At 59.9% G+C, this 57,043-nt stretch carries 55 protein-coding genes (2 of these 55 cut by a window edge); 22 read left to right on the top strand and 33 right to left on the bottom strand.

Annotated elements, in window-relative coordinates; all coding sequences use genetic code 11:
• From cysG to cysC, 5 genes are all read left to right on the top strand, one after another.
• Positions 1-223, top strand: partial view of a siroheme synthase CysG gene (cysG, locus tag G5306_RS15725; RefSeq protein ID WP_421270437.1) — the end only. Its footprint begins 1,214 nt before the window's first position; the window shows 223 of its 1,437 coding nt (coding positions 1,215-1,437); its start codon lies beyond the left edge, outside the window; the stop codon is at positions 221-223.
• A gap of 72 nt (positions 224-295) precedes the next feature.
• The gene (gene cysD / locus G5306_RS15720; protein ID WP_339385037.1) at positions 296-1,228 is read left to right on the top strand and encodes a sulfate adenylyltransferase subunit CysD; all 933 of its coding nucleotides are present in this window, start codon (positions 296-298) and stop codon (positions 1,226-1,228) included.
• 12 nt (positions 1,229-1,240) lie between these two features.
• Positions 1,241-2,668 carry a sulfate adenylyltransferase subunit CysN gene (gene cysN, locus G5306_RS15715; RefSeq protein ID WP_421313122.1) on the top strand — a complete coding sequence of 476 codons (1,428 nt, stop codon included), beginning with the start codon at positions 1,241-1,243 and terminating at the stop codon, positions 2,666-2,668.
• 4 nt (positions 2,669-2,672) lie between these two features.
• Positions 2,673-4,397 carry an SLC13 family permease gene (locus tag G5306_RS15710; protein WP_421313121.1) on the top strand — a complete coding sequence of 575 codons (1,725 nt, stop codon included), beginning with the start codon at positions 2,673-2,675 and terminating at the stop codon, positions 4,395-4,397.
• 138 nt (positions 4,398-4,535) lie between these two features.
• Positions 4,536-5,129 (top strand): adenylyl-sulfate kinase, encoded by a 594-nt coding sequence (cysC, locus tag G5306_RS15705; protein WP_421313120.1) that lies wholly within the window; start codon positions 4,536-4,538, stop codon positions 5,127-5,129.
• A gap of 63 nt (positions 5,130-5,192) precedes the next feature.
• Here cysC and G5306_RS15700 read toward each other — a convergent pair whose 3' ends face one another.
• From G5306_RS15700 to G5306_RS15655, 10 genes are all read right to left on the bottom strand, one after another.
• Positions 5,193-6,032, bottom strand: a complete 840-nt coding sequence (locus G5306_RS15700) for a hypothetical protein (RefSeq protein ID WP_421313119.1) — start codon at positions 6,030-6,032, stop codon at positions 5,193-5,195.
• 1,238 nt (positions 6,033-7,270) lie between these two features.
• On the bottom strand, positions 7,271-8,908 hold the full coding sequence (locus G5306_RS15695; protein WP_421313118.1) for a PAS domain-containing methyl-accepting chemotaxis protein: 1,638 nt from the start codon (positions 8,906-8,908) through the stop codon (positions 7,271-7,273).
• Positions 8,909-9,147: 239 nt separating this feature from the next.
• Positions 9,148-10,008: a TIGR03899 family protein gene (locus tag G5306_RS15690; protein ID WP_047439578.1), complete on the bottom strand. Its 861-nt coding sequence runs from the start codon at positions 10,006-10,008 to the stop codon at positions 9,148-9,150.
• A 104-nt stretch (positions 10,009-10,112) separates the two neighbouring features.
• On the bottom strand, positions 10,113-10,589 hold the full coding sequence (locus tag G5306_RS15685; protein WP_157161970.1) for a DUF3299 domain-containing protein: 477 nt from the start codon (positions 10,587-10,589) through the stop codon (positions 10,113-10,115).
• A gap of 31 nt (positions 10,590-10,620) precedes the next feature.
• Positions 10,621-11,868 carry an ABC transporter permease gene (locus G5306_RS15680; RefSeq protein WP_323893608.1) on the bottom strand — a complete coding sequence of 416 codons (1,248 nt, stop codon included), beginning with the start codon at positions 11,866-11,868 and terminating at the stop codon, positions 10,621-10,623.
• Positions 11,862-12,551, bottom strand: coding sequence for an ABC transporter ATP-binding protein (locus G5306_RS15675; protein ID WP_005335686.1), 690 nt, complete (start codon positions 12,549-12,551; stop codon positions 11,862-11,864). The genes G5306_RS15680 and G5306_RS15675 overlap by 7 nt, the downstream gene beginning before the upstream one ends.
• Positions 12,552-12,555: 4 nt before the next feature.
• Complete coding sequence (locus G5306_RS15670) at positions 12,556-13,134, bottom strand: DUF2796 domain-containing protein (protein ID WP_421313117.1); 579 nt, start codon at positions 13,132-13,134, stop codon at positions 12,556-12,558.
• Between the two features lie 33 nt (positions 13,135-13,167).
• Complete coding sequence (locus G5306_RS15665; protein WP_421206893.1) at positions 13,168-13,467, bottom strand: hypothetical protein; 300 nt, start codon at positions 13,465-13,467, stop codon at positions 13,168-13,170.
• Positions 13,468-13,511: 44 nt separating this feature from the next.
• Positions 13,512-14,054 (bottom strand): YtfJ family protein, encoded by a 543-nt coding sequence (locus tag G5306_RS15660; RefSeq protein ID WP_421206895.1) that lies wholly within the window; start codon positions 14,052-14,054, stop codon positions 13,512-13,514.
• 220 nt (positions 14,055-14,274) lie between these two features.
• Positions 14,275-15,165 (bottom strand): hypothetical protein, encoded by an 891-nt coding sequence (locus tag G5306_RS15655; protein WP_216950182.1) that lies wholly within the window; start codon positions 15,163-15,165, stop codon positions 14,275-14,277.
• A 139-nt stretch (positions 15,166-15,304) separates the two neighbouring features.
• On the opposite strand from G5306_RS15655, the gene G5306_RS15650 reads away from it, so the two are divergent.
• Entirely contained in the window at positions 15,305-15,652 is a 348-nt protein-coding gene (locus G5306_RS15650) for a hypothetical protein (RefSeq protein WP_371178944.1), read from the top strand.
• A gap of 28 nt (positions 15,653-15,680) precedes the next feature.
• On the opposite strand, the gene ppa is transcribed toward G5306_RS15650, so the two are convergent.
• From ppa to G5306_RS15635, 3 genes are all read right to left on the bottom strand, one after another.
• On the bottom strand, positions 15,681-16,211 hold the full coding sequence (gene ppa, locus G5306_RS15645; protein WP_005335667.1) for an inorganic diphosphatase: 531 nt from the start codon (positions 16,209-16,211) through the stop codon (positions 15,681-15,683).
• Positions 16,212-16,427: 216 nt separating this feature from the next.
• Positions 16,428-18,008 carry a DUF3369 domain-containing protein gene (locus tag G5306_RS15640; protein WP_421223911.1) on the bottom strand — a complete coding sequence of 527 codons (1,581 nt, stop codon included), beginning with the start codon at positions 18,006-18,008 and terminating at the stop codon, positions 16,428-16,430.
• Positions 18,009-18,118: 110 nt separating this feature from the next.
• The gene (locus G5306_RS15635) at positions 18,119-19,000 is read right to left on the bottom strand and encodes a LysR family transcriptional regulator (RefSeq protein WP_216979467.1); all 882 of its coding nucleotides are present in this window, start codon (positions 18,998-19,000) and stop codon (positions 18,119-18,121) included.
• 158 nt (positions 19,001-19,158) lie between these two features.
• Here G5306_RS15635 and G5306_RS15630 point away from each other — a divergent pair, with 158 nt between their 5' ends.
• Positions 19,159-19,545, top strand: coding sequence for a DMT family transporter (locus G5306_RS15630; RefSeq protein WP_216979466.1), 387 nt, complete (start codon positions 19,159-19,161; stop codon positions 19,543-19,545).
• Entirely contained in the window at positions 19,542-19,862 is a 321-nt protein-coding gene (locus tag G5306_RS15625; protein WP_005335659.1) for an SMR family transporter, read from the top strand. The genes G5306_RS15630 and G5306_RS15625 overlap by 4 nt, the downstream gene beginning before the upstream one ends.
• Positions 19,863-19,940: 78 nt before the next feature.
• Here G5306_RS15625 and G5306_RS15620 read toward each other — a convergent pair whose 3' ends face one another.
• The 3 genes from G5306_RS15620 to hrpB form a co-directional block, all read right to left on the bottom strand.
• On the bottom strand, positions 19,941-20,342 hold the full coding sequence (locus G5306_RS15620; RefSeq protein WP_181497083.1) for a VOC family protein: 402 nt from the start codon (positions 20,340-20,342) through the stop codon (positions 19,941-19,943).
• 59 nt (positions 20,343-20,401) lie between these two features.
• A complete protein-coding gene (mrcB, locus tag G5306_RS15615; protein ID WP_421206901.1) occupies positions 20,402-22,720 on the bottom strand; it encodes a penicillin-binding protein 1B in 2,319 nt (772 codons plus the stop codon).
• A gap of 73 nt (positions 22,721-22,793) precedes the next feature.
• The gene (hrpB, locus tag G5306_RS15610) at positions 22,794-25,241 is read right to left on the bottom strand and encodes an ATP-dependent helicase HrpB (protein ID WP_421313116.1); all 2,448 of its coding nucleotides are present in this window, start codon (positions 25,239-25,241) and stop codon (positions 22,794-22,796) included.
• Between the two features lie 178 nt (positions 25,242-25,419).
• On the opposite strand from hrpB, the gene thpR reads away from it, so the two are divergent.
• The 9 genes from thpR (at position 25,420) to G5306_RS15565 (ending at position 33,906) form a co-directional block, all read left to right on the top strand.
• Positions 25,420-25,962, top strand: a complete 543-nt coding sequence (gene thpR, locus G5306_RS15605) for an RNA 2',3'-cyclic phosphodiesterase (RefSeq protein ID WP_236373814.1) — start codon at positions 25,420-25,422, stop codon at positions 25,960-25,962.
• Positions 25,959-26,702, top strand: coding sequence for a DNA/RNA nuclease SfsA (gene sfsA / locus G5306_RS15600; protein ID WP_019444756.1), 744 nt, complete (start codon positions 25,959-25,961; stop codon positions 26,700-26,702). Before thpR ends, sfsA begins: the two co-directional genes overlap by 4 nt.
• Before the next feature lie 119 nt (positions 26,703-26,821).
• Entirely contained in the window at positions 26,822-27,271 is a 450-nt protein-coding gene (gene dksA / locus G5306_RS15595) for an RNA polymerase-binding protein DksA (protein WP_005335644.1), read from the top strand.
• Between the two features lie 111 nt (positions 27,272-27,382).
• A complete protein-coding gene (gene gluQRS / locus G5306_RS15590; RefSeq protein WP_421258297.1) occupies positions 27,383-28,291 on the top strand; it encodes a tRNA glutamyl-Q(34) synthetase GluQRS in 909 nt (302 codons plus the stop codon).
• Between the two features lie 255 nt (positions 28,292-28,546).
• A complete protein-coding gene (gene pcnB / locus G5306_RS15585; protein WP_421172732.1) occupies positions 28,547-30,022 on the top strand; it encodes a polynucleotide adenylyltransferase PcnB in 1,476 nt (491 codons plus the stop codon).
• Positions 30,023-30,033: 11 nt separating this feature from the next.
• Entirely contained in the window at positions 30,034-30,543 is a 510-nt protein-coding gene (gene folK / locus G5306_RS15580; protein ID WP_216980231.1) for a 2-amino-4-hydroxy-6-hydroxymethyldihydropteridine diphosphokinase, read from the top strand.
• Positions 30,540-31,334, top strand: coding sequence for a 3-methyl-2-oxobutanoate hydroxymethyltransferase (panB, locus tag G5306_RS15575; protein WP_128815565.1), 795 nt, complete (start codon positions 30,540-30,542; stop codon positions 31,332-31,334). The genes folK and panB overlap by 4 nt, the downstream gene beginning before the upstream one ends.
• Positions 31,335-31,534: 200 nt before the next feature.
• Complete coding sequence (gene panC / locus G5306_RS15570; protein WP_335831131.1) at positions 31,535-32,389, top strand: pantoate--beta-alanine ligase; 855 nt, start codon at positions 31,535-31,537, stop codon at positions 32,387-32,389.
• Between the two features lie 152 nt (positions 32,390-32,541).
• Complete coding sequence (locus G5306_RS15565; protein WP_421313129.1) at positions 32,542-33,906, top strand: cation:dicarboxylate symporter family transporter; 1,365 nt, start codon at positions 32,542-32,544, stop codon at positions 33,904-33,906.
• A gap of 83 nt (positions 33,907-33,989) precedes the next feature.
• On the opposite strand, the gene G5306_RS15560 is transcribed toward G5306_RS15565, so the two are convergent.
• From G5306_RS15560 to hpt, 8 genes are all read right to left on the bottom strand, one after another.
• Complete coding sequence (locus G5306_RS15560) at positions 33,990-34,517, bottom strand: rhodanese-like domain-containing protein (protein ID WP_421172733.1); 528 nt, start codon at positions 34,515-34,517, stop codon at positions 33,990-33,992.
• Between the two features lie 4 nt (positions 34,518-34,521).
• Entirely contained in the window at positions 34,522-34,941 is a 420-nt protein-coding gene (locus tag G5306_RS15555) for a MauE/DoxX family redox-associated membrane protein (RefSeq protein WP_421172734.1), read from the bottom strand.
• A 14-nt stretch (positions 34,942-34,955) separates the two neighbouring features.
• Entirely contained in the window at positions 34,956-35,264 is a 309-nt protein-coding gene (locus G5306_RS15550) for a DUF3343 domain-containing protein (protein WP_421209635.1), read from the bottom strand.
• Positions 35,261-36,043 carry an acyl-CoA dehydratase activase gene (locus G5306_RS15545; RefSeq protein ID WP_320545803.1) on the bottom strand — a complete coding sequence of 261 codons (783 nt, stop codon included), beginning with the start codon at positions 36,041-36,043 and terminating at the stop codon, positions 35,261-35,263. The genes G5306_RS15550 and G5306_RS15545 overlap by 4 nt, the downstream gene beginning before the upstream one ends.
• Positions 36,044-36,052: 9 nt before the next feature.
• On the bottom strand, positions 36,053-37,204 hold the full coding sequence (locus G5306_RS15540) for a double-cubane-cluster-containing anaerobic reductase (RefSeq protein WP_337073495.1): 1,152 nt from the start codon (positions 37,202-37,204) through the stop codon (positions 36,053-36,055).
• Positions 37,205-37,430: 226 nt separating this feature from the next.
• Positions 37,431-38,204 (bottom strand): ABC transporter permease, encoded by a 774-nt coding sequence (locus G5306_RS15535; RefSeq protein ID WP_019445351.1) that lies wholly within the window; start codon positions 38,202-38,204, stop codon positions 37,431-37,433.
• Positions 38,201-39,118, bottom strand: a complete 918-nt coding sequence (locus G5306_RS15530; protein ID WP_005354634.1) for an ABC transporter ATP-binding protein — start codon at positions 39,116-39,118, stop codon at positions 38,201-38,203. Before G5306_RS15530 ends, G5306_RS15535 begins: the two co-directional genes overlap by 4 nt.
• 111 nt (positions 39,119-39,229) lie before the next feature.
• Positions 39,230-39,760, bottom strand: a complete 531-nt coding sequence (hpt, locus tag G5306_RS15525) for a hypoxanthine phosphoribosyltransferase (protein ID WP_005335618.1) — start codon at positions 39,758-39,760, stop codon at positions 39,230-39,232.
• Positions 39,761-39,961: 201 nt separating this feature from the next.
• Here hpt and G5306_RS15520 point away from each other — a divergent pair, with 201 nt between their 5' ends.
• Positions 39,962-40,576, top strand: coding sequence for a TetR/AcrR family transcriptional regulator (locus tag G5306_RS15520; protein ID WP_042079938.1), 615 nt, complete (start codon positions 39,962-39,964; stop codon positions 40,574-40,576).
• Between the two features lie 73 nt (positions 40,577-40,649).
• On the opposite strand, the gene G5306_RS15515 is transcribed toward G5306_RS15520, so the two are convergent.
• Positions 40,650-41,261, bottom strand: coding sequence for a flavin prenyltransferase UbiX (locus G5306_RS15515; protein WP_421313115.1), 612 nt, complete (start codon positions 41,259-41,261; stop codon positions 40,650-40,652).
• The gene (gene mpl / locus G5306_RS15510) at positions 41,258-42,628 is read right to left on the bottom strand and encodes a UDP-N-acetylmuramate:L-alanyl-gamma-D-glutamyl-meso-diaminopimelate ligase (protein WP_421313114.1); all 1,371 of its coding nucleotides are present in this window, start codon (positions 42,626-42,628) and stop codon (positions 41,258-41,260) included. Before mpl ends, G5306_RS15515 begins: the two co-directional genes overlap by 4 nt.
• Before the next feature lie 258 nt (positions 42,629-42,886).
• Between mpl and G5306_RS15505 the strand changes: the two genes are divergently transcribed.
• The gene (locus G5306_RS15505; RefSeq protein WP_421313113.1) at positions 42,887-43,588 is read left to right on the top strand and encodes a phosphatase PAP2 family protein; all 702 of its coding nucleotides are present in this window, start codon (positions 42,887-42,889) and stop codon (positions 43,586-43,588) included.
• Between the two features lie 69 nt (positions 43,589-43,657).
• Here G5306_RS15505 and galE read toward each other — a convergent pair whose 3' ends face one another.
• From galE to barA, 7 genes are all read right to left on the bottom strand, one after another.
• Positions 43,658-44,671, bottom strand: a complete 1,014-nt coding sequence (gene galE / locus G5306_RS15500) for a UDP-glucose 4-epimerase GalE (RefSeq protein ID WP_040097369.1) — start codon at positions 44,669-44,671, stop codon at positions 43,658-43,660.
• A 116-nt stretch (positions 44,672-44,787) separates the two neighbouring features.
• Positions 44,788-45,777 carry an FAD-binding oxidoreductase gene (locus tag G5306_RS15495; RefSeq protein ID WP_421254531.1) on the bottom strand — a complete coding sequence of 330 codons (990 nt, stop codon included), beginning with the start codon at positions 45,775-45,777 and terminating at the stop codon, positions 44,788-44,790.
• A 121-nt stretch (positions 45,778-45,898) separates the two neighbouring features.
• Positions 45,899-47,548, bottom strand: coding sequence for a hydroxylamine reductase (hcp, locus tag G5306_RS15490; RefSeq protein ID WP_421313128.1), 1,650 nt, complete (start codon positions 47,546-47,548; stop codon positions 45,899-45,901).
• Positions 47,549-47,837: 289 nt separating this feature from the next.
• Complete coding sequence (locus G5306_RS15485) at positions 47,838-48,305, bottom strand: Dps family protein (RefSeq protein ID WP_159164776.1); 468 nt, start codon at positions 48,303-48,305, stop codon at positions 47,838-47,840.
• Positions 48,306-48,460: 155 nt separating this feature from the next.
• A complete protein-coding gene (locus tag G5306_RS15480) occupies positions 48,461-49,348 on the bottom strand; it encodes an N-acetylmuramoyl-L-alanine amidase (protein ID WP_421313112.1) in 888 nt (295 codons plus the stop codon).
• Positions 49,349-49,382: 34 nt separating this feature from the next.
• Positions 49,383-49,862, bottom strand: a complete 480-nt coding sequence (locus G5306_RS15475; RefSeq protein ID WP_005335594.1) for a DUF1456 family protein — start codon at positions 49,860-49,862, stop codon at positions 49,383-49,385.
• Between the two features lie 89 nt (positions 49,863-49,951).
• Entirely contained in the window at positions 49,952-52,669 is a 2,718-nt protein-coding gene (barA, locus tag G5306_RS15470) for a two-component sensor histidine kinase BarA (RefSeq protein WP_421313111.1), read from the bottom strand.
• Between the two features lie 153 nt (positions 52,670-52,822).
• Here barA and rlmD point away from each other — a divergent pair, with 153 nt between their 5' ends.
• The 3 genes from rlmD to mazG all read left to right on the top strand — a co-directional run.
• A complete protein-coding gene (gene rlmD / locus G5306_RS15465; RefSeq protein WP_421313110.1) occupies positions 52,823-54,145 on the top strand; it encodes a 23S rRNA (uracil(1939)-C(5))-methyltransferase RlmD in 1,323 nt (440 codons plus the stop codon).
• Between the two features lie 390 nt (positions 54,146-54,535).
• Positions 54,536-56,749 carry a GTP diphosphokinase gene (gene relA, locus G5306_RS15460; RefSeq protein WP_421313109.1) on the top strand — a complete coding sequence of 738 codons (2,214 nt, stop codon included), beginning with the start codon at positions 54,536-54,538 and terminating at the stop codon, positions 56,747-56,749.
• A 73-nt stretch (positions 56,750-56,822) separates the two neighbouring features.
• A protein-coding gene (gene mazG / locus G5306_RS15455; protein ID WP_421252541.1) for a nucleoside triphosphate pyrophosphohydrolase crosses the window boundary here: on the top strand, positions 56,823-57,043 show its start. The gene runs 577 nt beyond the window's last position; the window shows 221 of its 798 coding nt (coding positions 1-221); its start codon is at positions 56,823-56,825; its stop codon lies beyond the right edge, outside the window.

The following is a 57,043-nucleotide window of genomic DNA, read 5'->3' as shown; positions in this document are numbered from 1 at the left end:
CATCATCGAGCGCGGCACCACATCCCGTCAGCGGGTGCTGACCGGCACGCTGGCCGACTTGGCGGAGCTGGCCAAACAGGCGGTGAGCCCTTCGCTTATCGTCATCGGCGAAGTGGTTGCCCTGCGCGATCGGCTCGCCTGGTTTGGAGAAAAGGGCTGCGAGCAGCAGCGCGCTAACCCGGATCTCGATGGCTGCGACCTCAAGCTGGTGCAGCTGGCCTGACCCGGAAAGAGATATTTGATGCGGCTGCCAGCGCGGCCGCGCACTGAACCACCCAGCGCCCCGAGCAGGCGCATAAGCAATGACCCGAGGACCAACATGGACCGTGAAAGATTGACACATCTGCAGCAGCTGGAAGCCGAGAGCATCCATATCATCCGCGAGGTGGCTGCCGAATTTGAAAACCCGGTGATGATGTACTCCATCGGCAAGGACTCCTCCGTCATGCTGCATCTGGCCCGCAAGGCCTTCTATCCGGGCAAGATCCCGTTCCCCTTGCTCCACGTCGACACCGACTGGAAGTTCAAGGAGATGATCAAGTTCCGCGACGAGACCGCCAAAAAGTACGGGCTGGATCTGATCGTCCACAAGAACCCAGAAGGGCTCGCCATGGGCATCAACCCCTTCGTCCACGGCAGCGGCAAGCACACCGACATCATGAAGACCGAGGCGCTCAAGCAGGCGCTCAACAAATATGGCTTCGATGCCGCCTTCGGCGGTGCCCGCCGCGACGAAGAGAAGTCCCGTGCCAAGGAGCGGGTCTACTCCTTCCGCGACAAGTCCCACCGCTGGGATCCGAAGAACCAGCGCCCGGAGCTGTGGCGCGTCTACAACAGCCAGGTCAACAAGGGGGAGAGCATCCGGGTGTTCCCGCTCTCCAACTGGACCGAGCTGGATATCTGGCAATACATCTATCTGGAAAAGATCGACATAGTGCCGCTCTACTTCGCCGCTTACCGTCCGGTGGTGGAGCGCAACGGCATCAAGATCATGGTGGATGACGAGCGTATGCCCATCGGCCCGGAAGACGAAGTGAAGCAGGAGCTGGTGCGCTTCCGCACCCTCGGCTGCTACCCGCTGACCGGGGCCATCGAATCCGATGCCACCACCTTGCCGGAAATTATTGAAGAGATGCTGCTCACCACCTCGAGCGAGCGGCAAGGGCGGCTGATTGACCACGATCAGGCCGGCTCCATGGAGCAGAAGAAGCGTCAGGGATATTTCTAAGGAGTCGTCAGCATGAACAGCCATATTCAGACCGCCATCACCGAACAGGGCATCGAAGCCTATCTGCGCGCCCAGCAGCACAAGAGTCTGCTGCGTTTTCTCACCTGCGGCAGCGTGGATGACGGCAAGAGCACCCTTATCGGTCGCCTGCTGCACGACTCCCAGCAGATTTATGAAGATCAGCTCAAAGCGCTGGAGTCCGACAGCCAGAAGCTCGGCACCACCGGCGAGAAGCTGGATCTGGCGCTCTTGGTAGACGGCCTGCAGGCGGAGCGTGAGCAGGGCATCACCATCGACGTGGCCTACCGCTATTTCTCCACCGCCAAGCGCAAATTTATCATCTCGGATACCCCGGGCCACGAGCAGTACACCCGCAACATGGCCACCGGCGCTTCCACCTGCGATCTGGCCATTATCCTGATCGATGCCCGCAAAGGGGTGCTGGATCAGACCCGCCGCCACAGTTTTATCGCGAGCCTCTTGGGCATCAAGCAGTTCGTGGTGGCGGTCAACAAGATGGATCTGGTGGAGTTCAGTCAGGAGGTGTTCGAGCGCATCAGCGCCGACTACCGCGAGTTCGCCAAGAGGCTCAGCGTCGACACCATTCATATCGTGCCGGTCTCGGCGCTGGACGGTGACAACGTGGTCAACCCGAGCGACAAGCTGTCCTGGTATCAGGGCGAAACCCTGCTTGCTCTGCTGGAGTCTGCGGAAGTGGAGCGCGAGCTGGAGCGCCATCCAGTGCGCCTGCCGGTGCAGTATGTGAACCGCCCCAACCTCGATTTTCGCGGCTTCGCGGGGACGCTGGCCTCCGGCATCCTGCGGGTGGGCGACAAGCTGGCGGTGCTGCCATCGGGCAAGGAGAGCACAGTGACCCGCATCGTCACCTTCGACGGGGATCTGGAGTACGCCCTGCCGGGTCAGGCCATCACAGTCACCTTCGCCGACGAGATCGACATCAGCCGCGGCGACCTGCTGGTGGATGCCGCCAAGCAGCCGCAAGTGACCCAGAACCTGCTGGCCCATATCGTCTGGATGGGGGAGGAGTCCCTGCAACCAGGTCGGGTCTACGACGTCAAGCTGGCCACCAAGAAGAGTCGCGGTCAGGTGGAGGCCATCCGCCACCGCATCGAGATCAACAAGCTGGACGAACTGCCCGCGAGCGAGCTCAAGCTCAACGAGATCGGCCTGTGCGAGCTGAGCCTCACCGACCCGGTGGCGTTCGACCCGTATCAGGAGATCCGCGACACCGGCAGCTTTATCCTGATCGACCGGCTGACCAACGTCACCGTCGGCGCCGGCATGATAGTGGGAGGCTTGGCCGCGAAAGTGGCAAAAGGGCACTACAGCGAGTTCGAAATCGAGCTCAACGCGCTGGTGCGCAAGCACTTCCCGCACTGGCAAGCCCTTGCCATCGGTAACGACACAAGCAAGGAGTAAGCCCATGACCTGGCAACAATTCCTGGTGCTGGGTCTGCTGGCTGCTCTCGTGGCCCTGCTGATCCAGGGCAAACTCCGCCCGGCGCTGCTCTTCTCGGGCGCCGTGCTCATCACCTACCTGAGCGGGCTGGCGGATATCAACGCCGTGGCGGCGGGCTACACCAACAGTGCCCTGCTGACGCTGGTGCTGTTGCTGCTGGTGTCGCTGGCGGTGGAGAAGACCCGCATCATGAGCTGGTTCGCCAATCTGGTGGGCACGGGTTCATTCAACAAGGTGCTGGTGAAGGTGTGGTTCTCCACCGCCTTCCTGTCTGCCTTCGTCAACAACACCGCCGTGGTGGCCTCCATGCTGGGAGCGGTCAAACGCAACCCCAACCATGCGCCGTCACGGCTGCTGCTGCCCATGTGCTTCGCGGCCACCTTCGGCGGGGTGCTGACCCTGATCGGCACCTCCACCAACCTGATCGTCAACAGCTTCCTCATCAAGATGGGGGCGCCGCCGCTCGGCATGTTCGACTTCTTTATGGTGGGGGCGGGCACCCTGCTGACCGGTCTGATGGCCGTGCTGCTGTTTGCCCGCCACCTGCCGGTGCAGGATACCGAGATGAGCCGCGAATCCGGCTACTTTCTCGAAGCCAAGGTGGGCGCCGGTTCGCCGCTGGCGGGGCGCAGCGTCAAGGAGAACGGCCTGCGCAGCCTGAAAAGCCTCTATCTGGCGGAAATCATTCGCGGCGATCAGGTGATCTGCCCGGTGCAGCCGGAACACGAGCTGCACGAAGGGGACGTACTGCTCTTTTGCGGCGATGTGGAGAGCGTCGGTGTATTGCAGGAGATGAAGGGGCTGGATCTCTACGGCCAGCACCGCCTCAACGGCCAGCATCTGGTGGAGGTGATCGTCAGCCACAGCTCGCGGCTGGTGGGTCAGACCATCAAGGATGCCGAATTTCGTACCCACTTCGATGCGGTGGTGCTGGCGGTGCGCCGTGGCGAAACCCAGCTTACCGGCGGCCTTGGCCAGATTGAACTACACGCAGGGGACACTCTGCTGCTGGCCCCCGGCCCCCAGTTTGCCCGCAACAAGTCGCTGGGACGGGAGTTTGTGGTGGTGAGCGGGCTGGAGGCCTCCACCCGCCTCGATGGCAAGCGCAGCGCCGCCGTGGTGCTGGGGTTTCTCGGGGTGTTGGCGCTCTCGGTATTCGATCTGGTGCCGCTGTTCAAGGGCTTGCTGCTGATGCTGGTGGCGCTGCTGCTTACCCGCATTCTGACTCTGGACGAGATCCGCCGCCGCTTTCCGCTGGATATCTGGCTGGTGGTGGGCGGGGCGCTCGCCATCGCCGATCAGCTGGAAAAAAGCGGGCTGGCCAAGCTTATCGCCGACTGGCTGATGGGGGAGTTCAACGGTGCCAGCCCCATCATCGCCTTTATCGGTATCTATGTGTTTACGCTGGTGCTGACCGAGCTGATGAGCAACAACGCCGCCGCCGCGCTGGCCTTCCCCATGGGTTACCAGCTGGCGCTCAGCATGGATGTCTCGACCATGCCGTTTATTCTGGCGGTGCTGTTTGGAGCGAGCTCCAGCTTTATCCTGCCTTACGGCTACCAGACCAACCTGATGGTCTATGCCGCGGGCAACTACAAGATGCCGGACTACCTCAAGCTGGCCCTGCCGGTCTCGCTGGCCTATAGCCTCGGGGTGATTGTGATGGTGCCCCTGCTGTTTCCGTTTTAAGGCGTGAGCGCCAATCAAGGCGTGTTGGGTGAGCAATGCCATGGCATCAGCAGGTTGTCGGCTGATAGCCCGAGGCGGCTCCCCGTGGTGCCGGACAGTTTAAGTTTTGAGGCGTGAGCGCCAATCAAGGAGTATTGGATGAGCAATATCGTGTGGCACAAACATGCCGTCGACAAACAGAGCCGGGCCGAGCTTAAAGGGCAAAAACCGCTGGTGATCTGGTTTACCGGGCTGTCGGGGGCGGGCAAATCGACCCTGGCGGGGGCGCTGGAGCAGGCGCTGGCGGCACAAGGCAAGCACACCTATCTGCTGGATGGGGACAATGTGCGCCACGGCCTGTGTGGCGATCTCGGTTTCGATGATGCCGCGCGGCAGGAGAATATCCGCCGGGTTGGCGAGGTGGCAAAACTGATGGTGGATGCGGGCCTTATCGTGCTCACCGCCTTTATCTCGCCGTTCCGTGCCGAGCGGGCGCTGGTGCGCAGTCTCTTGGGCGAAGGGGAGTTTGTCGAGGTCTTTGTCGATGCGCCGCTCGCCATCTGTGAAGAGCGCGACCCCAAGGGGCTCTATAAAAAAGCGCGGGCGGGGGAAATTACGAATTTTACCGGTATCGACTCCGCATATGAGGCGCCGGAGCAGCCGGAAATTCATCTGCTGAATGCCGGTAAACCGGTGGAGGTGCTGGTGGAGGAGTTGCTGACTGCGTTAAGGCTGCGGGGGGGGATCGATTAAGGTGTATTGTCTGGGCTGAAGATTGATAAACAAGGGGAAATCTTCCCCCTTGTTGTTTGCCAATTATTCACCTGAAAGTCTTGTGACAACATTATTCATTGTGTAATGAACAAATTGCTTACCAAGCTCTGTCAAAACATAGGGTTTTGTTTGTTCAAATGCAGTTTCGAGAGTTTTGGTTGATGAGTTAGTTCGTGGAGCAGGACGGCGAGCTTTCAGAAATTGACCATCTTCGTTAGTATCTCTTGCTTGCCTAATAACACCGCCAGTACTTAAGTCTCTAATTAACAACTTATATAAGTCTGCCTCAGCGGAGTCTTCGCGTGGTGTTTCTCCGTATAAATTGCTCCAAATTTCATAACGAGAAATGCCAGGTAGGGAATATATTTGTTTTATAACTGCGAAGTGAGCTTCGTGGTATAAATTCAACCAGTCAATAAATAATCGGACAACATCATCTGAGCAAATTCTAGTTCCAGCAGCATTAGTGATAAGATTGCAGATGTACATTCGTTTTTCATCTGTGTCAGCTGTATCCCAAGCGCGGAATGATTTCCGTACTAAATCTAAATAGCTTTCATCTTGAATCCTATCATCAATTGCATCATTTAGCTGCTCGAATCGTTGACTAATTTCTAATAAAGCAGAATATAACTTATCGATCTTATTCTCGTGCTCTTCTAACCAACGTGTTTGCAATGCATCTGTTTTAAGTGTACCTTCTTCGGTTTTGATATTTGCAGCTGCACTGATGAATCCTCCGATCCATGGAATGCTACCTAGCGCGGCTAAACCAAATTTTTCTAACGCTCTCTTTTTCAATGTTGGAGATAGTTGGTTCAATTCATCTCTGATTTTTTCAATATCAGAGTTACCGAATGATATTGGGTTATTGTCTTCCATAATATATCCTGGTTACTTAATGCCGTGTTAAGGTGCTGCGGATAGCGGTCGCACTGAACGATTTGTTAGTGTGCTCTAATTAGAAAATATACGGGCTTGTATTGACTGCCATACATTCTATAAGGTTGAGTTTTTTTGCATCTAGGAATAGCTTCTCAAAAGACTCTAAATTAAACACTGCGCTATTTCTTACTAGTGTTAAAATGTCCGATTTTTCAAGCAAAAAACCATGCTCTTTCAGCTCGCTTATTGTGTTTAAATATTTATAAGGGGTGTTTTTTGTAAGATCTAACCATGCGTAATTCTGACAATTAGATAATTCCCATATATCTAATGCTAGAGGGCAGCCAGCTATCACTGGAACGCTGCTATTTTTCCAGACCTCATTATAGGCTTCTAACTCCAAATTAATGGTGACATATATTTCACTACTTTTGGATCGTGAAGCTTTGGCCTGCGAGAAAACATAACAAGCACATGAAACTGATCATCTTTATGGAGAAGCCTTGAGAGTTTACTAAGCTCTCGAGATATCCACGGAAACAATGGAGCAACATGACTATATTGTTCCTGTAATATTTCCTTTAGTGTAGGGACTAAATAATACTCAGCGCTGCGTTCACTAATGTAACTAGTTGCCATATATCTCCTTGTACACTAACGCATGCTAAAACGGTGAGCATTACGGCCACATCTTTTGTGGCCGTAACTAATTTTATCTCGTATGTTGGGCTAAAAATCGTAGGTTGGTGCTGAACGCAGTGAAGCACAACGTTTATCGCGAAACGTATCTACAAATTTGTGTTACCGAGCGACCCAATCGATGTTTATCCTGCTCTGGTTGAGGTGATCATGCTCATTTGCTGGGCTTGGCTACGCTCTGCGCCAACCAGCAAAAAACCACGCTACCGCCCCTGAATTTCAGCCTCCAGTTTGCTGCCTTTTACCTGCGTTTTGGCACTGGCTTGGCTCATGGCTGACTCCGACAAGAGGTTGCCAAGTGGCTATGTTACCGAACGGGGCTTGGGTGAAAAGCGCAAGCGGGCGGTTTTCTGAGCAAGATCAATAAATTAATAAATAACGGACGACGATATAACCGCTCAACAGTGGCGGCCATCAGAGCTGGGGAAAATCGGACGGTGAAAGCGGGAGTGTCGCCCTCTGGTTGGCGGACATTAAAAAACCCTATGGGCCTGCTGGCCCATAGGGTTTTTCTGCGGTGATGGTTGGTGTGGTGGTTATCTGGCTTGGCGTACCGGCACGGCGCGGGTGGTGGCCACTTCGTAGCGGCTTTGGGTGGCCGGAGCCCCTTTCTGGAACTGGCGTACCAGCCGGTCGAGATCGCTTAACTGATTTACCAGCTGGGTGATGCCGTGCACGGCGTGCTGGCTGCCGACGCTGGAGTCATCGGCCAGGGTCTTGATGCTGAGCACGTTGCGGTTGATCTCGGCGGTAACGTGGGACTGCTCCTGCACCGCTTGGGCAATCTGACTGCTGCCGGAGGCGACCTGCTGCAACATATTGTTAATCTGCTGGAGTATGGTGCCGGTCGCGGTGGCCTTCTGCTGGCAACTGTCGGCAAGTTGCCAGCCCTTCTCCATCGCTTGCTCAGCCTCGCCAGAACTGTTTTGCAGCTCGGTGATCATCTTCTGGATTTCGCTGGTCGAGGATTGGGTCTTGATGGCGAGGGTGCGGATCTCGTCGGCCACTACCGAGAAGCCGCGACCCGCTTCGCCAGCCCGGGCCGCTTCGATGGCGGCATTGAGGGCCAGCAGGTTGGTCTGGTTGGCGATGTTGTTGATCACATCGAGGATGCCATCGATATCGCGGCAGTGGCCGACCAGTGCACTGATCACGCTCTTGGAGGTGATCAGTTCGCTGTTCATACCTGCCACGGCAGCCACGGTTTCGGCCACGCTACTGTTGCCGCTCTTGAACAGCACGGCCGTTTCATCCAGCAGGCTGGAGGAGTCTGTCGAGCTTTGTGACACCTCGCGAATGGATTCCGACATTTCGGTCACGGCAGTGGCTACCTGATTGGTTTCGGCCTGCTGCTGTTGCAGGTTGTCGGTGATGGATTCGGCGTTGCGCAGGTCCCCCTCGGCGGCCTGCAGGATCTTGCTGCAGGTCTGTTGGGTGCGGGCCAGCACGGCGTTGAACTCGGCCTGATTCATCACCATCGAGAGTTCGATGGCGGCGATGTTGTCCACCTTGTTGGTGTAGAGCAGCTGCATCAGCGGGTTGTCAAAGCGGCTGCGGGCCATCTTGTTGAGCTTGCCGAGGCGGCGGGAGAGGGCATTCAAGGTGATGGCCGCTATCGCCAGCGGCAGGGCGACCAGCGCCAGTTGCCAGTTCATATCGTGGCTGTAGCCCAGGGCAAACATGGCGAGCAGGCTCAGCAGCAGACAGAGGTTGATGGCCAGGGTATGGGAGAAGGTGGGCAACTTGAGCGCCAGCGGCAGCTTGTTGTTGCGAAGGTCGGCATAGACCTTCTCGGCCCGCTGTTTGATCTCCTCGCTCGGGGCGGTGCGCACCGACTGATACTCCACCACCCGGCCGCTGGCATCCTTGATGGGGGTGACAAAGGCGCTGACCCAGTAGTGATCGCCACTCTTGCAGCGATTTTTCACCGGCCCCATCCAGCTCTTGCCATCCCTGATGTGACCCCACAGATCGGCAAAGGCCTGTTTCGGCATGTCAGGATGGCGCACCAGATTGTGGTGTTCCCCCACCAGCTCGTCGAGCGAGAAGCCTGCAATATCGCAGAACTCCTCGTTGGCGTAGGTGATGCGGCTCTCCAGATCCGTGGTGGAGATGAGGCTCTGGTGGTCTGGATAGAGGCGTTCTCTTTGAGTAACCGGTTGATTGATTCTCATGGCCTTGCTCCCGAGCTGTGGTGGTTAAATTTTGATCTGCATCAAGACATGTGCAAAGGGCGGGCCAGCTGGCAAAAACTAATGATTGATGTGTTATTAGTGCCGTTTTGGCAGGAAAAGACCGTTGCTGTTTGCAATATGCAACGGATCTGACGGGGTGTGCCTCTGCGGCATCTGCAATTTGCAACCTATTCTGGGCAAGCCCATAAGCTTGGAGCCAGCAGCTGCCCCGTCAGAGATCAGGGGAGAGGGTCGGGAGCTGGTGAGGAGGGGGCGCTGACGAGCTGCATCACTTCAATCTGGATCCCCTGCACCAGCACGGTTTTCAGATCCTGCAGGTACTCCTCCAGCGGCGACTCTTGCAGCAGCTGGGCGAGCTCGTTGCCCACCGGGGTGAGACGGTAGTAGAGCAGGGTGATGTTGTTCTGCTTGCACTGCAGCCGCCAGCGCTGGTTGCCGAACTCCAGCTCGACCCCATCGGCGGGCAGCGGGCCGGACTCCAGCTCCGCGCGATGAAGCAGTCCCAGCTCAAACAGTTGCAGCAGGGCGTTGTAGGGCAGTCGGTATTTGCCAAGGCCAAGGCGCGTTGCCTTGGCGCGGCTCAGCAGGGTGGCCCCCTTGTGCAGCCCCAGCAGCAGTCGCTGCTCGTCGCTGCCGGTGTAGTGGCAAGTCAGTGAACAGATGCGCTGGAACAGCTGGGCCTCGCGTTGGGTCATCTCTTTGAGGGTGGCGAGCGCCCGGATGGAGAAGCGGCCCGGCGTGGCGACTTCCAGCGCGAAGATCCGCCCCCACAGCTGCTGCATCGGCACCATGCTGATATCTTCCGCCAGTTGCAGAAAGCGGGTCAGCCAGTCGCTGTCCATCTCGCCGCCTGCCGCGGTCTCTTCGCAGTGGCGGGATGCCATCACCATGATGGCTTCCAGATTGCGCTGGCGGGCGGCCTGATCCGCCAGATGGCGAAAGGTGGCGCGCTGTTCGAAGGTGCTGTCGGTATTGCGGGTGAGCATGCCGTCGATGCCGCGACTGCGGGCCAGACGCAGGGTTTGCTCCTGGCTGCTCAGGATCGAACTCTCTTTTTTCGGGGGGGGGAGGTCTGCCATGCTGACTCCATTCGCACAGGTTCTGGAGCTGAATGTTACTCCAACCGGGATGCCAAGATAACAAAACGGCCTCCGTGGAGGCCGCTTTTTTTGCAACGGGAGGATTACTCCTCGTAGACGCTCACCTCGACCGCTTCCATCGAATAGGAGGCGGTGGCCATCTCGTGGCTGGAGCTGACCGTGCGCATCTTGCCCTTCACCCAGATGGCGTCCCACAGATCATCCACCGGCGCACCCTTGGGGTAGCTCACATAGATCACCTGATTGGTGGGGGGCGGAGGCACATGGATGCAGGCGCCGAAGTAGGGTACCAGCAGGAAGGCGGTGATCTTCTTGGCATCCCCCTCCAGCGGCACCACGAAGCCCGGAATGCGCACATCCTGGTTGTCCAGCTTCTTGTTTACCCCGCCCACCGGTTGCGGCACGGAGGCGAGATCCCCATCGTGGTTCACCTGCGGAGGTGGCAGCAGTTTCTCCCCTTCCGGGATGAGCACATCCCAGTCGATGGTCTTGTAATCGGCGGCCAGGGCGGGCAGCACCAGCAGGCTGGCGAGCAGCGCCACAATTTTCCACTTCATCATCTGTCCTTCTGTTTCTATTTAGGGCGTCTCGCTAGACGCGAATGCTCATGCCATCGCTCAGGCTGTAGCGGTAAGCGCGGGCAGCAGGGAGCAGGCCGATCACCATGCCTGCCAGCCAGACCACCCCCAGCAACTGCCACTCGTAGGTGCTCGGCAGCCCCAGACTCAGTTGCAGGCCATAGTGGCTGAGCAGCCAGGGCGAGGCAAGCCCCTGCCCCAGATAGAGCACTGCGACCCCGAGAGCGATGCCGACCGTGGTCAGCGCCATGGCCTCCAGCGCCAGCAGCAGGAACAGATGGGCAGGGCCCGCGCCGAGGGATCGCAAGATGGCGAGCTCCCGGCGCCGCTCGTTAAGCCCCGCCAGCAGGGTAGTCAGCATGCCGATCAGGCCCGCTACCACCACGAAACCGGCGATGACCGAGAGAGCGGTTTCCGCCACGCTCATCAGGCTCCACAGCTCCTGCAGGGCGGCCCCCGGCAGGATCGCCATCAGCGGCTCTTTGGGATAGGTGTTGACGCTGCGTTGCAGCTGGAACGCCAGAATGCGGTTGCTCAGCCCCACCATAAAGGCGGTGATGGTTTTCGGGGTGAGATCCAGCGCCAGCGCCTGCTCCGGCGTCACGTTCTTGCTGTGGCGGCCGGTGTCCCAACCGAGATGGATCGCTTCTATCCCCGCCAGCGGCACATGGATGGTGCGATCGATGGGCGTACCGGTCGGCGCCAGAATACCCACCACCTTGAACGGCAGATTGTCGTGCTGGCTGAACGAGGTGTTGCCAGCGCCGTGGGCGATGACGATGGATTGGTCGAGGTGATAGCCGAGCTTCTCAGCCACCTGGGCGCCGAGTACCGCTTCAAACGGCGTGTCGAACGGCCGACCTTCCCGCAGTTGCAGCGACTGTTGCTGACCGTACTTCAGGTGGGTGAAGTAGTCGCCATTGGTGCCGAGCACTCGAAATCCCTTATGGGAGTCACCAAGGGAAAGCGGGATGGTCCAGGCGACGCCCGGTTTCTGTTTGATGGCCTGATAGGAGTCCCACCCCACGTTGTTGGTGGGGTTGCCGATGCGAAACACCGAGTAGAGCAGCAGGTTCACCTGACCGGAGCGGGCGCCGACGATGAGATCGGTCCCCGAGACGGTGTTGGAGAAACTTTCGCGGGCCTGGGTGCGCACCCGCTCCACCCCGAGCAGCAGGGTGACGCTGATGGCGACGGCCAGCAGGGTGAGCCCGGCGGTGAGTCGGCGGGCCCAGAGACTTTGCAGGGCGAGCTTTAGCATGATGCCCTCCGGTTGAGCTGTTGCAGGTTTTCGACCCGCGGGAACAGGGGTTCGAGATAAGGGTCGTGACTGACGAAGATCAGGGTCGAGCCCTGCTTGTCGCACTCCTCGAACAACAGCTTGATAAAGGCGGCCCGGTTGTCGGTGTCGAGTGCCGAGGTGGGCTCGTCAGCGATCACCAGTGGCGGCGAGCCGATCAGCGCCCGCGCGGCGGCAACCCGCTGCTGCTGGCCGATGCTGAGGGCATGGACGGGGCGATGCAGCGCGTCGTCCGGCAGTTGCAGCTCCGCCAGCAGACGGCGCGCCTCCTGCTCCGGACTCCCTTGCAGGCGGGCCCGTTTGGCGGGCGAGAAGGTGAGGGCAGCAGTCACGTTGTCCTGCACCGAGAGAAAGGGCAGCAGATTGAACTGCTGGAAGATATAACCCAGATTGGCCGCCCGGAAGTGGTCACGGGCACGGCCAGAGAGCCGGGCCAATGGTTGGCCCAGCACCTCCAGGGTGCCGTGGTTGGCGGTCTGGATCCCGGCCAGCAACCCGAGCAGGGTCGACTTGCCAGAGCCCGATGGGCCCTTGATAAAGACCCGCTCACCCTCGCGGATGGTGAGGGCGGGCAGATCGAGTACAGCGTCGCCACCTGGCCAGGCAAAGGCCAGATCGCGGATCTCAACCACGGCTTTTTTCATGGCGTTACCAGCTCAGCTTGTTGGCGGACGGGGTCAGCTCGCCTGCGGTCTGGCCGGTGGGCAGAATGCCCTGCACGCTCAGCTTCTCAAGGCTCGGATAGACGCTGAACAGGGTCGCCTCAAGGCCGGTCAGTTTGGCCGGCGTGGCACAGGTGTAGGTGTACATGGCGCCCATATCGGCGTGACCCGCTTCGTCATGATCATGGTGGTCTTCATGTTTGTCGCTGGCAGCCTTGTCATGGTCATGGTCATGGTCGTGATCTTCTTTGGCTGCTTGCAACTCCTGTTGGGTCAGTTTGCAGCCAGCAGCCGGGTCGAAGCGGAACAGGGCGTCAGGTTGCTGGAGGCGGGCGACCGCCTTGGCGTATTGCGCCTTCTCTTCATCGCTCTTGGCGGCGTGCTCGAAGCCCACCAGATCGGCTGCGGGTGCCTGCAGTTCGATCATCAACTGGTCGCCATCGACCACCAGATTGAGGTGGCCATGGCCATGCTCGTGGGCGCCGTGGCTGTGGCTCTCGTGTTCGTCGTGATTTGCGTGTGCGCCAAAGGCCGCTGCGGCCAGCAACAGAGTAACTGCTTTCATCTTTAATCCTTTTTTTCAAAACAAATAGTGAGCTTAAACAAAGGGATAGAGAAAAACAGAGGCGGGCGGCGCACGGATGGCATAGCTGTGAAGCGTGGCGGTATCTGCCGAGCGTTGCATGGTTGCAACAGCGGGCAAAACAGAGGTCGAACTGGGGAAACAATAGGGGGTAGCGGTGATGACCTGTTTGCCATCCAGATGGAGGGCGCAAACCAGGCAGTGATGGTCGTCGTGGCCGGGCAGGGCAGATTCAAACTGGTGCCGGGCAAGGGCAGGCTGCAGCCATAACCAGCCCAGCAGCAAGATCCAGATTTTCAGCTTGATACGACCCATAGACCCTTATGGAAAGGGCGCCATCAGCGCCCTTTCTCTCTGACTTAGAGATGGGACTTGATGAGCCCCATCACGGTAGCAATGTTGTTGGCATCGAGCTGGCCATCTTTGGCAAACAGCACCTTGCCCTCTTTATCCAGCAGGATGATCGCCGAGCTTTCCGGCGTCAGATCCCAGGCGTTGCGCGCCATCCCCCTGGCATCCAGCACCATGGCGGACCAGGGGAACTCTTTCTTGCTGTCCTCGGCACTGCTCTTCACGAAGCCGGAGGTGCCCCAGATGGCGTCATTGCTGTTGATGACGGTAACGGTCTGGTACTTGTCTTGCGGCAACTTGGCGGCCTTGATCGCCTCGATCATCGGGGCGTTCAGCTCCTTGGCACTGGAGCGGCCGGCAATATGCTGGATCAGAAACACCTTGCCGGTGAGCGAGGTGCTCTGCCACGGCTGGTAGCCGATATCCTTGCCATTCAGTACCAGCTCGCCCTTGTCACTGACATTGACCAGCGGCACCGGGTTGCCATCCTTGAAGTTGTGAGCAAAGACCAGAGATGGCAGCAGCGCCAAAGTAAGTACGAGATGTTTCATCCTGATGACACTCCATTTGTTATGTTATAACGAGTTTCGGATTGAGGGAATGGGCGAGCTTCATCCTAAACTGATCGGATCTGTTTAAAAAGTGTTAAATAAGATCGCAATTCAGAAGCGTCGGCGCCCCGCCAGTCAGGTGGTTGGCTGGCAAGGGCGGCTAGGATGGCATGACATCGATAAAAATCAATGAATTGGCAGCTGGTCTGAGCTGTCTGCGTCAGTAGAGCGACTCGCTGATGAGGGGGATCTTGGCCATGGTCATCTGCTGGGCCAGCAGGGACGAGCCGGTCAGCAGCACATGGCGCTGATTGTTGATCACCACCACATCACCGGGTACGCCACTGTCTGCCGTAATGGCCAGCCAGGCAGGGGAGACGCTGCCGATGCTGATATCCGGATAGATGATGCTGAGCACATATTGCGGGGCCAGCTCTGCCAGCAGGCTGGCCATCAGCAGAGCCTTCTCATCGCTGTCGGCCTTGTTATCTTGCAGTGCCTGCAGCGGCGGCGCGAAGTGATCCAGCTGCTCCGGCTGGGTGGGGATGGCGTTTAGCCACTCTTGCATCAGGCTGACGCTGGTGGCGAGATCCTTGGCGGCAAACTGCTGCGCCAGTGGCTTGAGGTGCCCTTTGAAGTGGTAGAAGAGCTGGGAGTAATCGGGGCGTACGCAAGGCAGTTTGCGATTGGCAGGATGGACGCAGGGTATCACCCTCATCTGGTAGAAGGCATCCTCCTGATACTGTTGGTAGGCTTGCCAGAACAGCAGCGACTCCATGCTGTCGTCCCGCAGGGTGAAGGCCTGCTCCAGATTGCGAAACTTGGTAGCTGTCTCGGGGCTGCTCTGATTGATCAGGTTGATGCTGTTGTAGAGCCGCGGGCTGATGTAGGCGTAAAGGGTCTCCAGCGGATTGGTGAGAGAGGCCTTCAGCAGGCTCATCTCGTGGCGACTGGCGGCCATCACCTGATCGTCGGTGGTCAGCTGGAAGTGCTTGCGCTGGCCATCGGTGGATTGCCACTGCCAGCTCATGTTGATCTCGCTGGCGTTGCTTGTAGCACCAAGGGTGGTGCAGAGAGTGAGGCTGAGCAACAGCGCGGGGGTCAGCTTCATGGTGGTGCTTCCTGCCGTGGACGATAATTAACAACTAGGTGAGCCGGCACCACTTTGGTGATGTTTCGTTTTGTGATCTGGATAACAGATTGATGTGACTTTTAATTTAATTGTGAAATTAAGTCACTCTGGAGGGGTTATGAAGCCTTGGATCATAGTGCTGTTTGGGCTGCTCAGCCTGCCAGCCATGGCGGGTCAGGTGATCGTCAACAAGGGGATGTCCGTTGCGGATACCTTTGCTCTGCGTGACCAGCTGGCGCGCGAACACGAATGGCAGGAGTGGCTGCGCTACCAGCAGGCCATCAAGTGGCTGGAGGTGTTGCCGGTCAACTGCGAGCTGATGAGCCAGCCGGGCGGCGGCTATCGCTGTGGCGGTGATTACTATCGTCCCTACCAGAAAGATGGCCGTGAAATATACATTCAGGGCAATCCTGCCGAAGATGCGGCCGGTCTGCTGCCGCAAACACCGACAAAAAAGGCGCCATAAGGCGCCTTTTTTACAAACCGAGTGATGCTTACTTGGCAGCGTAACGCTCGGCAGAGGTTTTGATCTCGGCTTCGGCAGCGGCCTTGTCGCCCCAACCTTCCACCTTGACCCATTTGCCCGCTTCCAGCTCTTTGTAGCGCTCGAAGAAGTGCTGGATCTGGGCTTTCAGCAGTTCCGGCAGATCGTTCACATCCTGGATGTGGTCGTACTGCTTGGTCAGCTTGGAGTGCGGCACGGCAACGATCTTGGCATCTTCGCCAGATTCGTCGGTCATCTTCAGCACGCCAACCGGGCGGCAGCGAATGACGGAGCCGGCCAGCAGCGGGTAGGGGGTCGGAACCAATACGTCGACAGGGTCACCATCCAGAGAGAGGGTCGCGTTCACGTAGCCGTAGTTGCACGGATAGAACATCGGGGTAGACATGAAGCGATCGACGAAAATAGCACCGCTGTCCTTGTCGACTTCGTATTTGATCGGGTCGGCATTCTGCGGGATTTCGATGATGACATAGATATCGTCGGGCAGGCTCTTGCCGGCCGGTACCAGGTTCAGGCTCATGATATTTCCTTCGTTGTTAGTATCAGGATTGCAGGCCGATATTATAGCGATGTGATGTTAAATGACCATATTTCAGCTGATATCGCAGCCAAAGAAGGGTGATGTTGCCGGTTTGCGGCGCGTTGATGTGTGCAGGATGCAACAAAACAGCTGTTTTGATGCCTTGCCGGTGACCTTGGTCACCAGCAAGGGATGCTGAGTGGCAAGTGCAGAGAGTCAGAGCGAGTAGGGGAGTCTCGACTCGTTGACCAGTCGCGACAGGGCTGTTACGACATGAGAGTCAAACTGGGTACCGGAGCGGGACTGGATATACTCCATGGTCTGCGCCAGCGTCCAGGGCTCCTTGTAGGGGCGCTTGCTGAGCAGGGCATCGAATACATCGACCACCGCCACTATCCTCGCCGACAGCGGGATCTGCTGGCCAGCCAGCTGCAGCGGATAGCCCTTGCCATCGAAGTGCTCGTGGTGGCCCCGGGCGATTTCGGCGCCGAGAGAGAGGTAACTGGTTCCCTCCACCATTTCGCCCGCCTTGTGCAGGATATTGGCGCCGATGCCGGCGTGCTGCTCCATGATGGCCCGCTCTTCCGGGTCGAAACGGCCGGGCTTGTGCAGGATATGGTCCGGGGTGCCCACCTTGCCCACATCGTGCAGGATGGAAGCCATACCGATCATTTCGACAAACTCCGGAGTCAGTTGCTCCGGGTAGACCGCCATCTGCTTCAATTCGGCCACGATGGCATCCGAGAGCTTCTGCACCCGCAAGACATGCTCGCCGGTATCGGAATCACGAAACTCCGCCAGCGCCGCCAGCGCCACCACGGTGGCCTCCTGGGCACGAAGCAGCTGGTTGTATAGATAGAGATTGTCGTAGGCCGCCGAGATGCGCTGGCAGAAGACATCCAGCAGGTCGCACTCGAGAGGATCCAGAGGCTGGGTCGGGGTGAAGCTCAACACGAACTCGCGGCCATTCTGGGCGGCGATATAGAGGGAATCCTGAGGGTGTTCAAAGCGGTTGCAGCGCTCGTTTAACGCCTTCATGACCGACTCTTTCAGGGCAGAAAATTCATCAAGGCTCTTCTCCTCCAGCAGCGCCTCGTAGTCTCCGGTTGCCGCCAGGATCTCAAGCCCATGTTCTCCTGGGCGGCGTTCGGCACAGATGGCCCCTTCGGTGCCCACATCGAGAATGGCGCTGATCTGTTTGAGCACGCCGGAAGCAAACTCCTTGAGTGAATGGAGATGGTAGAGATCGCCCGCGCCCTCCAGAATTTTGCCGAGTCCCTGTCGGCTCTTGTCGATGGCGCTGAGGGTTTCGTAGGAGCGAAGGGAGGCGATGACGGTGGTGAAGAGTTTTTGTACCGTCAACTCGGTCTTGGTTTTGTAGTCGTTAATATCGTAATCGAGGATCACCCTTTGTTCCGGTGCCTGACCGGGCTGGCCGGTACGCAGCACGATCCGCACCAGCGAGTTGCGCATCTCGTTGCGGATCCGGTGCACCAGCCGCAAACCGGCATCTTCGGTCTCCATCACCACATCGAGCAGGATCAGGGCAATCCTGGGATTGGCCTCCAGCATGGTGGCGGCTTCAGCACCGCTGTAGGCGTTGAGCAGCTCGAGCGGGCGAGATTTGTACTGAATATTGGAGAGGGCAAGCCGGGTGGCGTGATGAATATCCGGCTCATCATCCACGATCAGCACTTGCCAGGGATTGAGTGCCTTGGGGACCACGACCTCTTCATCATCGAGTTCGATGATGTCGTCATCCAGCCAGATATCGTCCTTGTCTTGGGCACTGCTCATATCGGTTACGCCTCCGGCGCTCAATGAGTATGTGAAGAGTATGCACGATCACCTCTGTCAGGATCATCAGGATAAGCAGATATCGTGAGCTGGCACCGCCTCTTTCATCTTTACTCGAAAGGCTCAAGATAACTCTGGATCGATTTTTTCAACCAGGCCAATACTTTGCCGTGATAGGCATTTTCTGCCAGATAGACGCCATAGTCTCGCCACTGCAGGCTGAACTTGTGCTTCAGGGTCAGCAGGGTGCCTTGTCGCAGCTGGCTCTGGATAAGTGGCGAGGGGAGCACCGCCCAGCCCAGCCCATCGAGGACCGCGTTACGCATCAACTCGAAGCTGGAGAGACCTATATGCTGGCCTCCCACAGGTAGCAGGCTTTTTACAGAAAATTCATCTACATACGAGAGAGTTACCTGGGTGTGATCGGTCAGATCCTGCTGTTTGACCCGCTTCAGTCCGGCCAGCGGATGGCTGGGCGCCACCACCATCAGGGTGCGGATCGGGTTGAGCAGATCGATGTTGAGGCCGCTGCGCTCCTGATCCTCGGTAATAAGGCCAAATGCGGCATCGACGAACCCCTCTTCAACCAGCGCTGGCAGTTCAGGCGGAGAGGCAAGCACCAGCGAGATACTGGTGCCGGGAAACTGGTTGTGCAGGCTGGCCAGCATCTCGCGCCACACTTGCTCGGGGATGGCGTCATCGCGGGCAACCCGCAGCGCCACTTCGGCACCCGAGGCGTAATGTTTGCACTTCTGCTGCAAGCTGTTGGCCGCCTGTAGCAGGCGAGTGCAATCATCAAGTACCAGCTCGCCGATTTCGGTCAGGCGACTCTGATTGGCTCCTCGTTCGAAAAGTTCGACGCCAAGCTCAACTTCCAGTGCTGCGATGGAGGTGCTGACAGCGCTGCGGCTTTTGCCGAGACGACGGGCGGTGTTGGCTATAGAGCCGCTATTGGCTGACTCTACAAAGAGTTCTATCTGATATAGCTTCATGTTTTACAGACCATGGCGGAGTTTTTCACCATCACCTTAGCGTGCCGAACCAAGGCAAGGCAAACCTGTTGCGTCGGAATAATCGACGCTGAGCGATTGTCGCGAGTTGCTTCTCCCCGTTTACCATCTCTCCCGTCGAAGCAACAAAGGCATCCTATATGTTATTAAGTCGTATGTTTCTGGCCCGGCTGTTTTTGACCGGCGCCATCTTGACCGAGGTCGCCGGCACCTCCAGCATGACCATGATCCCCGAGCAGGGGGCTGGCTGGATGAATTACATCCCGATGTGGCTGTTGATCGGTTTCTCGTACTGGTTGCTGGCAAAAGCCGCCAAAACAATCTCCATTGGTATTGCGTTTGCGCTCTGGGAGGGGCTCGGGATCACCTTGATCACCATAGTGTCGGTTATGTTCCTTGGTTACGATGTGACCGTTCAGGAGCTGATTGGCCTGGCTCTCGCGATAGTGGGGATTGTTATGGTGACCATGGGGGAGACCCATGATGAGCCTGCAACCGGGTCAGTTGAAACGGAGGCCACAGCATGAGTCCGTTTGTGATTGTACTGGGGGCAGCACTGATCGATATCGGCGCCAACATGGCCATCAACCGCTCCAAAGGCTTTCGTTACAAGGGGTGGGGCTTCCTGGGGATCATGCTGGTACTCGGCGCCTTTACCCTGCTCTCGGAAGCGGTAAGTGGCGGCCAGATTGACCTGGCTGTTGCCTACGCCACCTGGGGGGCTATCGGCATCGTCGGTACGGCGCTGGGCGGTTTGCTCTTCTTCGGTGAGCGGCTCAAGCCCATCGGCTGGGCTGGCATGATGGTGATGGCGCTGGCTGTCGTTATGCTGACTACCGCCTGATAACCTGAAGCAATAAGAAAAGCCGCCCGGTCGCAACCGAGCGGCTTTTGTTTGGCTGATTGCTTGGTCGATGCAGGCTCAGCGCGGCGCTTCGTAGAGCTCCAGCGGCAGACCGTCCGGGTCGGCGAAGAAGGTAAAGCGCTTGCCGGTCAGTTCATCCACCCGCACTGGCTCAACATCGACTCGATGGGCATGCAGATGGGCGATGACGCGGTCAAGGTCGCTGACCCGAAAGGCGAGATGGCGCAGGCCGCACGCCTCGGGGTGGGAGGGGCGCTCGGAAGGCGAGGGGAAGCTGAACAGCTCCAGCTGGCTGCCGTCCGGCAGGGCCAGATCCAGTTTCCACGACTGGCGCGCCTCGCGCAGGGTCTCGGCGATGATGGGCAGTCCCAGCACCTCGTGGTAGAAGTGGCGCGATCGCTGGTAATCGCTGGCGATAATGGCAATGTGGTGAATAGCCTCAAACAACGGCTGGCTCATGATGACTCCTTGTAAGCAGGCTGGGGAGAGGGGCCGCCCGTGCAGCCCCTCTCGCGATGTCAGTTGAAGAATCCACCGAACCACTCATCCAGGGCACTGCGTGGCGTCGTACTGCCGGCACAGCTGGTCGGGGAGCCCATAGTCGAGGTCTTGGCCGGTACCTGCAGGCTGCCCGGGCAGTCGCTGGTGACGCGGGTGCCGCTGGCACGGGAGAAGTTGGCCCAGGTGATCCCCTCCGGGATCTGCAGGCTCAGGCTGTTGACGCCTCGCTGGCTCATGTAGCCGCTAAAGAGCTGCAGTGCCCCGCTTGCGCCGGTCAAGCCCGCCGGGGTGTTGTCGTCGCGCCCGACCCAGATACTGACCAGCTCGTTGTTGTCCATCCCGGTAAACCAGGAGTCGCGCAGCTCGTTGGTGGTGCCGGTCTTGGCTGCCATGGTGGCGCCGGGGAACTTGGCACTGAGGGCGCGGGCCGTGCCCTGACTCACCGTCTTGGTCATGGCGAACAGGGTCAGCCAGCTTGCTTGCTGGTCGGTGACCCGCTTGGCGGTCTGATCATGCTGATAGAGCAGGCTGCCATCCCCGTTGACTACGGCGCGAATGGCCGACAGCGGCTGGGTCAGTCCCTGATTGGCGATGGGCAGATACATCTGGTTCACCTCCAGCGGCGAGAGGGCCACTGCCCCCAGCACCAGCGACGGATAGGGCTGGATCTCCTGCTGGACTCCCAGCTTGTGCAGGGTGTCGACTACCTTCTCCAGCCCCACCTGCAGACCGAGATTGACGGTCGGTACGTTGAGGGAGCTGGCCAGCGCATCCATCAGCGGCACGCTCTGGCGGAACTTGCGATCGTAGTTTTGCGGCGTCCAGACCTGACCATCCTGACCGCGAATGCGGATCGGCTGATCTTTGAGCGGGGTCGCCAGGGTCAGACCGTTTGAGAGACCGGTAAGGTAGACCGCCGGTTTCACCAGCGAGCCGATCTGGCGGCGGGCATCCAGCGCCCGGTTGAACCCGGCGTAGCGGGGATCGCGGCCACCCACCAGCGCGACCACTTCGCCCTTGTGCCAGTCGGAGACCACCATGGCCGCCTCCAGCTTTTTCTTGCCGCGCAGTTTCTCGATATCGGCGAGGCCCGATTCGACCGCCCGCTCGGCCGCGTGCTGGGCGATGGGGTCGAGGCTGGTGAAGATCTTGAGGCCGGACTGCTTGAGCAGATCGGCGCCGAAGCGGCTCTGGATCTCTCGCTTGAGCAGCCCCATGAAGGCCGGGGTGCGGCCGTAGCTCATCTGGCCGCGGGCGATGATGCCGAGGGGTTGACGGCTGGCCAGTTCATACTCGGCCTGGGTCAGGCTGCCGTGATCCATCAGCAGCTTCAGCACCAGATCACGGCGGGTCTTGGCCCGCTCCGGGAAGCGCCATGGGTCGTAATAGGAGGGGCCTTTTACCAGACCGACCAGCAGGGCGACCTGATCGATATCCAGCTCGTTGACCGGAATGCCGAAGTAGAAGTAGGAGGCAAGCCCGAAGCCGTAGACCCCTTGCGAGAAGTTCTGCCCCAGATAGACCTCGTTGAGGTAGGACTCGAGGATCTCGTCCTTGCTGTAGCGATAGTCGATCAGCACCGCCATATAGGCTTCCTGCAGCTTTCGCCACAGGCTGCGCTCACGGGTCAGGAAGAAGTTTTTGGCCAGCTGCTGGGTCAGGGTACTGCCCCCCTGCACGGTGCGACCCGCGATCAGGTTGGCGAACATGGCGCGCATGATGGCCACCGGCGAGACGCCGCCATGCTGGTAGAAGTCGCGATCTTCGGTGGTGAGCAGGGTCACCAGCAGGCTGTCGGGCACTTCGGCGATACGCACCAGCAGGCGATCTTCCCGATCTTCGGTATTGAGGCGATCGAGCAGCACCGGGTCCATCTGGGCGTAACCGAGCTGGCGCTGGTTCTCCAGCGACTGGATCCCCTCAAGGCGCGGGCCGTTGAAGGTGAGGCGCAGGCCACGGGCTCCGTCGGCGCCGTCATAGAACTCGAATGGACGGCGAATCAGCTCGATGCGGTTGCCGTTGATGGTATATTCACCCGGCGTGTGAGGCTGGCGCACCTGCTTGTAGCTCAGCATGTTGAGCTCGCGCAGCATCTGGTCCCGCGACAGGCGCTGGCTGGGGTAGAGCTCCAGCGGGCGGCTGTAGACCATCACCGGCAGCTGCCACTTCTCGCCATCGAAGCGCTCGCGCACCTTGGTATCGAGGTAGATGCCAAACACCACCATAAAGGCCGCCACCACCAGGGAGAGCTTGAAGCCAAGCCAGAACAGCTTGCGCCAGATGGTGCGTTTGGGCGCTGCCTTCTTGGGGGCACGCTTGCGTCGTTGGGTTGCCATAAATCCTCTTTGCTTTCCTTTCTACTTGTTATGTCGCATTCGCGAACGTTCGAGCGGGATTAACCCGCCGAACCTAGATGCCCATCTTCTTCTTGGTGACCTTGGTCGGCATCGCCTCCAGCGGATTATCCGGCCAGTAGTGGCGGGGATAGCGCCCCTTCATCTCTTTCTTCACCTGTTCGTAGGAGCCAGCCCAGAAGGCAGCCAGATCGGCGGTGATCTGCAGCGGTCGCTGGGCGGGGGAGAGCAGCTCCACCACCAGCGGCACCCGGCCATCGGCCACGCAGGGGGTCGAACCTTGCCCGAACATCTCCTGAATGCGCACCGGGATCACCGGTGCCTGCCCTAGCTGATAGCGGATCCGCACCCGGCTGCCGGTCGGTGCCGCAAAGTGGCTCGGCAGCGCCTCGTCCAGCCGTTTGGGCAACGGCCAGGGCAGGGATTGGCGCAGGATGTCGCTCATATTGAGCCTCTTCAGCTGCTCCAGCCGGGTCATACCGCTCATCGCTGGCAGCAGCCACTGTTCCAGCGTGGCCAGCAGGCTCTCGTCATCCATCGCGGGCCACCCCTCATCGGGCAGCCAGTCGCGGGCGCAGCGCAGGCGGGCCAGCAGCCCTTCGCTGCTCTCGTCCCAAGGCAGTACATGCAGCCCCTTGCGGCGAATGCCTTGCAACAGGCAGCGCCCTTTCTGCTCGTCAGAGAGTTCGGTCAGCGGTCGCTGGCTCAGCACCAGCTCGCCGATCACCTGCTGGCGCTCGGCGCGCACCCGCTCTTCCCGCTCATCCCAGTCGAACCACTGCCGTTCGCTCACCAGCTCCGGCAGCAGACGCGCCAGCTCATCCAGCTCTATCGGTTCGGCGATAAAGATGTGGCTGCCGCGATCGTTCTGCCCCATTTCGATGGCGATGAGGGCCCCTTGTCCCTGACAGGGATGACCTTCTACCAGATCGCAGCTCACCCCACCACTGAGTTGATAACGACTGCCGCTACGCAGTTTGCCGATGCGATCCGGCCAGGCGAGGGCACAGAGCAGCCCCAGCCACTGACCCTGCGCACTGGCAGGGCGCACGCCAAGCCGTTCAAACCAGCGGGCCGCCCCCTGACGCAGAGCGTTTTGATGGCGGTGGAACAGCACAGAGAGGCGCTCCGATCCTCGCAGATCTTCTTCCTGCAACGCCACCAGATAAGCGGCATCGGCGACAATCCCTGTCAGACCCTCGGACTCCAGCTCGCGGGCGCGCAGCAGCATGCGAGCGAGGCGAGGGTGAGTACCGAAGGCGGCCATGGCGCGGCCAGCGGGAGTGAGTTGTTGCTCACCCTCCGGCTTCATGGCGCCAAGGGCCACCAGCAACCTCTGGGCGCTGGCCACCGCGGCGGCGGGAGGCATATCGAGAAGCGGCAGATCTTCTACCTTGGCGCCCCACTGGGCGGCATCTATCAGCAGGCCGGTCAGCTCCTGAGTGAGGATGTCTGGCGGGCTCTGCTCGGCGAGCCGCTCCTGCACCTCGCTGCTCCAGAGCCGGTAGCAGACACCGGGGCCGAGGCGACCAGCGCGACCGGCTCGCTGGGTGGCGGAGGATTTGGCTATCTGGCGGGTCTCCAGTCGGGTGACACCGCTTTTCAGATCGAATGAGGCGCGTCGCTCCAGCCCGCTGTCGATCACCACCGAAATCCCCTCAATAGTGAGGGAGGTCTCCGCCACATTGGTGGTGAGCACCAGCTTACGGCGGCCGGCAGGCGCCGGTTCGATGGCTGCCTGCTGCGCCGCCATGTCGAGGCGGCCGTAGAGGGGGGCGAGGGTCACGTCGTCCGGCAGTTTGTCTGCCAACCATTGCGCCAACCGCTCGATCTCACCCTGTCCCGGCAGAAAGACCAGCAGGCTGCCATCTTGCTCGGCCAGCGCTTCGAGCACCACGGCGCCGACCTGCGGCTCCAGCCACTGCTGGCGGTTGGCGGGGCGGTAGTGGTAATCGATAGGGAAGCCACGCCCCTCGGAGCGAACCACAGGGGCATCCGGCAACAAGGTCTCGAGTGCCATGCCATCCAGGGTGGCGGACATCACCAAGAGCTTTAGGTCATCGCGCAGCCCTTGCTGGCTCTCGATGGCGAAGGCCAGCGCGGTATCGGCGTGCAGACTGCGTTCGTGGAACTCATCGAAGATGACCAGCGAGACGCCATTCAGCTCAGGGTCTTGCTGCAACATACGGGTCAGCACCCCTTCGGTGACGATCTCGAGCCGGGTCGCTGAGCTGGTGCGGCTCTCGCCACGCACCCGCAGGCCGATGCGCTCGCCCACCTTCTCCCCCAGTTGGCGCGCCAGAAAAGTGGCGATATTGCGCGCCGCGAGGCGCCTTGGCTCCAGCATGATGATGCGGCCGGGCAGCCGGTTCTGACGCACCAGCTCCAGCGGCAGCAGGGTCGATTTGCCCGCGCCGGGTGGCGCCTGCAGGATCACGCTGGTGTGGCTGTCGAGGGCGGCAAAGAGTTCGGGTAATACCGAAACGATGGGGAGCTGGGACAAAGCGATGAGCACCTTCTGTGGCAACCGGTAAAACGGCGCCTATTCTGCCACAGCCACCCGCGCCACCGTGAGTGGATGTGCGCAGATGGTCACTCGGGCGGGAGGGTGGCGAGACATGGCCGGATGGCTGCCATAGAATGGGCCCATCCAATGAGCGTGAAAAAGGCATTATCACCACATGGCCAAACTCTTCTTTGCCCTGCCCGTCAAGGAGCTCGCCCCCGAGCTCATCGCCTGGCGCGATCAGCAGCCCTGGCCCGGTCAGCCGGTGCCGCAAGCCAACCTCCACCTGACCCTGGCATTTCTGGGTGAGGCTGACGAGTTGACTACCCGCCGCCTGATCGCCGCCGTAGAGCGCCAGCACTGTCCGCCGCTCTCCATCAGGCTGGATGAGACCGGCTGGTTCAGCCGGGCCAAGGCTGCCTGGATTGGCCCGAAGGAGTGGCCCAACGAGCTGACCGTGCTGGCAAAGGCGCTGCGCCGCCACGGCGAGAAGTTGCGTCTTGGCAATGGCGAGCAGGGTTATCGCCCCCATGTCACCCTGTCGCGCAAGGCGGTCGAGGCGCCTGCCATCCTGCCTGCCCCAAATTTTCTGCTGCAGGCCGATGAGTTCTGCCTCTATCAATCCATCTCGACCCCGGACGGGGTGCGCTACGAGCCGCTTGCCTGCTGGCCGCTGCGCGCCCGGGTAAAAGAAGATGCGCGGAGGGCTAACCCGTGATCTTTGATCCCCCCCTGCAATCGGGCCAGCTGGTGGCCCGCTACAAGCGCTTTCTGACCGATGTGCAACTCGATAACGGCGAGGTCATCACTATCCACTGCGCCAATACCGGTGCCATGACCGGTTGTGCCGATCCGGGCACCCGGGTCTGGTACTCCACTTCCGATAACCCCAAGCGCAAGCTGCCCAACAGCTGGGAGATCGCCGAGAGCCCGGCGGGCCACTTTATCTGCGTCAACACGGCGCGCGCCAACCAGATCGCCCGGGAGTTGATCGAGCAGGAGGCTATCGCTCCGCTGGCGGGGTACAGCCGGTTGCGCACCGAGGTGAAGTATGGCGAAGAGAACAGTCGCATCGATCTGTTGCTGGAAGATGACGAAAAGGGCAATTGTTACATCGAGGTAAAATCGGTCACCCTGCTCGACGAGCGGGAGGAGGCTGGCATGGGCTACTTCCCCGATGCGGTCACCGCCCGTGGTGCCAAGCATTTGCGCGAGTTGATGGCGATGAAAGCGGCGGGCCACAGGGCCGTGCTGCTCTTTATGGTGTTGCACTCCGGAATAAGCCGGATGCGCCCTGCAACCCATATAGATCCGCACTATAGTCTGCTAATTGAGCAGGCAATCGCGGCGGGGGTTGAAATTTTATGCTATCGGCCCCATGTTGGGGTGCAAGGCATGGTGGCTCAAGGGTTTATCCCGTTTGAATCTGGTCACCTGTTACCCGAGGGGAGTGCATAAATATTGGAGTGGGTAACATTATTGGTACGGCTCGTTTGCTTACCCGTTACCCTTCTGCTATAGATGTCGCCCTCAATTTATGGATGGCACGGGTAGCGTGCTGAATTAGGAGACAGGGCATGCCAACAGGCGAAAACAGGAAATCTCTGGGCCCCCTGGCCATTGCGGGTGTCGCGCCTTACCAGGAAAAGCCGGGTGAGGAGTACATGAATGACCAACAAAAGGCGCATTTTCGCAAGATCCTGGGTGCCTGGCGCAACCAACTGATGCAGGAAGTTGATCGTACCGTCGACCATATGAAAGACGAGGCTGCCAACTTCCCGGATCCCGTGGATCGTGCCGCGCAAGAAGAAGAGTTCGCTCTTGAACTGCGTACCCGCGACCGTGAACGCAAGCTGATCAAGAAGATCGAGAAGACCTTGCAGCTGCTTGAAGACGATGATTTCGGTTACTGCGAACACTGCGGTATCGAGATCGGTATCCGTCGTCTGGAAGCCCGTCCGACTGCCGACCTCTGTGTCGATTGCAAGACGCTGGCCGAGATCAAGGAAAAACAGATGGCCGGTTGATCCCGACCCTCTGGTATATGAAAAAGGGAGCTCGCGGGCTCCCTTTTTTATTGAGCTTTTGGCGGTCGCGCCCCAGAATGCAGCCTCAATGAATCGCTTACCCGAATAGTCATGCCAGTGAATTTCCCGTCCTCACCCCTTGTGCGCCCCTATGTCGGCCGCTTTGCCCCCTCACCCTCAGGCCCGCTTCATTTCGGTTCGCTGATCGCCGCCCTCGGCAGCTTTTTGCAGGCCAGAGCGCAGCAGGGGCGCTGGCTGGTTCGCATCGAAGATATCGATCCGCCGCGGGAAATGGCGGGGGCAGCGCACCTGATCCTCAAAACCCTTGAGGCATATGGCCTCGAGTGGGATGGGGAGGTGATGTTCCAGAGCGCGCGCCATAGTCGTTATGACGAGATCATCGACCAGCTCTATCGGGCGGGGGATCTCTACTGGTGCCGCTGCACCCGGCGAGAAATCATGGCCGCGGGCGGTCTCTACAGCGGCCACTGCCGCACCCTCGGGCTTGCGGCCGAAGGTTGCGCCGCCCGGCTGCGCCAGCACCATCCGGTCTACCACTTCGACGATCGCTTGCAGGGCCATATCGCGGTCCCGGCGGCGCTTGCCGAGGAGGATTTTATTATCCGCCGCCGCGACGGGCTTTACGCCTACAACCTGGCAGTGGTGGTGGATGATATGGACAGCGGCATCACCGAGATAGTGCGCGGTGCCGATCTGCTGGAGCCCACGGTGCGCCAGATTGCCCTCTACCAGACCCTGGGGGCGCCGGTGCCCGACTGGGTGCACCTGCCGCTGGCGGTACTGGCCGATGGCAACAAGCTCTCCAAGCAGAACCATGCGCCGGCCCTGGCGCTCGATGAGGTGCGACCGGCCCTGTGGCAGGCGCTGCACTTCCTCGGCCAGTGCCCGCCGCCCGAGCTGATGGCGAGCCGGATCGACGAGATCATCCGGTGGGGTATCGCTAACTGGCAGCTCGAACGGGTGCCCGCCAGCGAGAAAATCCCGCTGGACATAGAGTAAAGAGAGCCGGTTTTCGTGTAATAGGACGTGAGCTGGGCGCTGATAGACCGCTATTTTCGCTGGCAGACGGTTTCATGCGGGATCAATTTTCAGCACGGTTTTTCATTTGGTCAGGTGTGAGCTATGTGCAGATTGACCGCTATTTTCGCTGGCGGACGGTTTCATGCGGGATCAATTGTCAGCACGGTTTTTCATTTGGTTAGGCGTGAGCTATGATAGGCCGCTATTTTTTGGCCTCCCGTCAATTTAGAAGTCATGAAGAGGTGTACCATTTTTTCCCAGATCGCAAACTTTTGCCGCAAGGTGCTCGGCAAGGAAGACGGCGAGCAGTCGGTGGAATCCCCCATTCCAGCCCGTGTCGCCGGTCAACGTCGTACCTTAAGCCGTGATCAGCACCCTATTTCGCGCAAAGAGATCAGCGAGAATGCACTCAAGGTGCTCTATCGCCTGAACAAAGGGGGCTATGAGGCCTACCTGGTCGGCGGCGGAGTCCGGGATCTGCTGCTCGGGAAGACGCCCAAGGATTTCGACATCGCAACCGATGCGACGCCGGAGCAGATCAAGGCGCTGTTCAGCAACTGCCGCCTGATTGGCCGTCGTTTCCGCCTGGCCCACATTGTCTTTGGTCGTGACGTGATCGAAGTGGCCACCTTCCGGGGTCACCACCATCAGGTCAATACCAGCAAACATGTGTCGGCCCAGTCTGATGAAGGCATGCTGCTGCGCGACAACGTCTACGGCACCATCGAAGAGGATGCCGAGCGCCGCGACTTTACCGTCAACGCCCTCTACTACAGCGCCAAAGATTTCACCCTGCACGATTTCGAAGGGGGTCTGGAAGATCTGGCCGAGCGCAAGCTTGAGCTGATCGGCGATCCCGAGACCCGTTATCGTGAAGATCCGGTGCGTATGCTGCGCGCCGTGCGCTTTGCCGCCAAGCTGGATATGACCATCAGCCCGCGTACCGCCGCCCCCATCAAGGAGCTGGCGCCTCTGCTGCAAGACATCCCTGCAGCCCGCCTGTTTGAGGAGACCCTCAAGCTGTTCCTGGCTGGCGACGGTCTGGCGACCTACAAGCTGCTGCGTGAGTATGGCCTGTTCCAACAGCTCTTCCCGCAAGTGGCTGCGCTGTTTACCCCGCACGGCAACTCGCCCTACGAGCAGTTTATCGAGCAGGCACTGATCGATACCGATACCCGCGTTCGTGAAGATAAACGCGTCACTCCCGCCTTCCTCTACGCCACCCTGCTGTGGGGCTGCGTCGAGGCCCGTGGTCGGGTGCTGGAGAACGAGAGCGGCCTGCCCTGGTATGACGCGTTCATGCTGGCGATCAACGAGGTGCTGGACAATCAGGTGCGGATCATCGCCGTTCCCCGCCGTTTCACCACCGATGTCCGCGACATCTGGGCACTGCAACAGCGGTTGACCCGTCGTCAGGGCAAGCATCCCGAGCGCGCCATGGAGCATCCCAAGTTCCGCGCGGCGTTCGACTTCCTGTTGCTGCGCAACCGGGTCGAGCGCGGTCTCGGCGAGCTGGCCAGCTGGTGGGAGCGCTATGTTGCCTCCAATCCGGATGTGCGCCCGCAACTGCAGCGTGAAGCGACCCGTCGCCCGGCCAGCGGTGAGCGCGGTCGGGCCGGCGAAGCCCGTAGCCAAGATGGCGAGAAGCGCAGCAGCAACAGCCGCAACCGCCGCCGCCCGCGCCGTCGTAAACCGAAAACGGCCGAGTGACCACAGACGTGATGACCGAGGTCTTCATCGCCATTGGTTCCAACCTGTCTGATCCGCTGGGTCAGGCTCGTCGCGCCGTTGCCGCCCTGGCAAGGTTGCCGGAATCTGTGCTGGTGCAGGCCTCGTCGTTTTACAGCAGCCGCCCCATGGGGCCTGCTGACCAACCGGACTACGTCAATGCCGTGGTCCGGCTCAACACCCGGCTCGCACCCCTTGCGCTGCTGGATCAATTACAAAAAATCGAGCTGGAACAGGGACGTGTGCGCAAAGATGAGCGGTGGGGGCCGAGAACTCTGGATCTCGATCTGCTGCTCTATGGGGATCAGGTGATCAACCATGAGCGCCTGATCGTACCCCACTACGGCATGAAGGAGCGGGAGTTCGTGCTGCTGCCTCTTGCCGAAATTGCGCCTGCTCTGGTGCTGCCCTGCGGCACCCCGCTCGCCCGACTGGTTGCCCGCTGCCCGCACAATGATTTGGCCATCATTGCCCCGCGTGCAGACGTACAGGAGCCTCTATGAGCAAGATCACCACCGCCAGCCTGCTGAAGATGAAGCAGGAAGGTCAAAAGTTCACCGCCATCACCGCCTATGATGCCACCTTTGCCAAGCTGTTCGACGACGAGGGGGCCCACGTGCTGCTTATCGGCGATTCGCTGGGCATGGTGCTGCAAGGGGGTCAGGATACCCTGGCGGTCAACATGGATGAGATGGTCTATCACACCCGCTGTGTGGCGCGCGGTGCCAGCAAGGCACTGGTGGTCGCCGACATGCCGTTCATGAGCTACGCCACCCCCGAGCAGACTTACCAGAACGCTGCCCGCCTGATGGCGGCCGGTGCCCGCATGGTCAAGATGGAAGGGGGCGACTGGCTCTGTGACTCTATCCGTCACCTTACCCGCAACGGGGTGCCTGTGTGTGGTCACCTCGGTCTCACCCCGCAATCCGTCCATGTCTTTGGCGGCTTCAAGGTGCAGGGGCGTGACGAGTTTCAGGCGCAGGAGATCTACCGCCAGGCCCTCGAACTGCAAGCGGCCGGTATCCAGCTGCTGGTGCTCGAGTGTGTGCCCACTGCGCTGGCCGAGCGCATCACCAAGGCGCTTCGCATCCCGGTGATTGGCATTGGTGCCGGCCCCGCGACCGATGGTCAAATTTTGGTGATGCACGATGCCTTTGGCGTCACCTCTGGCTATGTGCCCAAGTTCACCAAGAACTTCCTGGCCGAGACCGGCGATGTGCGTGCCGCCATCCGCCTCTATGTGCAGCAGGTGAGCGAGGGGAGTTTCCCCGGCCCGGAGCACAGCTTCAACTGACCCTGGCAGTTGCATGATGGGGGCTGCGGCCCCCGTCTCTGCTTCTCAGCCTCGCACAGTTAACCCGTATAGCTAATCCGTATCTTATTGATTCATCTAAGGTGAACTGCTGATAGCCATTTTCGTGCTTCATCCCGCCCGAGTGCTACCGGTAGATGCAACCCGTCTCTCTTTTTGATTTATCGGAAGGTGAACTGCTGATGTTGGTCGTAAATAATCCCGTCGTTCTGCGTGAGCAGATCAGCCAATGGCGCCGTGAAGGGCGTGCCATCGCATTCGTGCCCACCATGGGCAACCTGCATCAGGGCCACCTGACGCTGGTGAAAGAGGCGCACAGCCACGCCGAGAAGGTGGTGGTCAGCATCTTCGTCAACCCGATGCAGTTCGACAAGGCCGAGGATCTTGCCAACTACCCGCGCACTCTGGAGCAGGATTGCGCTGCGCTGGAAGCGGCCGGGGTCGATATGGTGTTCACCCCGACCCCGGAGATCATGTATCCGCAGGGGCTGGCGAGCCAGACCTTCGTCGAGGTGCCGGGTCTCTCCAATCTGCTGGAGGGGGCGCTGCGCCCGGGTCACTTCCGCGGGGTCAGTACAGTCGTTACCAAGCTGTTCAATCTGGTGCAGCCTGATGTGGCCTGCTTTGGCCAGAAGGATTACCAGCAGCTGGCGCTTATTCGCAAGATGGTGGCCGACATGGCGATGCCCATCGAGATCGTTGGCGTGCCCACCGTGCGGGCCGAAGACGGGCTGGCGCTCTCTTCCCGCAACGGCTACCTGACTGCCGCCGAGCGGGCCATTGCCCCCGAGCTGGCGCGCACCATGAACTGGATCGCCGAGCAGATTGAAGCGGGTGACCACCACCTGCCCTCCCTGGTGGCGCAGGCCAGCCAGCGCCTCGACAACGCCGGTTTTCGCACCGATGCCATCGACATCGTCGATGCCGCCAACCTCGAAGCTGCTACCGACGAGAGCGAGCAGCTGGTGATCCTGATGGCTGCGTATCTCGGCAAGGCCCGTCTTATCGACAACCGCGTCGTCACCGTAAAGAAGTAATTCCCCCGATTGCCAGCGGGCGCCTTCCCGGGCGTCCGCTGCTTTTTCACGCCTGCACTCTCCTGCATCCCGGCGTTTTGTTCTGCGGCCCTGCCCGCATCCTCCTTTGTTTCAATCCACTCTCGGCCTGATGGCCGCTACAGGTATTCATGATGTTTGTCCTGATTGCATCGCTTGTTTTCTGTCTGCTCTGTTTTGCTATCACCCGGTTACCCACCGGGTTGCCGCTCTCGCGCAAGGTGCTTGCGGGTCTGCTGTTTGGCGCCCTGTTCGGGCTGGCGCTGCAACTGGGGTGGGGTGCCGATGATGCCGGCGTCCAGCAGACCCTGGAGTGGGTCAATATCATCGGCGGCGGCTATGTTAGCCTGCTCAAGGTGGTGATGATGCCGCTGGTGTTCACCTCGATCCTTTCTGCCATCAACAAGCTGGAGCAGGCCCAGTCCCTCGGCAAGATCAGCGCCGTGCTGATCGGCTCCATGCTGACCCTGGTGATGATCGCCGGTGTGGTGGGGATGACGGTGACCCATCTGAGTGGCCTCACTGCCGAGGGGCTGTTGAGCCATGGCAGCGACAGCGCAGCGCTGCAACAGAGCATGAGCACCATCGACAGTGCCCAGACTCTGCCGGCCCTGCTGCTCTCGCTGGTGCCCACCAACTTTGCCGCCGATATGGCGGGTAGCCGCGGCCTCTCGGTGATCGGCGTGGTGATCTTTACCGTGCTGGCGGGGGTTGCCCTGCTGCAGTTGAAGGCGGAGCATCCGCAGGCGGGTGCTCGCGCCGCCGTGGCCATCGACACCCTGCAACTGTGGGTGATGAAGATGGTGCGGGTGGTGATTGCGCTCACCCCCTATGGGGTGATGGCGCTGATCGCCCGGGTGGTGGCCCACTATCCGCTTAGCGAGATCCTCAGCTTGCTCGGCTTTATCCTGGTCTGCTACGTCGCCATTCTGGCGATGTTTGCGGTGCACATGGTGATCCTGCTGCTGATCGGTCAGAACCCGCTGCACTATCTGCGGGAAGTGTGGGGCGTGCTCACCTTCGCCTTTATCTCCCGCAGCAGCGCCGCCTCCATCCCGCTCAGCATCGAGACCCAGCAACGTCTTGGCGTGCCCTCCAGCATCGCCAACTTTGCCGCTTCGTTCGGTGCCAACCTCGGCCAGAACGGCTGTGCCGGCATCTATCCGGCCATGATGGTGGCGATGATTGCCCCCATGCTCGGCATCAACCCGTTTGAACCCCTGTTCCTGCTGACTCTGCTGCCGGTCATTGCGCTGGGCTCCATCGGGGTGGCTGGCGTCGGCGGTGGCGGCACCTTCGCCGCGCTGATCGTGCTCTCCACCCTCAACTTCCCCATCGCGCTGGTGGGGGTGATGATCGCCATCGAGCCGCTGGTGGATATGGGCCGCACAGCTCTCAACGTCAACGGCTCCATCATGGCGGCGATGATCACCAAGCGGTTGCTGGGCAAGCAACAGCTGGCCCAAGCGGAGCAGCCGCAGGTGCAGGCCGCCAGCTAACCCCGAGTGTTGCCCAATATGAAAGAAGCCCGCAGTTGCGGGCTTCTTTCATATCGGCTGTGTTGCCTTGTGAGCAAACGCGGTTACTCGGCAGAGACGGTGTAACCGGCGCCTTTCCAGGCAAAGATGCCGCCCGGCACCCGATAGACCTGCTGATAGCCCTGAGTTACCGCCCAGGCGGCGGCATTGTGGCTGCGGCCGCACTTGACGAAGCCGCAGTAGATCACCACAGGACGGGACTTGTCTTCACCCAATAGCGCCTGGAACTGCTCCGCCGTGCCGTTCCCCTCGACAATCTCGCTCCAGTTGTCACCGGCCTTGGCCTCCTTCACGAAGACAAAGTTCTTGGCGCCCGGGATGTGCTCTTTCTTGTAGGAGTCCTCATAGGGCATGGTGTCGATGATCACCAGCTCCTCGCCCTTGTCCATCCGGGTCTTCAGCTCGGCCACGGTCAGCAGCTGATAGCCCCCTTGCTGTGTCTCTTGCGCCAGCTGCACCGCCGACTGCTCCAGCTTCACCTCCTGCTCGAACTGGTTGTCGCCACAGCCCGTGAGGGCAAAGCTGGCGGCGATCAGCGAGGCCAGCAGGGTGCGGGATCGCAATGTCATCATGTCACTACTCCTTTAGTACGGGAAAAACGGGGCGGGAAGTTCGCAGCAGGGCGCCCGCAAGCGTCAGTAGCAGCAGATCCCGCACAATGGCCTCCGGCAATGAGCTGAGGTCAGCCCTGCCCAGACAGCCGCAAGAGATGTCGAGCCCGATGGCAACGCCATAGCCCAACACCGGAATAAACAGGGCGAGCAGCCCGATCACCAGCCACAGTCCCCAGCGCCGGTTGGCGATGACCGCAAGCCCGGCACAGAGCTCCAGCGCGATCAGCCCCCAGGCGGCGAACGGGATCAGCGGTGGCCAGATCAGTCCGAAGGCCGCGATCTGTTCGACAAACAGGGCGGAGGATATCAGCTTGAACCCGGCGGAGGCGAGGAAGAATCCCCCCAGCGCCAGATTGGCCAGCATGCGCAGATAAACGGCCATGGGAGAGCTCTTTATCATCCATGACTCCGACTGCCAGCCACAGGCGTTTGCTTCGCCATGTCCGGGCTATCGGCCGGATAGCGGGCCAGCTCCTGATAGTCGCCGTCCGCTTCGCAGCGAAAGACGGCAGCGGTTTCACCGTTCTGACACCACTGTTGCCACTCATCTGGCGGGCAGTGGAGGCGAATGGCGAGGCCACAGCCGGCGCTGAGCAGGCGCGGCACGTCGCAGACCCGAAACGACTGGTCGTGCTGCTCCAGCCGCTTGCGCAGTCTGACCGTGCCGAGGGTAGAGTGGAACAGGTAGAGAAACTCCTGATTCATGATTTGCCTCCCGTGCTGGCGCGCGCGCCGAACAGGGCGGCACCCAGCGCACCGGCAAACTGGGCATCCGGGTGGGTGGCCACTTCGCAGCCCAACCCTTCGGCCAGATAGTGGCGGAAGGTGGCGCAGTGGCTGACACCGCCGGTAAAGAGTACGCTCGGTCGGGCGCCGAGGCGGCCGATAAAGTTGGCACTGCGCCGGGCCATGGAGCGGACGATACCGGCCAGGATTGACTCGGCCGGAATGCCCGCCGAGCGCAGGCTGATAGCCTCCGATTCGGCAAACACGGTACACATGCTGCTGATGTCGTGGGGCTCGGCCCCTTGCAGCAGTTCGTCAAGCTGCTCGACCCGAGCACCCAGAGTGCGGGTGATCACCTCGAGAAAGCGACCGGTGCCGGCGGCGCACTTGTCGTTCATCAGAAAATCGGTGAGGTTGCCGTCGCTATCGAGCTGGATCACCTTGCTGTCCTGCCCGCCGATGTCGATGACGGTGTGTACCGATGGGCAGAGCAGGCGAGCGCCCAGCCCGTGGCAGGAGATCTCGGTGACTCGGCGATCGGCGAACGACGCCAGATCCCGGCCATAGCCGGTCAGCGTCAGATAAGGTCGTTGGGGCAAATCGGCCGAGAGCTCCTCCCAGCCTTGCTCGATGGCAGCCAGCGGACGAAAGGGGGTCGGCACCAGAAAACGGCGGACGATACGCCCGCCATCCCGGCTGTCGAACAGGATCCCCTTGGTCGCGGTGGAGCCCGAGTCAATCCCGATGGAGAGTGACACGGCGCCTCCTTACAGCATCTCGATAAAGGCGGCCAGCCGGGTCGCCAGTTGTCCCTTGTCGGCGCTGGAGTAGTCGGTCTCGACTGCCATGTAGGGGATACCGTGGCGTTCGCGCACATGGCGCTTGATGGCGAGCGACTCCACCGCATAGGTGTGGCAAGCCTGCAGGATCACATCGATCACTCCGTCCGCCTGATACTCCTCCACCATCTGGCTCAGCAGATTCATGCGCTGGTGGTTGGGAGAGATGCAGGAGCAGCCTATGGCCAGATACTTGTCGGTCAGCGCATCGAACGGGTTGCCCTCTTCGCTGACGCACTGCTCGGTCGCCTTGGCGCCGGTGCAGTTCTCGTAACCCACCACCCAGCCGCCGTGCTCCTCGATAAGGCGCACCACCTTGTCGGCCGCGCCGCCGATGGGGCAGCCGGTGATGAGGATGCGCGGGCGGGCATCAAGCCGCTTGCCTTCGGCATACTCGACCTTGATGCTGCGGGTCATCTCCTGCAGCTCGCTGATGAGCTGCTCCTTGTCGAAGCGGAAGGTTGCACCATAGACCACCTTGAGCAGGTCGGTACCGCTGAGTGCCGGCGGATTGAGCTGGCCCAGCCGGTAGAAATCGGCCAGCGCGCGGCGCTCGCGGTTTTTCAGCACGATGGCGTCTCGCAATGCCTGCTCGCTGATGGGCTTGCCGAACTGCTGCTCCAGCAACTCCTTGAAGCGGACGATTTCGCTGCGCCACAGGGTGCGGGAGGCCTCGTCATCGGCGCGGTTGGGCAACTGCATCACATGCACCGGTTTGAACTCGGCCATGTACTCGTACATCTTCTTCTTGCCGTCGCAGGTGGTTTCCCCTACCACCAGATCGGAGAAGTAGAAGTAGGGGCACTTGTCGGTCTTGCCGAACCCGTAGCTGCTCTTGATGAGCGGGCAGAGGTTGCGGGGCAGATCCTTTTCGGCCTCCTCGATGGTCTCGTCGCTGGTGGAGCAGAGCGATACCACCACGGCGCCGGCGGCTATCGCCACCTCCTGCGGCATAAAGGTGCAGTAGGTACCGATCAGGGGGATCTGTCGCTCCTTGAGTGCCATTACAGCCAGAAAGCCCTGCCGACGGGCATCTGAAAAACTATCGAATATGGCTGGCAACTCGGTGATAAGTGACATAGGCGATCCTGCCCTGATGAGAGAAATGAAGAGACGGACGGGCCATCCGTGACGGCACATCCAACCGCGAGAATTATACCTTTGGGGGTAATTCGAAAATTGCGGTGGATCACAAGGTGTCAGGTAACTCCTTAATGACAGGCTGGTTATTGGGAAGGGGGCTGGCAGGTTGAAGGGGCTACAGGGGGAATAAAAAACGGGCACCGCGAGGTGCCCGTTCTGGTCATCAGTGGCGCAGGCCGGTGCCGCGGGAGATGAGCCACCAGGCGATACCGTAGAGGGCCACGATAAAGCCGATGATGATGAGGTAGGCGGTGCCGAGTGGCACGTCGGAGATACCGAGGAAACCGTAACGGAACGCGTTCACCATGTAGATGATGGGGTTCACTTGGGAGACACCCTGCCAGAAGGGGGGCAGCAGGCTGATGGAGTAGAACACTCCGCCCAGATAGGTGAGCGGTGTCAGCACGAAGGTGGGGATGATGCTGATGTCGTCGAAGGTCTTGGCAAACACCGCGTTGATAAGGCCACCCAGCGAGAAGAGGATGGCGGTGAGCAGCACGGTGAAGCAGACGCTGAACAGATGGTGGATCTGCAGCGGCACGAAGAACAGCGACACTAGGGTGACGATGAGGCCTACACAGAGGCCGCGTGCCACGCCTCCGCCCACGTAACCGGCGATGATGACGTAGTTGGGCACCGGCGCCACCAGCATCTCCTCGATATTACGCTGGAACTTGGCGCTGAAGAAGGAGGAGGCGACGTTGGAGTAAGAGTTGGTGATCACCGACATCATGATGAGGCCGGGCACGATGAACTCCATGTAGGTGAAACCGCCCATGTCACCGATGCGCGAACCGATCAGGTTGCCGAAGATGACGAAGTAGAGGCTCATGGTGATGGCCGGTGGCACCAGGGTCTGGATCCAGATCCGGGTAAAGCGGCTTACCTCTTTGGCCAGAATGCTCTTGAAGGCGATGTAATAGATGGCCAGATTCATGCTTTTCTCCCCTCTTCGACCAGATTGACGAACAGCTCTTCCAGCCGGTTGGCCTTGTTGCGCATGCTCACGACCTGCACTTGCTGGTTCGACAGTTGCTCGAACAGGCTGTTGAGTGACTGGCTCTTGTCGAGATCCACCTCGAGAGTACGTTCATCCGGCATACGGCCGTTGAACTCTGGGACCTCAGGTACGGCAGAACCTGGCGCAAGGTCGAGCAGGAAGGTCTCGCGACCCAGCTTGCCCAGCAGATTCTTCATGCTGGTGTTCTCGATCAGCCGACCCTTGTCGATGATGCCGATGTTGCGGCAGAGCATCTCGGCCTCTTCCAGATAGTGGGTGGTGAGGATGATGGTGACGCCCTGCTCGTTGAGATCCTTGAGGAAGGTCCACATGGAGCGTCGGATCTCGATATCGACCCCGGCGGTCGGTTCATCGAGGATCAGCAGTTTGGGCTCGTGCATCAGGGCGCGGGCGATCATCAGGCGGCGCTTCATGCCGCCGGAGAGGGTGCGGGCAGGCATGTCGCGCTTCTCCCACAGATCGAGCTGACGAAGGTACTTCTCGGCGCGGATCTTGGCTTCCGCCTTGGGCACGCCGTAGAAACCGGCCTGATGGGTGACAATCTGGATCACCTTCTCGAACTGGCTGAAGTTGAACTCCTGCGGCACCAGTCCGAGCTGGGCCTTGGCCTGTTCGAGATCGCTGTCGATGTCGTAGCCAAACACCTTCACCTTGCCGGCGCTCTTGTTCACCAGCGAGCTGATGACGCCGATGGTGGTGGACTTGCCCGCGCCGTTCGGGCCGAGCAGGGCGAAGAAATCCCCCTGCCTGACGGTAAGATCGATGCCTTTAAGGGCTTCAACGCCCCCCTGATAGGTCTTTTTCAGGCCGCTGATTTCCAGTGCGTTCATTGCAACCTCTGTGATGGTTGAATCCGGCTCGATACAGAAAAGGCGGCCAAGGCCGCCTGCACAGAGTAAAGGGCGCAAGGCCGCTTCACCCGTGATATTCCTGAACCTGGCTTACTCCTGGGGTACCACTTTGCCGATAAACGGCAGGTTGCGGTACTTCTGGGCGTAGTCGATGCCACAGCCGACCACGAATTCGTCTGGGATGGCGAAGCCAATCCAGTCGACCGGCACCTGCACTTCGCGGCGGGAGGGTTTGTCCAGCAGGGTGCAGATGGCCAGGGATTTTGGCTCGCGCAGGGAGAGGATCTCGCGCACCTTGTTGAGGGTGTAACCGGTGTCGATGATGTCTTCCACGATCACCACATCCTTGCCCTTGATGTCGTCGTCCAGATCTTTGAGGATGCGGACGTCACGGGTGCTGTGCATGCCGGAGCCGTAGCTGGAGGCGGTCATGAAGTCCAGGGTGATGGGCAGCTGGCACTGGCGGCAGAGGTCGGCCAGGAAGATGCAGGAACCGCGCAGCAGCGCAATCATCACGACTTCGTCAGAACCCTGATAGCGGGCGGTGATCTCTTCACCCAATTTGGCGATCCGGGCGGCTACTTCAGCCTCGGAGATCATCACCTCGACGGTGTGTTTCATCACTTACTCCCATAAGGCCAAAGGGGATTTGGCCGTTCATGAATATCAAAACCGATGATTCTACCACTCATGTTGAAGGGTGCTAGAGATACGTGGTGCTTTTATCGGCTTATTTTAATTGATAGAGTTAGCAGGCACTCAGGCATGATTAGTTAAAATACTATAAACACCATAATCAATAACTATTAGATGATAAAAACTATGGAACCACGCGCAGAAATAAGACGTCGTACCCGGCTGTCGCCGGAAGCTCGTCGCTCCCAATTGATGGAATGTGCCATCGAGGTGTTCTCCCGTCGCGGCATTGGCCGTGCAGGTCACGCCGAGATAGCCGAACAGGCCAAGGTCTCTGTGGCTACCGTCTTCAACTATTTCAACACCCGCGAGGAGTTGGTAGATGAGGTGCTGGCCGAGATCGAACGCTTTGTGAACCAAATGCTGTCGCAGGCATACGGTGACCAGGGCTCCATTTTCGACAAGATCCAGCGTCATGTACGCCTCTCTGTCGATGCCGCCTACGATCAACCGGATTATGCCGGTATCTGGCTGGAGTGGAGCTCATCGGTTCGGGAAGAGGTATGGCCCCGCTATACCCGGCTGCTCGATCACTGCCTTGAGCTGATCGCCAGCGAGCTGCAAACCGCCATGGATGCAGGGGAGATCACCAGCGTGCTGTCAGCACAGGATCTGGCCCGCTCTTTGACCGGTTTTGGCTATGTGATGATGCAGATGATCAATCAACCTCAGCGCCCGGCGCGCCAAGAGGTGACTGATTTCCTGTTCAAGTACGTGACGGCGCCAATTCAGGCTCGCTAACACGGCTTAACGAAAAAACGGCGTCACTCATTGAGTGGCGCCGTTTTTTTTATGGCCGGATGTGGCGGTCAGCTCAGTGGTGGCCATAGCCCCAGCGGCGGGTTAGCTCATGCTCGACACCCAGATGATCGAGGATGCGGGCGACCATAAAGTCCACCAGATCCTCGATGATTTTCGGCTCATGATAGAAACCGGGCGCGGCGGGCATGATGGTCACCCCGAGCCGTGCCAGTTTCAGCATGTTCTCCAGATGGATCGCCGAGAAGGGGGTTTCGCGGGGCACCAGGATCAGCTGGCCGCGCTCCTTGATCACCACGTCCGCTGCCCGCTCCAGCAGGTTGTCCGAGGTGCCGTTGGCAATGGCCGAGACGGTGCCCATGGAACAGGGGCAGACCACCATCTGTTTGGGCGCGGCCGAGCCGGAGGCCACCGGCGAGAACCACTCTTCCTTGCCGCAGGCGACAATCTGCCCCTCCTTGGCGCCATATTGGCGACAAAGATAGGCAGAGAGCTCTTTCGGCGAGCCCGGCCAATCCTGCTGCTGCTCGGTTTTGAGCACCACACGAGCCGCCGATGAGGCGAGCAGGTAGACCAGATAGTCCGCCTGCACCAGACACTGGAGCAGGCGCAGGGCGTAGGGGGCGCCGGAGGCGCCGGTCAGCGCCAGGGTGATCGCTTTGTTCATAGTTCGCCGTGGTAATCCTTGAGGCGGGCGATCAGCTTGTCATGAATGCCGCCGAAGCCGCCGTTGCTCATGATCAGAATATGGTCGCCATCGCGGCTCTCGGCCACCAACCGGTTGATCAGGGTCTCCAGATCGTTGAATACCTTGGCCGGTCGGGTCATATGGGCGGTCACCTCGCCGAGATCCCAGCCGATGTTGGGCGGCTGGAAGAAGAACACTTCGTCGGCGCCATCGAAGCAGCCAGCCAGCTCCTCCTTGTGAACCCCCAGCTTCATGGTGTTGGAGCGAGGCTCCAGCACCGCCAGAATACGTGAGCTGCCTACCTTGGCGCGCAGACCGCCAAGGGTGGTTTCGATGGCGGTGGGGTGGTGGGCGAAGTCGTCATAGACGCTGATGCCAGCTACCTCGCCCTTGAGCTCCATCCGCCGTTTGGGGGATTTGAACTGGCAGAGCGCCGCAATACCATGTTCTACCATCACGCCAGCATGACGGGCGGCCGCGATGGCCATCAGGCCATTGTTGACGTTGTGCTCGCCGATGCACTCCCAGTGCACCTCGCCCTGCTTTTCGCCATCCAGCCACACCTCGAAAGCGGAGCCGTCATCGGCCAGCTTGACCGCTTTCCACTTGGCGTCGTCCTGACCCACCAGCTCCACTTCGCTCCAGCAGCCCATTTTGCGTACGGTGGTGAGGTTGTCATCCGTTTGCGGGAACAGCACCCGGCCGTTGCTCGGCACGGTACGCATCAGGTGGTGGAACTGGCGCTGGATGGCGGCGAGATCCGGGAAGATGTCCGCGTGGTCGAACTCCAGGTTGTTCATCACCAGGGTACGCGGGTGGTAGTGGACGAACTTGGAGCGCTTGTCGAAGAAGGCGCAGTCATACTCGTCCGCTTCGATGACGAAGAAGGGGGCGGAGCCGAGACGGGCCGAGACCGGGAAGTTGCCCGGCACGCCGCCGATGAGGAAACCGGGCTCCAGCTTGGCATACTCCAGCACCCAGGCCAGCATGCTGGCGGTGGTGGTCTTGCCGTGGGTGCCGGCAACGGCCAGTACCCAGCGATCTTGCAGCACATGCTCCAGCAGCCACTGGGGGCCGGAGATGTAGGGCAGATTGCGATCCAGCACATATTCAACACAGGGGTTGCCACGGCTCATGGCGTTGCCAATCACCACCAGATCCGGCGCCGGATCGAGTTGGGAGGGGTCATAGCCTTCGGTCAGTTCGATGCCCTGTTGCTCGAGCTGGGTACTCATGGGGGGATAGACATTGGCATCCGAACCGGTCACCCGATAACCAAGCTGTTTTGCCAACACCGCCAGACCACCCATAAAGGTGCCGCAGATCCCGAGAATGTGAATATGCATACCGCTTCCTTTCGCAGTAAAGGGAAGTGGGCATTCTAGGGGGTGTTGCGGTGGTGGCACAAGCCGCACTCATGGTGAGAGGCCCACAGATGACGCACTGGAGGCAGAAATATTGTCGCTGTCGCGGTGTGCGAGGCTGGAGTGGGTTGTTGGGTTTTATTTGAGGCTTGATTTTGTGTCGCACTTTCTTACAATTCTTCGGTTTTGTGACGCACCCTACAGTTTTACGATATCGCCCTTTTCAAACGGAGAGTCCCCATGGGCAAGTTCCTGCTTTGCTATCTGGTCGGTGGTCTGGTGGCCATCAGTTGGGCTGCGCTGCCCGCTCATGGTCCCTGGGATCAGTGGGACCTCGCGATTTTTCATACCGTTAACGGCTGGCTCGGCCAGTCGGTTCTGTGGGCCGATCTGGTGGCCATCACCAATAACCGGCTGTTCGATTTGGCGGTGTTGGCCTGTATGGGGCTGATCCTGGCCCGATGTTTCTTTGCACGGGATCTGGCAGGTCGTCGCCAACTGGTGGCGATGGGGATAGTGATGCTGCTGAGTGCACTGGTGATCAACCAGCTTGGCCACCGATTGCCGGTGGAGCGACCCAGCCCGACCCTGATGGTGGCCGATGCGCTGCGGGTGACCCAGATCAGTGCTATTCCGACCAAGGACTCTTCCGGTGACAGCTTCCCCGGGGATCACGCCCTGTTTCTGATGATCTTCGCCGGCTACGCCTTGCGTTATCTGCCGCGCTGGGCGGGAGTCACCGCATTGCTGATGGTGCCGATCTTTTCCACTCCGCGCATTCTGGCTGGCGCCCACTGGTTTACCGATGTCTATGTCGGCGCGTTGGGGCTGGCGACCCTCTGTCTGCCCTGGTTGCTGCTGACCCCGCTGGCGGATCGGCTGATAGAGCGCCTCGCCCCCCGATTGGCCCGTGTGCCGCTGTTGCGCAGTCAGACCCACTGATTGAACGTCGCAAAATAAAACGCCCCGACATGAAAATGTCGGGGCGTTTTGTTATCAACCCGCGAGAGATCAGCCTTGATAGCCGTTCGGGTTGTTGCTTTGCCAGCGCCAGGTATCGACCATCATCTGCTCCAGACCGCGCTCTGCCTGCCAGCCCAGCTCGGCACGGGCCAGCGTCGGCTCTGCCCAGCACTCGGCGATGTCGCCCGGGCGACGGGGTTTGATCTGGTAGGGAATGGGTCGGCCGCTGGCCGCTTCAAACGCCTTGACCATCTCCAGTACCGAGTAGCCTTGACCTGTACCCAGGTTGTAGGTGAAGACGCCGGTGTCGCTCTTGATGCGTGCCAGCGCTTTGAGGTGACCGATGGCGAGATCCACCACATGGATGTAGTCGCGCACGCCGGTGCCATCCGGGGTCGGGTAGTCGTTGCCAAATACCCCCAGCTCCTTGAGCTTGCCGACACCCACCTGGCTGATATAGGGCAGCAGGTTGTTGGGGATACCGTTGGGATCTTCACCAATCAGGCCGCTCTCGTGGGCGCCGACCGGGTTGAAGTAACGCAGCAGTACGATAGCCCAGCGGGGATCGGATTTGGCGAGATCGCGCAGGATCTCCTCCACCATCAGCTTGGAGCGACCATAGGGGTTGGTGGCGCTGGTGGGGAAATCTTCCCGCAGCGGTACCGAGGCGGGATCGCCATAGACGGTGGCCGAGGAGCTGAATACCAGCCGGAACACGCCGGCCCTGGCCATCTCTTCGCACAGCACCAGAGTGCCGCTGATGTTGTTCTGGTAGTAGGTGAGCGGGATCTGGCTCGACTCCCCGACCGCCTTGAGGCCGGCGAAGTGGATGACCGATTCGATCTGGTGGTTGGCGAACAGCTGCTGCAGGCAGGCTCTGTCCAGCACATCCCCTTCGACGAAGGTGACCGGTTTACCGGTGATCTGCTCGACCCGCTTGAGTGACTCCGGTGAGGAGTTGGAGAGGTTGTCGAGTACCACGACCTGCTGCCCCGCGCCGAGCAGCTCAACCAGGGTGTGGGAGCCGATATAGCCAGCGCCCCCTGTGACCAGTATTGTCATTTTTTATCCCGTGTTCTGGTGAAACTGGGGCCGAGTCTAGCGCCCCTGTCTACTTGGGAAAAGGTTGGGATACCGATGACGCCTTCACCGCACCTCACAAAAGCCTGCACCACGCCTCAATAATCGAGACTGATATCCCCTTTCGCGGTGCAGGAGCAGGCTAGAGCAACGCCGCTCTCCAGATCCTGAGCACTTAAGGTCATCACGCTCTGGCGCTCGATGTCACCTGTGGTGGTGCAACGACAGCTGCCACATACCCCGGCGCGACAAGCCGCCATTATGGTTTCGCCCGCCGCTTCCAGCGCCGCCAGCAGGGTCTGACCCGGCAGGATTTTCACTTTCTTGCCGCTCTTTTTCAGGGTTAGCCAGAAGTGGTCGCTGGTGGTCTTGATGGGCTCTGCTGGAGGAAGACCGAAGGACTCCTGATGCAGTTGCTCCGGCGGCAATCCCAGCTCTGCCAGCATGGCGCTGACCGCCGCCATATAGGGGGCCGGGCCGCAGAGATAGACATGGCGTTCGCGCAGATCTGGAGCCAGTTCGGCCAGCATGGCGGGGGTGAGTCGGCCAATCCAGGGGTGATCTGCTGGGGCATCTTCCAGAATCAGGGTATGCCGTACACCGGCATGGGCCTCAGCCAGTGCAGCCAAGTTATCTGCGAAGATCACATCTGCTGGCGAGCGGGCGCTATGAATAAAGCGGATATCGGCATCCGGCCGTTTGGCCAGCTCGTCCCGCAACATGGACCACATGGGGGTGATGCCGGAACCGGCGCTCAAGAGCAGTGGCCGTTCACAAGGCAGGGCGGTCAGGTTGAAGTCGCCAAAGGGACCATCCACCCGGATCTTGTCTCCCACCTGCAAGGTCTGATGCAGATGGTGGGAGACCCGTCCCACATCCTTGATGGTGACCTGCCAGCATGCATCCTGCGGGCTGGAGGAGAGGGTATAGGCGCGGCACTCCGGCTGGCCGTCAATCTCGGTATGCAGGGTGATGCACTGGCCAGCCAGTACGGGAGGGAGGCTGCCGGAAAGGGGCGCCAGCTGCCAGCTCACGACGTCGTGGGTGTTCTGTTGGCGGCCAATGCAGGTGAGCGTGAGAGAGGTCATCACAAGGCTCCTTGGGTTTGATAAGGTTTGAAACGGTTTGAAAAACGTCTGGTGAAAAAGCCGGATCCAGAAAAAAGGCGAGCCGGGCGGCTCGCCAAACGCTTACAACATGAGGTACCGATCAGGCCGCCAGGATCTCGGCCAGGTCAGCCTCGGCGGTGGTGGTCCCTTTCAGGCCAAATTGCTCCTCCAGTACCTTGAGCAGCGCCGGGGTGAGGAAGGCGGGGGCGGTTGGCCCGGTGCGGATGTCCTTCACCCCGAGGGAGAGCAGGGTGAGCAGAATGACGATGGCTTTTTGCTCGAACCAGGAGAGCACCAGCGTCAGCGGCAGATCGTTGACCCCGCACTCGAACGCCTCGGAGAGTGCCAGCGCCAACTGAATGGCGGAGTAGGCATCGTTGCACTGACCCACGTCCAGCAGACGCGGAATGCCGCCGATGTCGCCAAAGTCGAGCTTGTTGAACTTGTATTTGCCGCAACCCAGGGTGAGCAGCAGGCTGTCGCGCGGTGCCGCCTTGGCAAACTCGGTGAAGTAGGCGCGCTCGGCCTTGTCGCCGTCACAGCCACCCACCAGGAAGAAGTGGCTGATCTCCCCGGCCTTGACCTTCTCGATCACCGCGGGTGCTGCCTGCATCAGGGCGTTGCGGGCAAAGCCGATGGTGATGAAGTGTTCGAGTTCGGTGTGTTTGAAGCCTTCAAGCGCTTGGGCCTTGGCGATCACGGCGGAGAAATCATCCCCCTCAAGATGGGTTACGCCCGGCCAGCCGACGATGGAGCGGGTGAAGATGCGGTCCGAGTAGTTGCCCACGTTCGGGTCGATGATGCAGTTGGAGGTCATTACCACCGCGCCCGGGAAGTTGGCAAACTCTTTCTGCTGGTTCTGCCAGGCGGAGCCGTAGTTGCCCACCAGATGGGGGTACTGCTTGAAGAAGGGATAGGCCAGTGCGGGCAGCATCTCGCCGTGGGTGTAGACATGAATGCCGGTCCCTTTGGTCTGCTCCAGAATGAGCTTGAGATCCATCATGTCGTGGCCGGAGACCAGAATGCACTTGCCGGGGATCGGGGTGACCCTGACCCGGGTCGGCTCCGGATGGCCGAAGGCGCTGGTTTCACCGAGATCCAGCATCTCCATGATTTTGAAGTTGAGCTGACCGATCTCCATGGCACAGCTGAACAGCCGACCCATTTCGCTCGGATCTGTGCTGAGCCAGCTCATGATGCGGTGGAATTCGGCGGCCACCTCGTCACTCTGCTGATCCAGCACCCGGGCGTGCTCCATATAGGCGGCTGCGCCCTTGAGGCCGTAAAGGCAGAGCAGACGCAGCCCCATGATGTCCTCGTTTACCTCGTTCTTGCCCCGATTCGGGGCGGCTGGTGCGGCATGGGCAAGTTGTTCCAGCAGTTCGGCACCGGGTTCGAAGTAAGCGGAGTGTGGCAAGTCGTTTGCCTGCACCGCCATGGTGCTCAGACGATCGGCCAGCTGCTGGCGATAGGCGAGGGCCTGATTGACGTAGGCCACGATGCGATTCGAGTCGAAGTTGACGTTGGTGAGGGTAGCGAAGAAGGCCTTGGGCACGAAGGCATCGATTTCGCGATCTATGATGCCCTGCTCACGGGCGGCCAGCGCCCAGGCGCTGAGTCCCTGCAGGGTATAGATCAGCACATCCTGCAGATCCGAGGTTTCAGCCGTCTTGCCGCACATACCTTGTGCGTAGGCACAGCCGTTGCCAGCCGGGGTACGAATAGTCTGTTCACATTGCACACAAAACATCATGCCTCTCCTAATTGGACATTTCAGTTGTCTGTTTTGTGGCGATTCTATTCCTCTCGCGAAAAACTTAATAGGCATTCAATTTGCCAATTAAGATTCCCTTGATGCAGATCAAAAACAAAAAAAGCCGCCCAAACAGGGCGGCAAGCGGGTGGATAAAAGGAGAGACAACTCAGGTTTGCAACAGAACATAACAATCAGATGGATTGGGCCGTGGTCTGGTCAGGAGCTTTCGGCCCGGTGCTTACTCAAGCCAGCATACGTACGCTGTAGTCGACTTGGTTCACTATCAGGCCAGATAAGCGCGCAGCATCCAGACCAGTTTTTCCTGCTGCTGCACATAGTCGGAGAGGATGGAGGCTGTGCCCTCATCACCGGCTTCGGCGGCCTGACCCAGAATACGGCGCTGGGCGACCAGCAGTTCACGGAAGCTCTCCAGCAGGGATTCGACACAGGCGCGGCCATCGTGCAGCCCTTTTTGCTCCGGGATGGCAGAGACTTTCAGGTATTCACTGAAGCTGTGCATTGGCACGCCATCCAGGGTCAGGATCCGCTCGGCCAGTGCATCGACTTTCAGCAGCAGGTCGTTGTAAATCTCTTCAAATTTCAGGTGCAGTTCGAAGAACTGGTTGCCACGGATATTCCAGTGGAAGCCGCGCACGTTCATGTAGAGGATCTGGTAGCTGGCCAGTAATTTGTTCAACTCGGCTGCCAGGGCTTGTGATTGAGCAGTATCAAGACCAATCGGGCTTTTCATCATTCACCTCCAGATTTGGAAATCGGTTTGAAATTCTCTTTCGGAACGCAGTCAGAGTAACGCCTTGCAAAATGCAGGGACAATTGCTTGTGCCTAACTGTTTGATAGCTAAAGGCTATCAAACAGTACGCAGCAACGGGGGCAATGGATGAGGATTAGGGGAAGTATTTTTCCAGCAGCGCCATCAGGATGGCCTGACACTCGCGGTCCGGTTTGCTATCGACCTTGCTGGCGCGAAAGTGGAGTTGAAAGGCGCGCATGACGGCGCGGCTCTGCTCATCCCACTGGCCAGTCTGGGGCAGGCCATAGCCATAGCGGGCCAACTGCTGCTGCCACATGGCTGCATCCCAGTCGGGCAAGGGGCTGGCCAGCAACTCGGCCACCCGACCTTCATCTGGCCAGGCGCCGACTCCGTACGTCAGATAGAGCTGGCGCCAGGGGAAGTGGGGGCCGGGATCCTGCTTGCGCTCGGGGGCGACATCGCTGTGGCCCAGCACCTGGGTCGGTGGAATCTGGTAGCGGGCGACCAGCTCCCGACTGAGGGCGCCGACGGCGGCAATCTGCTGCGGGGTATAGGGTTGCCAGCGCCGCGCATCGGGGGCCAGCGGCTCATCTTCCGCTGGATAGCCGAGGTTGACGATCTCGATGCCAAGAGAGCTGGCATTGAGCCCGGCATATTGGTGCCAACGGCTGCGTCCCGCATGCCAGGCGCGCGCGCTGTCTGGCACCAGCTGATAGACGGTGAGCGGTGTTTTGTGGCTGTCGCGGGGGATCAGGTAGTGGGCGCTTACCTTGTGCTCCGGCTCGGTCAAGAGGCGCAGGGAATTGGCATCATCTTCATCGGTGTAGTGGAGGATCAGAAAGGCGATCCGCTCGTTCTGGTTGGCACTCTGATAGCGGGTAGATAGCTGGTACTCGGACGGTGTGCAGGCGCTCAGCAGCAGAACCAGTGGCAGAAAGAAGAGGGGAAGAAGACAGCGCCAGCGCAATCCCCCTGCCACAGCCAGGCTGCTGAACGTGGGAGGAGTGAGTCGCTGGCACATGTCGAAGGCCCGGTCTGGTCAGTCGCGCGGCTGGTTAGCCGCGGTATTTGGCCGTGAGACCGATCAGGAAGTTGCGCAGGATCTGATCCCCGCAATCCTGATAGTGCTTGTGATCCTTGGAGCGGAACAGGGCACTGAGCTCGGACTTGGAGAGGTTGAAGTCGGCGAGCTTGAGGGTGCCGAGCATATCCTCTTCCTTGAAGTTGAGACCGATGCGCAGCTTGCGCAGGATCATGTTGTTGTTGATCCGGTTCGGGATCACCTGGGCCGGTGCATCTTCGCGCACGCCGCGGCGGGCGATGATGAAACCGTCGAGGAACTGGCTCAGGGCCGAGTCGGGACAGGCGACATAGCCTGCCTCTTGCTCTTCACCTTCCGCCGCCTCTTTCATCAACCAGCTGTGCAGCTGGGCGTGAGTGACCGTCAGGTTGCCCTTGGCAAACATCTCGACCATCTGGTCGTTGCTGATGGTGAGGGCGTAGCGCAGACGGCGCAGAATATCGTTGTTGGTCATGCTGACTCCTGTGTAAACGGCGCAACTTTACCATCTGGCGGCCCTCGCGTCAGAAAAAGCGGGGGCCGATACAGTTCAGGTCAAGCTCATCAAGCTTTGCCGAGATAGCGGGGCGCCTCCTGGCGCACCAGTTCCAGCGCATCTTGCAGCTCCAGCAACTCGGGTTCCAGCTCGCTGACCGGCACGCCGTCGCGTAGCTGTTGCTCCAGCTGGGAGAGCAGCCGTTGCAGCCCCGGCACCCCGGAATAGGCACAGCCGCCGTTGAGGCGATGGAGCTGGGCCAGCACTTCGCTATCTTCAATTTCGCCAGCCAGCGCGCTATCCAGCACCGGCTCGACCTCGTCAAAACTGGCCAGCAGCATGGTCAGCATCTCTCTGGCGAGATCCTCTTTCCCCGCCGCCTGCCGCACAGCCAGTGCCCAGTCGATCTGCTGGGCACCATCATTCTGGTGGCGACGATGGGCAAAGTCGGTGATGAGCTGGGCCAGCATGCTCTCGTCGATGGGCTTGGCCAGATAGTCGTCCATCCCCTGCCGGATCAGCCGCTCCCGTTCGCCGGGGATGGCGTGGGCGGTCACCGCCACGATCGGGGTGGTGGTGTTGAGGGACTGGTTGCGGATCGCCTGGGTGGCGCTGATGCCATCCATGATCGGCATCTGGATATCCATGAAGATGATGTCGAACGGCTGGCTTTGTGCCTGCTTGACCGCCTCCTTGCCGTTTTTGCACACCACCACCTGACTCACCATCTCCTTGAGCATGGCGGCGATCAGTTTGAGGTTGGCGGCGTTGTCATCCACCGCCAGCACCTTGATTGGCTGCAACTGGCGCGGTGCAGGCTGGGCGGGCAGCTTCTGGCGGCTCGATTCCGGCGAGAGCAGGGCGTGCAGCAGCTTGCGGTGGTTGACCGGTTTGGAGAGACAGTGCTGGGCGCCATGGGCCAGCATCGCTTCATAGAGCGCCGGCTCGTGGCTGCTGAGCAGCACTATGGTGTTCTGCTGCTGGCCGTTCAGTCTGTCGAGACGGCCGATCACCTGCTGCGGCGTATGCAGGGTGCTGCTGCCGATGATCACCATCTCCTGCTCGCTCATCTCGGGCCAGGGATCATCGCTGGTCAGTGGGTGCACGTCGAGGCGCCACTCCGCCAGCAGGGCGAGCAGAGAGGCTTGCGCGAAGGGATCCGGTTCCAGCAGCCAGAGCCGTTTGCCACGGATCCGATCCAGCGGCAGTTGATCGGTCTGGGGCAGGGGGGAGACCTCCACATCCAGACTGAACGAGAAGATGGAGCCTTTGCCGAGTTCCGATTCGAAGCGGATCTGGCCGCCCATCTGCTGCACCAGCTTCTGGGTGATGACGAGGCCCAGGCCCGTGCCGCCATAACGGCGAGAGATGGAGGAGTCGGCCTGATTGAAGGCCTGGAAAAGCTGATGTTGCTGCTCTTGGGAGATGCCGATGCCGGTATCACGGATCTGGACGTTGAGCCTCACCTTGTGGTTGCCACTGCCGGTCTGCTCGATATGGACATCGACGTTGCCCTGTTCGGTGAACTTGATGGCGTTGCCGGTGAGGTTGGTCAGCACCTGTTGCAGACGCATGGGGTCGCCGGTGAGGTAGTCCGGCACATCGGCATCCACCCGCAGGGAGAGCTCCAGCTGCTTGTCGTGGGCGCTGGGGCCGAGCAGGTGCATGGTCTCGTTGAGGGTGTCGCGCAGGCTGAACGGGATATGCTCCAGCTGCAGCTTGCCCGCTTCCAGCTTAGAGAAGTCGAGGATGTCGTTGATGATGCCAAGCAGGTTGCGCGCCGACTTCTCGATGGTCTGCATGTAGTCGGTCTGGCTCGGGGTCAGGCTGGTTTTCAGCAGCTGGCGGGTAAAACCGATGACCCCGTTGAGCGGGGTACGCAATTCGTGGGACATGTTGGCCAGAAACTCCGACTTTACCCGCGCCGCCTCCTGCGCCCGCTTCTTGGCCATGTCGAGCTCGACGTTCTGGATCTCGATCTGCTCCAGGGTTTCGCGCAGGTCAGAGGTGGCCTGATCGATATTCTGCTGCATCTCTTCGTGATATTCGGAGAGCGCCTTGGCCATGGCGTTGATGCCGTTTTTCAGCATATCCAGCTCGCCGGTGAGCTGGCCGCTGACCCGGGTATCGAGGCGCCCCTCCCTGATCTTGTGCACCGCCTGCACCATGTTGGTGATGGGCTGGGTCACGCTCTTGACCAGACGGAAGCCAAACAGGGTGCTGAAGGCCACCCCGATGAGCACCATGATCACCGCAAAGAAGGTGTCGCGGTATTGCAGCAACATGGCCCTATCGGTCGCCATCTGCATCGAGATGTAGCCGATCATCGGCGGCTCTACATCGCTGGGCAGCGGGAAGCCATCCAGACTGGTTTCAGCCTGGATCGGGGTGCGCAAAATGATGTCGTCCCCCTGAAACGTCACGCTGGTCAGATCCGGAATGGGCTCGCCATCGGGCAGTCTGAGTCGGGTGAAATCCCGGTGATAGTTCGAGGTAACGAACAGCTGGTTGTCCTGGGTGAAAACAGCGATGGACTTGATAAAGGGAGAGTTCTTGCGATGGGTCAGACCAATCAGCCGCTTGAGGGATTCTCGGCTGTGCTGGGTCATCCCGTATTCACTGGCGATTGCCAGTGGTTCGATGATGTTGATCCCCTGATCAATGAGGTTGTTTTCCAGCTGCTGGTAGCGGTGGAAGGTGAAGTAACCGGCCATCAGGCCACCGATGATCAGGGTCGGCAGGATGGTGAAGGCGAGAACGCGTGCTCTCAGGCCATATTTGGTCATACGAACAGGCCACCAGTGAACAGGGTTGGCGATAGGGTTGATGGCAATACACGGGCTCTGTGGCCGTATTTGGTCATACTATTATTCTTGTGGGACAATACCCGGCAGCAGATTCCACAATCATGACATAGCCACCTATAGGCACCAAGTTTTATGGCCCAGTTTTTCAAGCCCCAAAAGAAGTCCACCCAGCTCCAACGCATTGAATTTACGATAGACACCCTCGATCACCATTGCGTCGGTATCGGTCGCCATCAGGGCAAGGCGATCTTTGTCGAAGGGGCACTGCCTGGCGAGACCGTCAAGGCACGCATCACCGAAGAGAAAAAGCAGTATGGTCACGCCGCCTTGCAGCAGGTGGTGACCCCGGCAGCCAACCGTATCGCCCCCTTCTGCAGCCACTATCGCGAGTGCGGCGGTTGCAGTGCCCAGCACATGTCGGTTGCCGATCAGCAAGCCGCCAAGGCGGCCGGACTGGTCAGCCTGTTCGAGCGGTTGGGCAACATCAAGGCACCGGCGCTGGAGCCGGTACTGACCGGTGAAGATCGCGCCTACCGCCGGGTTTGTCGTCTGGCCATCAAATTTGACAAGAACGGTCGCTGCACCCGGGTCGGTTTCCGCCGCCGTAACAGCAACGATCTGGTGGAGATCGACGGTTGCCCTGTGCTGGCCGAGCCGCTCTCTGCGCTGATTGCCCCGCTGCGTGAGTGCCTCAATCGCCTCAAGAGCCAGCGCGAGCTGGGCCATGCGGAGCTTATCCAGGCCGAGCAGGGGATCATGATGCTGCTGCGCCACACCGGCCGCCCCAATGAGGCGGATCGCGCCCTGCTGGTGGAGTTTGCAAAAGCGCAGGGGATCGACCTCTATCTGCAAGCGGCCGATGATCGCATCGAAGCGCTGCAGCAACAATTTTCCCCATCCTACTCGCTGGATGGCCTGTCTCTTGCATTTGTCCCCGGTGATTTCATTCAGGTCAACGGCCCCATCAACCAGAGCATGGTTGAGCAGGCGCTGACATGGCTCGGGGCGAGCAAGGATGACAAGGTGCTCGATCTCTTCTGCGGCATAGGCAACTTCACCCTGCCGCTGGCCCGTCAGGCTCGCGAAGTGGTGGGTGTGGAAGGTGAACTGGCCATGGTGCAGCGGGCCGAAGAGAACGCCCGTCGCAACGGCATCAGCAATGCCCGTTTCTACAAGGCCGACCTGAGCGATGACATTGTCGGCATGTCCTGGGCGCGGGAAGGGTTTGATCTGGTGCTGCTGGATCCGGCTCGTCCCGGCGCGCTGGAAGTGATGGGACACGTCGTGAAACTTTCACCCAAGCGGGTGGTCTACGTCTCCTGTAACCCGGTCACCCTGGCGCGGGACAGTCAGGTGCTGGTGAAAGGGGGTTATCGTCTGGTGCGCCTCGGCATGCTCGACATGTTCCCTCACACCGGTCATCTGGAGTCCATGGCGCTGTTTGAACGGGAGTAAATGACTCATCAGTTCGGCGATACCGGATAGGTCATCCGGCATGCTTGTTACTCTTTGAGCAGGTGTGTATATGAAGTAATCCTGCTCATCGGTACGGCGATGCGGATATGTAATCTGGCATGTCTGCGGCTGTTTGAGCGGGTGTGTATATGAAGTAATCCTGCTCATCAGTACGGCGATGCAGATATGTAATCTGGCGTGTCTGCGGCTGTTTGAGCTGGTGTGATTGGGGTAATCTAGACCCTCGTCGTTCGGCAGGGCCTGTTGGCGCGCTCTATTGTCTTTCTGGACAATATGCCTTGAAAAGTGCGCTGGATATCCCCATTTGAGGCAATCTCATGAGGGGAGAAAGTGACAGCTTTCGGCCCGATAATTTAAAGGATTGATACCATGGTTGCGGTTCGCGATATTCATTTGAAAGACAACTTCACCCTGGAAGAGTGGGTCAGCTCGCTCTCTTTGAGTGACAGTGAAAAGGATCAGCTGCGAACCGTCTACCAGTATTGTCTGACGCTCGGTGACGAGGCGCTGACCAGCAAGCTGCTGGTGCGCGGCATCGAAATGGTGGGCATCCTGCAGATGCTCAGCATGGATATCGGCACTCTCAAAGCGGCCATCATCTACCCCTTCGTCGAAGCCGGTCTCATCAGCCAGGAGCGGATGGACGAGGACTTCGGCTCCAAGATCGCCAAGCTGGTGGAAGGGGTGCTGGAGATGGAGGCCATCCGCTCCCTGCAAACCCTCCATCGCAGCGAAACCTCACCGGAGCAGGTCGACAATGTGCGTCGCATGTTGCTTGCCATGGTCGAGGATGTGCGCGCCGTGGTGATCAAGCTGGCGGAGCGGATCGCCTGCCTGCGGGAAGCGAAGACGGCAGATGAAGAGACCCGGGTGCTGATGGCCCAGGAGATCACCAATATCTATGCGCCGCTCGCCAACCGTCTCGGCATTGGCCAGCTCAAGTGGGAGCTGGAAGATCTTGCCTTCCGTTACCTGCACCCTGATACCTACAAGCAGATCGCCAAGCAGCTCGACGAGAAGCGGCTCGACCGCGAGCGCTATATCCGCGAGTTTGTGCAATCCCTGCGTAATGGGTTGAAAGAGGCGGGAGTTGACGCCGAGGTGTACGGCCGCCCGAAACACATCTACAGCATCTGGCGCAAGATGCAGAAGAAGCACCTCGAATTCAACGAGTTATTCGACGTGCGCGCGGTGCGGGTAGTGACCAAGCGGTTGCAGGATTGCTATGCGGCGCTCGGTATCGTCCACACCCAGTTCCACCACATTCCTCGCGAGTTTGACGACTATGTCGCCAACCCCAAACCCAACGGCTATCAGTCGATTCACACCGTAGTTGTGGGGCCGGAGGGCAAGACCGTCGAGATCCAGATACGTACCGACCAGATGCATCAGGATGCCGAACTCGGTGTTGCGGCGCACTGGCGCTACAAGGAAGGGGCACAGGCAGGTGGCAAGGCCAACACCTTCGAAGACAAGATCGAGTGGCTGCGCAAGCTGCTCGCTTGGCAGGAAGATCTCTCCGAGAGCGGCTCCCTGCTGGAAGATCTGCGCAGTCAGGTGTTCGAGGACAGAGTCTACGTCTTCACCCCGAAAGGGGATGTGATCGACCTGCCCGCTGGCGCTACCCCGCTTGATTTTGCCTATCACGTCCACAGCATGATCGGTCACCGCTGCATCGGCGCCAAGATTGATGGCCGCATCGTGCCGTTTACCTACGCGCTGCAGACCGGCGATCAGGTGGAGGTGATCACCCAGAAAGAGCCGAACCCGAGCCGCGACTGGATGAACCCCAACGCCGGCTTCCTGCGCTCCAGCCGGGCGCGGGCCAAGGTGGCGACCTGGTTCAGAAAACTGGATCGGGACAAGAATATCTTGGCCGGTCGCGAGCTGTTCGAGAAGGAGCTGGATCGCCACAATCTCAGCATGTCCAAGATCGACAAGGGCAACATGCTGCGCCGCTTCAATCTGGAGAGCACCGACGATCTGCTGGCCGGTATCGGCAGCGGCGATATCCGCATCAACCAGGTGCTCAACTATCTCGACACCTGTTACAACAAGCCGACAGCGGAAGAGGAAGATCGCCGCTTGCTGGAGAAGCTGGAGCAGAAGGCCAATGCGCCGATGCGCCACAAGCCCAAAGACCATATCGTGGTGGAAGGGGTTGGCAATCTGATGACCCATATTGCCCGCTGCTGTCAGCCGATTCCTGGGGACTCCATTCAGGGCTTTATTACCATGGGGCGCGGCGTTTCGATCCACCGGGAAGATTGCGAGCAGTTGAAAGAGTTGTCACGGCGCAACCCTGAGCGGCTAATCGATGCGGTGTGGGGGGAGAACTACTCCGGCGGTTACGGCCTCACCATCCGGATCATCTCCAACGATCGCTCCGGCCTGCTGCGCGATATCACTACCGTGCTGGCCAACGAGAAGATCAATGTGATGGGGGTGCGCTCGCGCTCCAACGTGCGCGAGCAGACCGCGGAGATCGACATGGAGCTGGAGATTTACAACATCAATGCCTTCAACCGGGCGCTGGCCAAGCTCAGTCAGCTTAACGACGTGATCAGCGCCAAGCGGCTTTGATAGCGAACCGACCGGCCCCAGTGGCCGGTCTGCATTTACGACCCTTTTTGAACGAATCGAAAGTGAATATCCCATGTCCCAACGTTACGATCTGCCTCAACTGCTCGACATCATGGCTCGCCTGCGCGATCCGCAAAACGGCTGCCCCTGGGATCTGAAACAGAGCTTCCAGACCATAGTGCCGCATACCCTGGAAGAGGCCTACGAGGTGGCCGATGCCATCGAGACTGAAGATTGGCAGGGGCTGAAAGGGGAGTTGGGGGATCTGCTGTTTCAGGTGGTGTTTTACGCCCA

This window comes from Aeromonas sp. 603404 (assembly GCF_049171775.1).
Lineage (GTDB): Bacteria > Pseudomonadota > Gammaproteobacteria > Enterobacterales > Aeromonadaceae > Aeromonas > Aeromonas veronii_A.
The sequence above is the reverse complement of the archived record's forward strand: the minus strand, read 5'-3'. Positions and strand labels throughout refer to the sequence as shown.

Coding starts and splice junctions, on each gene's coding strand:
- mpl (WP_421313114.1), bottom strand. CDS start 42,628: ATGCATATTCACATTCTCGGGATCTGCGGCACCTTTATGGGTGGTCTG.
- G5306_RS15625 (WP_005335659.1), top strand. CDS start 19,542: ATGAGTCCGTTTGTGATTGTACTGGGGGCAGCACTGATCGATATCGGC.
- G5306_RS15700 (WP_421313119.1), bottom strand. CDS start 6,032: ATGGAAGACAATAACCCAATATCATTCGGTAACTCTGATATTGAAAAA.
- folK (WP_216980231.1), top strand. CDS start 30,034: ATGACCGAGGTCTTCATCGCCATTGGTTCCAACCTGTCTGATCCGCTG.
- G5306_RS15680 (WP_323893608.1), bottom strand. CDS start 11,868: ATGCTAAAGCTCGCCCTGCAAAGTCTCTGGGCCCGCCGACTCACCGCC.
- rlmD (WP_421313110.1), top strand. CDS start 52,823: ATGGCCCAGTTTTTCAAGCCCCAAAAGAAGTCCACCCAGCTCCAACGC.
- G5306_RS15630 (WP_216979466.1), top strand. CDS start 19,159: ATGTTATTAAGTCGTATGTTTCTGGCCCGGCTGTTTTTGACCGGCGCC.
- G5306_RS15695 (WP_421313118.1), bottom strand. CDS start 8,908: ATGAGAATCAATCAACCGGTTACTCAAAGAGAACGCCTCTATCCAGAC.
- barA (WP_421313111.1), bottom strand. CDS start 52,669: ATGACCAAATATGGCCTGAGAGCACGCGTTCTCGCCTTCACCATCCTG.
- G5306_RS15540 (WP_337073495.1), bottom strand. CDS start 37,204: ATGTCACTTATCACCGAGTTGCCAGCCATATTCGATAGTTTTTCAGAT.
- G5306_RS15495 (WP_421254531.1), bottom strand. CDS start 45,777: ATGACCTCTCTCACGCTCACCTGCATTGGCCGCCAACAGAACACCCAC.
- G5306_RS15480 (WP_421313112.1), bottom strand. CDS start 49,348: ATGTGCCAGCGACTCACTCCTCCCACGTTCAGCAGCCTGGCTGTGGCA.
- G5306_RS15675 (WP_005335686.1), bottom strand. CDS start 12,551: ATGAAAAAAGCCGTGGTTGAGATCCGCGATCTGGCCTTTGCCTGGCCA.
- G5306_RS15635 (WP_216979467.1), bottom strand. CDS start 19,000: ATGAAGCTATATCAGATAGAACTCTTTGTAGAGTCAGCCAATAGCGGC.
- G5306_RS15530 (WP_005354634.1), bottom strand. CDS start 39,118: ATGAACGCACTGGAAATCAGCGGCCTGAAAAAGACCTATCAGGGGGGC.
- G5306_RS15640 (WP_421223911.1), bottom strand. CDS start 18,008: ATGAGCAGTGCCCAAGACAAGGACGATATCTGGCTGGATGACGACATC.
- hpt (WP_005335618.1), bottom strand. CDS start 39,760: ATGAAACACACCGTCGAGGTGATGATCTCCGAGGCTGAAGTAGCCGCC.
- G5306_RS15620 (WP_181497083.1), bottom strand. CDS start 20,342: ATGAGCCAGCCGTTGTTTGAGGCTATTCACCACATTGCCATTATCGCC.
- G5306_RS15710 (WP_421313121.1), top strand. CDS start 2,673: ATGACCTGGCAACAATTCCTGGTGCTGGGTCTGCTGGCTGCTCTCGTG.
- G5306_RS15555 (WP_421172734.1), bottom strand. CDS start 34,941: ATGGCCGTTTATCTGCGCATGCTGGCCAATCTGGCGCTGGGGGGATTC.
- G5306_RS15550 (WP_421209635.1), bottom strand. CDS start 35,264: ATGAATCAGGAGTTTCTCTACCTGTTCCACTCTACCCTCGGCACGGTC.
- mrcB (WP_421206901.1), bottom strand. CDS start 22,720: ATGGCAACCCAACGACGCAAGCGTGCCCCCAAGAAGGCAGCGCCCAAA.
- galE (WP_040097369.1), bottom strand. CDS start 44,671: ATGACAATACTGGTCACAGGGGGCGCTGGCTATATCGGCTCCCACACC.
- G5306_RS15565 (WP_421313129.1), top strand. CDS start 32,542: ATGTTTGTCCTGATTGCATCGCTTGTTTTCTGTCTGCTCTGTTTTGCT.
- gluQRS (WP_421258297.1), top strand. CDS start 27,383: ATGCCAGTGAATTTCCCGTCCTCACCCCTTGTGCGCCCCTATGTCGGC.
- panB (WP_128815565.1), top strand. CDS start 30,540: ATGAGCAAGATCACCACCGCCAGCCTGCTGAAGATGAAGCAGGAAGGT.
- G5306_RS15665 (WP_421206893.1), bottom strand. CDS start 13,467: ATGGGTCGTATCAAGCTGAAAATCTGGATCTTGCTGCTGGGCTGGTTA.
- dksA (WP_005335644.1), top strand. CDS start 26,822: ATGCCAACAGGCGAAAACAGGAAATCTCTGGGCCCCCTGGCCATTGCG.
- hcp (WP_421313128.1), bottom strand. CDS start 47,548: ATGTTTTGTGTGCAATGTGAACAGACTATTCGTACCCCGGCTGGCAAC.
- G5306_RS15670 (WP_421313117.1), bottom strand. CDS start 13,134: ATGAAAGCAGTTACTCTGTTGCTGGCCGCAGCGGCCTTTGGCGCACAC.
- cysN (WP_421313122.1), top strand. CDS start 1,241: ATGAACAGCCATATTCAGACCGCCATCACCGAACAGGGCATCGAAGCC.
- G5306_RS15560 (WP_421172733.1), bottom strand. CDS start 34,517: ATGATGACATTGCGATCCCGCACCCTGCTGGCCTCGCTGATCGCCGCC.
- cysC (WP_421313120.1), top strand. CDS start 4,536: ATGAGCAATATCGTGTGGCACAAACATGCCGTCGACAAACAGAGCCGG.
- G5306_RS15660 (WP_421206895.1), bottom strand. CDS start 14,054: ATGAAACATCTCGTACTTACTTTGGCGCTGCTGCCATCTCTGGTCTTT.
- G5306_RS15535 (WP_019445351.1), bottom strand. CDS start 38,204: ATGAATCTGGCCATCTATTACATCGCCTTCAAGAGCATTCTGGCCAAA.
- ppa (WP_005335667.1), bottom strand. CDS start 16,211: ATGAGCCTGAACCTGGTACCGGCCGGCAAGAGCCTGCCCGACGATATC.
- pcnB (WP_421172732.1), top strand. CDS start 28,547: ATGAAGAGGTGTACCATTTTTTCCCAGATCGCAAACTTTTGCCGCAAG.
- thpR (WP_236373814.1), top strand. CDS start 25,420: ATGGCCAAACTCTTCTTTGCCCTGCCCGTCAAGGAGCTCGCCCCCGAG.
- G5306_RS15505 (WP_421313113.1), top strand. CDS start 42,887: ATGGGCAAGTTCCTGCTTTGCTATCTGGTCGGTGGTCTGGTGGCCATC.
- G5306_RS15690 (WP_047439578.1), bottom strand. CDS start 10,008: ATGGCAGACCTCCCCCCCCCGAAAAAAGAGAGTTCGATCCTGAGCAGC.
- G5306_RS15655 (WP_216950182.1), bottom strand. CDS start 15,165: ATGAAGCTGACCCCCGCGCTGTTGCTCAGCCTCACTCTCTGCACCACC.
- G5306_RS15520 (WP_042079938.1), top strand. CDS start 39,962: ATGGAACCACGCGCAGAAATAAGACGTCGTACCCGGCTGTCGCCGGAA.
- G5306_RS15515 (WP_421313115.1), bottom strand. CDS start 41,261: ATGAACAAAGCGATCACCCTGGCGCTGACCGGCGCCTCCGGCGCCCCC.
- panC (WP_335831131.1), top strand. CDS start 31,535: ATGTTGGTCGTAAATAATCCCGTCGTTCTGCGTGAGCAGATCAGCCAA.
- G5306_RS15485 (WP_159164776.1), bottom strand. CDS start 48,305: ATGAAAAGCCCGATTGGTCTTGATACTGCTCAATCACAAGCCCTGGCA.
- relA (WP_421313109.1), top strand. CDS start 54,536: ATGGTTGCGGTTCGCGATATTCATTTGAAAGACAACTTCACCCTGGAA.
- G5306_RS15685 (WP_157161970.1), bottom strand. CDS start 10,589: ATGATGAAGTGGAAAATTGTGGCGCTGCTCGCCAGCCTGCTGGTGCTG.
- G5306_RS15475 (WP_005335594.1), bottom strand. CDS start 49,862: ATGACCAACAACGATATTCTGCGCCGTCTGCGCTACGCCCTCACCATC.
- G5306_RS15650 (WP_371178944.1), top strand. CDS start 15,305: ATGAAGCCTTGGATCATAGTGCTGTTTGGGCTGCTCAGCCTGCCAGCC.